We start from the raw sequence: 57671 nt of genomic DNA on the forward strand, positions 1-57671 counted from the left end.
ATTAAGAACAGGGCTCCATTCGCCATCGGTAGATGGAGTTTGGGCGAAAACTAAAAAATAGTTAAATAAACTAAAAATAAATGATAAGTAATTTTTCCCCATAACCATATATTTTATACATTATAATACCGATTTATAATTAATTAGGGGAGTTTTCAAATGTATTTTAATACTTCCACAACTAATAGGTTTTATTATGTAATATCGATAAAAAACGATTTAATTCGATAAAATACACTACGAAATTCAACCAAACTGTAACAAATAGTAAATTGATACATCATTACATAAACCGATCACTTTTTGAGCCAACAAAGAGAACATATTGATGAGCTTTTGCAATGTTGCATGGCCGGAAAACAAAGCGCACAGCTAGAAGTGTACAATAGGTATTACAAGGCCATGTTCAATACAGCATTAAGAATCGTAAAAGACACTGCCCAAGCAGAAGACATTATGCAAGAATCGTTTTTAAGCGCTTTCACAAAACTGCATACGTTTAAAGGGGAAGTAACTTTTGGATCTTGGCTGAAACGCATTGTAATCAATAACAGCATTCATCAATATAGAAAGCAACAGAAAAAGAATGAAGTTGCTTTAGATGAGGTATTGTACAAGGTCGAAGATAATGACGGAATTGCATCTGACCATGTGTTTACAGAACTAAAGGCTCAAAAAGTGATGGAAACCATGAAAGATTTGAAAGACAATTACAGAATTTCTTTGACCTTACATTTAATAGAAGGGTTTGATTATGAAGAAATAAGTGAAATAATGAACATTAGCTACGCAAATTGTAGAACTACAGTTTCACGTGCAAAAGAAAGTCTTAGAAAAAAATTAATACTCGCATTCTAATGAAGAAAGATAATTTACACGTGCTTTTTGATAAGCTACAGAACGATTTGGATTTTGCGGAACCAGCCAATGGTCACCAACAACGCTTTTTAGATATATTGAACAAATCCAAAGGAGTCGAAACCATTCCGACTGAAAGGAAGCATTCTTGGATACGTATATTTTCAATAGCCGCCACCATAGCTATTCTGTTATCAATAGGTATAGCCAAATTCAATACCTCAAGCAGTATTGAGGAAAAGGTTGCGCAAATTTCTCCGGAAGCTTCTAAAACTCAATTTTATTTTGCCAGTTTAATTGAAGAACAAGTCAAAGAATTAAATTCTGAGAAATCTCTTGAGAACGAAAGAATTATAAACGATGCTATGATTCAATTGAAAAAACTTGAAACAAACTACAGTAAAATGGAACAAGATTTATTAAACGGGGGTAACAGTAAATTAATACTAAGTGCCATGATAACAAATTTCCAAACTAGAATAGAACTTCTAAATGAAGTTATGATACAGATAGAGAATATTAAAACCATAAAAAATACAAATGATGCGAATTACACTATTTAAATATACCTGGTTACTGGTCGTCGCTTTTACTACAACTATTAATGCCAATAATATTGGTTTTGATGGAAAGCATACCAAAGAAAAAACTATAAAAAAAGAATTTAATGTAAGCCCTAACGCGCTTTTAAAAGTCAGCAATTCTTATGGCAATCTAAATATTACGTCTTGGAACGAGAACCGAGTTGTAATAGAGGTACATATTAAGACCAACGGCAACAATGAAGAAAAAGTTCAAAAAAAATTAGATGAAATATCTATTGATTTTGAAGCAAGTAATGACCAAGTTTCGGCTGAAACTATCTTTAAAAAAAATAGCAACGGCTGGGGATGGAATTGGGGCAATAACAATAACGTTAACATGCAAATCAATTACACTATTAAAGTTCCTGTTAAAAACAATGTAGATTTAAACAACGATTACGGTAATATAATCTTAGATAGAATCGATGGTCATGCCAAAATTAATTGTGATTATGGTCGACTTGAAATTGGAGAACTAAGAGGTAGAAATAATCGTTTAAATTTTGATTACACATCTAAGTCTACTATTGAATATATTAATAGTGGCGAAATTAGAGCAGATTATTCCGGTTTCACTATAGAAAAAGCAGGTAATCTTAGCATAAATGCGGACTATACAAATGCCAGTATTGGTGTAATGGAAAATTTGGAATATACCAGTGACTACGGTAACATGGATATAAAAGAATTGAAAAGTATTGACGGTAATGGCGATTATATTGCAGTAAAACTAGGTGTTGTTCATGGTGATATTTCTATTGTTGCAGATTATGGTTCAATAAGAATAGATGAACTTGCTGCCGATGCAGGCAATGTAAATATTAGAACAGATTATACAGGTATTAAAATAGGTTATAATAGCCAATATCACTTCGATTTTGATATAACCACAAGTTATGCAGGTGTAAGTGGAAAAGATAATTTCACCATTAATATCAGTACAGAAAAATCTTCCGATAAACACTATGAAGGTTTTTATGGCTCGAAAGGAAGTGGAAATAAAGTAACCCTATCAAGTGATTACGGCGGAATAAGTTTTACTAAAAAATAATCAATCAAATTAAAACGAAAAACATGAAAAAATTAAGCGTATTACTATTAACAGGTTTAATCACCCTATCCTGTTCTGCTCAATGGGGAAAAACCATTAAAGGAAATGGAAACAATGTTACTATAGAAAGAAGCACCGGAGATTATGAAGGAATCGCAGTCTCTGGTTGGTTCGATGTAGATATAGTTTCAGGCAAAGAAGGTGAAATTACGCTACAGGGCGAAGAAAACCTTTTGGAGTATATTATCACAGAGGTTAAAGATGGGAAATTGGTCATTAAAACGGAAAAGGGTATCAACCTCAAAAGCAGTAACTGGAAATCTGAAATTCGAATTACCGTTCCGGTTGAAACAATCAGTTCAGTCTCCATGTCTGGTTCGGGAGACATCGTTGGCAAAACAAAAATAAAATCTGATAAATTCAGTACGGCAATGTCGGGTTCTGGAGATATTACTTTAGATATTGACTCAAATTTGATATCCGCTAGCATGTCTGGTTCTGGAGACATAACCTTGAGTGGCAAAACTACCGATTTTGACGCCACTGTTTCTGGAAGTGGTGATATTGAAGCATATAATCTTGAAGCGGAAAATGTAAGTGCTACTGTATCTGGATCTGCGGATATTCAAGTAACTGCTAAAAAATCAATTAAGGCAAGAGTTTCTGGCTCAGGTGATATCTCATATAAAGGCAATCCTGAGAAAGTAGACACTAAAACTTCTGGATCCGGTGATATTTCTAGAGGATAATTTATAAAATCAAAATAACGAACGATCAATTAAAAAAGTCCCTTTTAAAGGGGCTTTTTTAATTCCTTTACTCGTAACAATAAGAACATGCCAATTAAAAAGAAAAGCCCTAAGAATATAATTGAACTTCTCATACTACCTGTCAATTGAGCTACAACACCATAAAGTAAAGTACCGATAATGATTCCTATTTTTTCAGCAACATCATAAAAACTAAAAAAGGAGGTTGTATCCTTAGTCTGTGGTAGAAATTTGGAATAGGTTGATCTAGACAATGCCTGAATACCCCCCATTACTAAACCAACACAACCTGCGGCAATATAAAAATCGGTTGGTGTGATTACGAAATATGCATAAATACATATACAAACCCAAAGTGCATTAACAACAATCAGTGTTTTTATATTACCAAATTTTTCAGAAGCTTTAGCAGTAACGGTAGCACCTAAAATCGCTACTAACTGTATAACTAAAATACTAACGATAAGCCCGGTTGTACGTTCCGAGTCTGTACCCCATGCTATTTCTTCTTCCCCGAAATATGTAGCTATCAACATTACGGTTTGTACCGCCATGCTATAAACGAAAAATGCTCCTAGATATCTTTTGAGCTTTACTTGCTCACCAAGTTGATTCCATACTAATTTTAGTTCCTTAAATCCGTTTAATACTATATTGGTTCTTTCCCCTTCCTTCTTGTAGCCTTGTGGCAAATAGTAAAAACTATATTGCGCAAAAAGTATCCACCAAATACCTACGGTAACGAATGAATATTTCATTGCTTTTATTTCCGCTGAACCGGCTTCATCAGTAGTTATACCAAATAAGTCTGGCTTCATGACCATTGCCAAATTAAAAATTAAAAGAATTACACTACCTACATATCCCAAAGAAAAGCCCTTTGCACTTATCGCGTCTTGTTGTTTTGGAAACGCAACATCTGGCAAATAAGAATTATTGATTGCAAAACTTACCCAAAAGCCTACCAATCCAAAGAAATAAGATGCTAATCCTATGTAAATATTTTCCAAGGAAAACCAATAAAGCCCTATACATGAAATTCCGCCTAAATAGCAGAAAAACTTCATGAATACTTTTTTGTTACCTAAATAATCTGCTATCCCAGAAACTAATGGGGTTACTATGGCGATAAAAACAAATGCTAATGAGGTGACATAACTAATTAACGGTGCTCTTGCTATCTCACCTCCAAAAACTGTAACCTTCTCGATTCCTGCAACCCTAAATAAAGCGCCATAAAATATGGGGAACACTGCTGATGAAATTACTAAGCTATATACCGAATTGGCCCAATCATAAAAGGCCCATGCGTTCAATAATTTTTTACTTCCTTTTAAAACTAGTGTTTTCCCCATACATAAAAATAAAAGCCGCTCATTTCTGAACGGCTTCAATATACAATAATGCATTAAGTTTTATTTAAATTTAGTCACTCCAAATTTTGCGGCTTCAGCAGCAGCATCTGGTGCCCAAGCAGAAAGGTTATTTATTCTTGTATCGTTAGATGGGTGGGTACTCGTAAATTCTGGTGGTGCTTGTCCTCCACTTTTCGCTTTCATACGCTTCCAAAGTTCTGCAGCTTCGTAAGGGTCATAACCAGCTATCGCCATAATCTGCAAACCAATAAGGTCAGCTTCCGTTTCATGACCTCTACTAAAGGGCAACATTACCCCAACTTGAGACCCTATACCGTATGCTTGGTTAAATATATTACGTTTCTGCTCATCTTGAATTGCAATGTTCCCTGCAACTGCCCCTAATTGTTGAAGTGTACCTGCACTCATTCTTTGCGCTCCATGATCCGCCAATGCATGAGCTACTTCGTGGCCCATTACTACCGCTACACCTGTTTCTGACTGGGTAATTGGTAAAATACCTGTATAAAATACAATTTTACCACCTGGCATACACCAAGCATTTACAGTTTCATCATTCACTAAATTATATTCCCACTTATAGTCCTTTAAATAACCTGGGTGACCATTGGCAGTTAACCAACGTTCTGCGGCAGAGGAAATTCGTTGTCCTACTCTAGTTATCATTTGAGCATCGGCGGTACCGGTGACAACCTTATTCTCTGTTAAAAATTGGTCATACTGTGCAAATGCAGAAGGAAACACCTGACTATTAGGATAAAAATTTAAAGTTTTCTGTCCCGTAAATGGATTTACCTTACAAGCAGATACCCCTACAAATACAAGGGTTATTAATACTATTTTTTTCATATTCAGTTTTTAAGTTAATGGTAATAAAATACAAAGTTATTCTTTTCCTGACAGATGTAATGACGTAAAGTTTTTGTCAATCCGTAAAATGTTATCTCCACCAAAAATTAAACTCTCTAATTCTATTTCTTCATTATCTACCATTACGCTTTCAATTTGAAAGGGTAAACCATGAAGATTAAGTTTAATTGTTTCATATTCCGTTTCAAAACTTCCATCTTTAAATAATTGTATTGTCAACGAATTTTCTTTCCCGGTCAATTTATAATTACTTAAAGCATATCTTCCCTTTTTATAATCATACCCATTATTCGCGTCTTCATATACTTCTGATGCTTCTACACCTTCTTTATAATAAACCTCTAACAACAGTTCTTCAATTTTCTTTTCACCTACATATTGCTGAATTGGATATTTGGGAATTATAGCTCCTGCCTTTATAAAAATTGGTAATTTATCTAAGCCCGCCGCAACCCATTTTTCTTTACCTCCTATTACCGAATCGTGAGTCCAAAAATCATACCATTCTCCTTTAGGTATATACATTCTACGTCCTTGAGCATTTGGTTCTTGTATCGGACAAACCAATATTTTCTCACCAAAAATAAATTCATCTGTTCTAAAGTGTGTTTGGGTATCTTCTTGATCATAATACACCAATGACTGAATCATTGGCCTATTTTCTTTGGTATACTTATAAAACATGGTATACAAATAAGGTAAAAGTTGGTATCTTAATTCTATAAACTTTCGAACTATATCTGTAATTTCTACACCAAAAGACCAAGGTTCTTGGTCACCGTGATCCCCACTTGAATGAACTCTACAGAATGGATGAAAAATTCCTAATTGAATCCACCTTGCAAATAATTCACCGTCTGGTTGTTCTGCAAATCCGCCAATATCAGAACCTACAAAAGAGTATCCGCTTAAACACATTCGCTGCATTTGTACGTTTGCTATCCATAAATGCTCCCAAGTAGCAACATTATCTCCAGTCCATGTAGACGAGTATCTTTGTGTACCGGCAAATGCCGCTCTTGTTATCACAAATGGCCTTTTTGGATATACATATTTTTTAACGCCTTCATAAGTTGCCCTAACCATTTGCATACCATAAACATTATGGGCTTTTCTATGCGTGCATGGGTGGCCATCATAATTATGTCTAGTATCCAATGGTGCTGTTTTAGTAGGCACTTCCATTACAGCAGGCTCGTTCATATCGTTCCACACTGCATGAACACCTAATTCAGACATAAATTCTTTATACAATTCGGCCCACCATTCTCGTACTGCAGGATTTGTAAAATCAGGAAAATTACATTCTCCTGGCCATACCTTACCATGCATTAAAGGACCATCCCCCCTTTTACAGAAATAGTCATTTTCTAAGGCTTCATTATATACCCAATAATCATGATCCACTTTTATACCTGGATCAATCATTATAACAGTTTTAAATCCGTCTTGCTCAAGTTCCTGTATCATTCTTTTTGGATCAGGAAAATGATTCTTGTCCCAAGTAAAACACCTAAAACCATCCATATAATCTATATCCAGATATATGGCATCACAAGGTATTCTCCGACTTCGAAATTCGCTAGCAACTTCTTTTACATTACTCTCTGGGTAATAGCTCCATTTAGATTGATGAAAGCCTAGTGCCCACATTGGTGGCAATTCTGGTGTACCGGTCAGATTAGAATAAGAACTAACAACCCTCGACATATCTGGGCCAAAAATAAAATAGTAATTTAGTTCACCCCCATCAGCCCAAAAACTAGTAATATTTCTACGTTCTTGTGAAAAATCAAAACTCGTTTTAAAACTATTATCAAAAAAAATTCCATAAGCTTTACCTTTACTCAACCCAATATAAAAAGGTATTGCCTTATATAATGGATCTTGCTCTTTTGCAAATGCAAATTGGTCGGTCACCCAATTCTCTACTTTTTTACCTTTAAGATTACTGTGCATGGCTTTATCGCCCATGCCGAAAAAACTTTCACCTATTTGGGAAATCTTACTCATTTTAACGGTATTCCCCCCGTACTCATAGTTCTCTTCCCAATGAAAACCTAGCTCATCTTCATTTATAATATTACCTTCTATATCTGAAATCTGAATTCTAAGGGTTTTCTTATCAACTAAAATACTTAACCTGGCAGTAGATATAATATACTCTGAATTGTTCTCTACAACATCTAACTTGCTATAACCCATTGTACTATCGGGATCTATAGCGTAAGAAAAATCTGGTTCGAAATTGTAATTTGTAGCATATCTAAAACGAACTAAACTACCTCTAAGAATTGTTATTTGTAGAACGACACCGTTCTCTGTTGTGAAATATAACTTATCTGTATCTTGTGTAAACTCGACTATATGGTTAGGGTATAAATTACCTTTATATTCAAGCTCTGTATTTGTTATCATGAAAATGTTGTTAAGTGGATGTCAAATAAACACCAAAAAGTAATCATAAAATGTTTACGGTGAACTGTATAGATTAAAATTACTACCCTAAAATTATAATACCTAAAGGTGGAATTGTAATTTCAATTGATTTTTTGTGTCCGTGAGAGGCCTTAGTAGAAACTTTGATAACTTTATTCAAATTACCGCCACCACCATATTTTACATCATCACTATTTAAAATCTCTTTAATCTTACCTTTTTTAGGCATGCCTATCCGATAATTTTCACGCGGAATTGGTGTGAAATTGCAAACTACTATTAAATCATTTTCTTCATCATGACCTTTACGTATATATGTTAAAACTGAATTATCATGATCACTGTAGTCTATCCATTGAAAACCTTCTGGGCTAAATTGCTTTTCATACATCGCAGGAGAACTTTTGTACAGATGATTCAAATCTTTAACAAAATCCTGAATTCCAGCATGACCTTCATATTGTAACAAATGCCAATCTAAACTTTGTTCAAAATTCCATTCTGCAGTTTGCCCAAACTCACCCCCCATAAATGTAAGTTTTGTACCAGGGTGTGTAAACATATACCCAAAAAGAAGCCTTAAGTTAGCAAAGCGCTGCCATTCATCGCCTGGCATTCTATATACCAGTGATTGCTTACCATAAACTACCTCATCATGTGAAAATGGCAGCATAAAACGCTCTGTAAAGGCATAGGTCATACTAAAGGTAAGGTCATTTTGATGATGTCTTCTGTATATAGTTTCTTTTTGAAAAAACTGTAATGTATCATGCATCCAACCCATCATCCATTTCATTCCAAAGCCTAAACCGCCATGTTCTACCGATTTTGTGACACCCGAAAATGCAGTAGATTCTTCGGCTATTGTCTGTACTCCATCAAAATTCGAATATACCGCTTCATTAAATTCACGTATAAATGATATGGCTTCTAAATTTTCGTTATTGCCATATATATTTGGTTCCCATTCCCCATCTTCCCTAGAATAGTCTAGGTATAGCATAGAGGCAACTGCATCTACACGCAATCCATCTACATGGTATTGATCCAACCAAAATAGGGCATTACTAATAAGAAAGGCCCTTACCTCGTTTCTGCCATAATTGAAAATTAAACTTTTCCAATCTGTGTGATATCCTTTTCGCCTATCTGGATGCTCATATAAATTCGAACCATCAAAGAAACCAAGGCCATGCGCATCTTCTGGAAAATGAGAAGGAACCCAATCTAAAATCACTCCAATATCGTTTTGATGAAAGGTATCTACCAACATTTTAAACTCTTCTGGTGTTCCAAATCTTGAAGTAGGCGCAAAATAACCTGTTAATTGATATCCCCATGATGGATCATAAGGGTACTCCATTATCGGCATAAACTCTATATGGGTATACCCCATTTCTTTAACATAAGAAACAAGATCTACAGCCAACTCTTTGTAGGTCATGAACTTATTATCCGCATTCTTTTTCCAAGAGCCTAAATGAACCTCATAAACAGAATAAGGTTTATCTAAACCATTTTTCTCTTTTCTATAGCTCATCCAATCCTTATCATTCCACTTATGATCAGCGGTCCATATTATTGAAGCGGTGTTAGGTGGATGCTCGCAAAATCTTGCAAAAGGATCTGCCTTTTCTGTCCAAATATCATTATTGCTAGACTGAATCTTATATTTATAAACTTCTCCCTTTCCAACATTTGGAATAAATCCTTCCCATATACCACTAGCGTCCCAACGAACATTTAACTTGTGCTCATCTGCATTCCAAGCATTAAAATTCCCGATAACAGATACAGATTTGGCACTAGGTGCCCAAACTGAAAAATACGTCCCTTTTACACCATCTATCTCAATTAAGTGAGAACCAAGCTTTTCATAAAGGCGATAATGCTTGCCGCTTTTAAAAAGGTTAATATCAAATTCAGTAAATAAAGAGTGAACTTTTACGTTAGGCATATTATCGTGTAATTATTTGAGCAAAGCTAATCATCTTAGAAAGACGGCCAACAATGAATGTTTTTCGTTAAAATTAATGCAGTTAATATCCGATTTATATATTGATTTACCAAAAATGGAACACTTTTTGAACTAACTGTAAAACAATTATACAAAAACTGAATAATAAAAGTATTATGAAAAAACTGAACTTATTTTTAGGAGCACTCGTTACTATATTTTTTATTTCATGCGAAGGACCTCAAGGACCTCCAGGTTATGATGGTTTCGACGGGATTGATGGTGCAGATGGGCAAGATGGAATTAACATCTTGGGAAAAGTAATGGATATTGAAGGTTCTTTTACTCTTCAAAATGATTATTCAATTTTTTATGAATTCCCCCAAACCGTGGAAGTTTTTGAGACTGATGTAGTTTTAGTTTATTTGTTATGGGATGAAACCGTAGATGGTAACGGTGACTTAGTAGATATTTGGAGATTAATGCCACAAACAAGAATACTAGACCAAGGCTTGTTACAATACAACTTTGATTATACTTTCTTTGATGTAAATATTTTCTTAGAATCAGATTTTGATTTAAGCACTTTACCGGCAGGGGACACAGATAATCAAATATTTAGAATTGCGGTTTTGCCTGCAGAATCAACAACAGGCAAATTAGATACATCGGATATTAACTCGGTAATGGCGCATTTGGGAGTAAAAGAAGAGAATATTCAAAAAATAAAACTGGATTAATTATAGAAACTAAGCTTACAGCATCTAAAGTCTTTGGGTAAACCTAAAGACTTTTTTATTTCTATATTTTTTTTAAAACCTTAACTTAAAAGGTTATGTAAATACAATAACTTGAAAGGAATATAAAAGAATAACGACAGAATAAAAAAATTGAAAATGAAAATGAAAATTGGAGTAGCGCTATTAGTGCTTTTTGCTAGCTGTAAGGGTACATCGCAAGAAAAAGAAATGGCCACAGATACAAATGTGGAAAACACAAAAAAATTTGCTGTTCAGAAAACAAATGCTGAATGGAAAAAAGAATTGACTGATGCTGAATATTACGTTCTACGTGAATCTGCTACGGAAAACCCATTTTCCAGTGAATTATTGAAGATTAAAAAGAAGGGTACTTATGTTTGCGCCGCCTGTGCCACTCCCCTATTTAAAAGTCAAACCAAATTTGATTCAGGTACGGGTTGGCCAAGTTTTTATCAAGAAATTGAAGGTAATGTAGGGTATGAAATTGATAACACTTACGGAGTAAGGACAGAGGAACATTGTGCTACCTGCGGTGGACATTTAGGTCATGTATTTGAAGATGGCCCGGAACCTACGGGTTTACGTCATTGCATTAATGGAGTTGCATTAAAATTTGTGCCTGCTGAATAATCTAATCAATTTTAAAGTTAAATAAAGAGGCCTAATTAGGTCTCTTTATTGTTTATTAAGTAATTACGATACCGCGTTGTTAGAAAATTGAATTATAAAAATATCACAATTAGAAATTAAAGGTCATATTTTAAAATCCTATTCTCAATTTCGATTTGGTTTTGTACTTTTGCACCTCATTTCAAACATCAAAAAAACAAAATATGAGCAGTTTCGACATTATTGTTTTAGGTAGTGGTCCAGGAGGATATGTAACCGCTATCAGGGCTTCACAATTAGGTTTTAAGACCGCTATTATTGAAAAAGAAAGTCTTGGAGGCGTTTGTTTAAATTGGGGCTGTATACCAACTAAAGCTTTATTGAAATCTGCGCAAGTATTTGAATACCTGAAACATGCAGATGATTATGGAATAAAGGTTGAAGGTGTTGACAAAGATTTTGATGCTGTTGTAAAAAGAAGCCGCGGCGTTGCAGACGGTATGAGCAAAGGTGTTCAGTTCTTAATGAAGAAGAACAAAATCGAAGTAATAAAAGGGTATGGTACGTTAAAAGCTGGTAAGAAAGTTTCGGTTAAGGCTGAAGATGGTACTGTTACGGAATATAGCGCTAACAATATAATTATTGCAACTGGTGCTCGAAGTCGTGAATTACCAAGTTTACCACAAGATGGCAAGAAAATTATAGGATACCGTGAAGCAATGACCTTAAACAAGCAACCTAAGAGCATGATTGTTGTAGGTAGTGGAGCTATCGGTATTGAATTCGCTTACTTCTATAATTCTATGGGTACTGATGTAACTGTAGTTGAATATTTACCAAATATAGTGCCTGTTGAAGATGAAGATGTTTCTAAACAATTAGAGAGAAGCTTTAAAAAAGCAGGAGTTAAAATTATGACGTCCGCAGAGGTTACTTCTGTTGATACGTCTGGTGATGGAGTTAAAGCCACCGTAAAAACTGCTAAAGGAGAACAAATTCTACAAGCTGATATAGTATTATCTGCAGTTGGTATTAAGACCAATATTGAAAATATAGGCTTAGAAGATGTAGGTATTGCTACAGACCGTGATAAAATTCTAGTAAACGATTTTTACCAAACAAATATACCAGGCTATTATGCTATTGGTGATGTAACACCTGGACAAGCTCTTGCTCACGTAGCTTCTGCAGAAGGTATTCTTTGCGTTGAAAAATTAGCAGGTATGCATGTAGAGCCCTTAGATTATGGAAATATACCTGGTTGTACTTATTGCTCTCCTGAAATTGCTTCAGTTGGTTTAACAGAAAAGCAAGCGAGAGACAAAGGCATTGACATTAAGGTTGGTAAATTCCCATTCTCTGCAAGCGGTAAAGCAAAAGCATCTGGAGCTTCTGATGGGTTCGTTAAAGTTATATTCGATGCAAAATATGGAGAATGGCTAGGTTGCCATATGATAGGTGCCGGTGTAACCGATATGATCGCTGAGGCAGTTTTAGGACGCAAACTAGAAACTACAGGCCATGAAGTACTGAAAGCAATTCACCCGCACCCAACTATGAGTGAAGCAGTTATGGAAGCGGTTGCAGCGGCGTACGACGAAGTAATTCATTTATAACCATTTTCAATAAATACTTAGTATGTTAAAATTATTTCGAGCAACGGCAATTTTAGAAGGAATCTCCTATTTGGCGTTGTTCGGAGTAACTATGCCATTAAAATATTGGGCAGAGATACCTGGGCCGAATAAATTAGTCGGCTATGCTCATGGCGCACTATTTATTACTTTTATAGCACTTACGATTTTGGTTGGCTATCAGAAAAAATGGGACATAAAGAAATTTCTTATTTTTGGAGCAGCCTCTCTTCTACCCTTTGCTACTTTCTATGTTGAAGAAAAATATTTAAGGTCAGAAAAAGTAGATTAATCTTAATCTATCGTAGTGAGCTCATAAATTTTACCGTCAAAACTACAGAGGTATAACTCATTATTTTCATCTATTCCGAAAGAAGAAATATTTAAGCCAGTTTCTAATAGTAATTTATTATTTCCGGCTTCATCTAAAGCCCAAATTCTACCTGAAATAAAATCACCTTAGATGTAATACCCTTTTAAAGTAGGTAATTCATTTCCGTGATAAACATAACCACCGGTAACCGATTTATCATTATTGCTATGGCCATATTCATAATGTGGAGCTATTAAATCTGTTGCATCACATTCACTTTTCTGATAACAAGAACTACCTTCGAGAATATTCCAACCATAATTCCCTCCTTTTACTATAAGGTCTATTTCTTCTAACTCATCTTGACCTACATCGGCTGCCCATATCGTATTGGTTTGAACGTCAAAACTAAATCGCCACGGATTTCTTAGTCCGTACGCATAAATTTCTCCTCTAGCATTTTCATTCTCTACAAACGGATTGTCAATCGGTATCGCATAGCTCAATCCTGCATCTTGATTGTTTACATCAATTCGTAAAATTTCACCTAAAAGTGTTTCTAAGTTTTGAGCATTTCCGTCAGGGTCACCCGCACCGCCACCATCACCTGAAACAATGTATAAATATCCATCAGAACCAAAAGCCAATTGACCTCCATTATGATTTGTCTTGGGTTGGGCTATTTCCAATAAAATAGTTTCGCTTGACTCATCTACCATATTAGCGTTCGTTTCAGATACTTTAAAACGAGAAATAACCGCTAGGCTCTCACTCGGTGTATAGGTAACATAAAGAAAACCATTGGAAATATAATCTGGATGAAAGGCAAATCCCAAAAGGCCCAATTCACTTGCCGTAACTGTTTTATTTGAAATATCTAAAAAAATAGAAGCCTCTTCAACAGAGTTAATATTATCAAAGGACTTTATAACACCTGCTTTTTCAGCAACGAATATTCTGTTAGTTCTGTCTTGAGGGGACTGTAAATCTAATGGATTTGAAAAAGTTAAATATAGGAAAAGCATTGCTTAGAGAAATTGAATCATCAACTATAGGAGTGAGAGCTATATCCTCTTTATCACTGCACGAAATAGTTATAAATGCAGATATGCTCAAAAGTACTAGACCAATTCTTTTCATAACTATAGATTTTACATCTATTTACGAATTAGGTAAGCACATCAGATGTTAAAGCTTTCTTGTATTTATAATAAAAAACTTTCGATAGCTAAATCATAACTTTTAAGTCCGAAGCCAAGAATAACACCATTCGCGGCAGCAGAAATATATGAAACATGTCTAAATTCTTCGCGTTTATGGGTATTTGAAATATGCACTTCAACTACAGGAGCGGTTACTGCCTTTACCGCATCGCCAATACCTACAGAGGTATGCGTGTAAGCAGCGGCATTTAAAACTATACCGTCATAGGAAAAACCTCTTTCCTGAATTTTTGAAATAAGTTCTCCTTCGATATTAGATTGAAAGTACTCTAACTCAACATCTTTAAATTTGTTTTGAAGTTTTGAAAAGTAATCTTCAAATGTTTCAGCTCCGTAAACATCTGGCTCCCTTTTCCCTAAAAGATTTAAATTGGGACCATTAATTATGATAATCTTCATGTATCAAAAGTAACAAATGTTGATTAACAAATAGATAATAAATTGTGGAAGTATGATTACTTCACATACTAATTGGCCTTATCGGCGAGTTCTATACTTCGGCTCAAAATTATACACAATACCAAGAGTTAAAGTAGACCAAGTAGCCTCATCTAATTCAATACCTGTATATGAAAAATTAAGCTCTACACTTGAGCTCATTAAATAGGCAATTGTTGGTCTGTAATATAAACCCCCATCATTACCTTCACTAACACCTAAAGCCCAACCTACATTACCACCAAATGAGAAATCGTTCGATGTCCAAATACGTACTCCTGCTGATATAGGGGCAAACTGTACTGGTTTTAAATCTGCACGTACAATATTAGATTGAAATGTTTCTGCAAAACCATGTATAAAACCTACTGCAGGTCCTATATCCACTACTTCCCCCAAAGGATACATGTATGAAACATCAGCACCAACAACTACGCTAAGTGCCTCATTAAAATCATTAAAAGGCAAACCAGCTTGAATACCCATTTTAAATCCTTCTTGGGCAAAAATTTGACTCGCAAAAATGGTCATAACTAGAAGTAACAAAATCTTTCTCATATTTAATGGTATAATTTTTATTAACCTAGAACGAATTGAAACAGCAAATAGTATTCAACAAAAGGGTATAAAAAAGGGGGACATAGTTCCCCTTTTAAATTTAAATGACTTTAACACTTATTCAATTACATATCTAATACCTATACCAAAAGCCCCAACTTAATTACCTAAATACTCTCCAAGACCCATAAATGGTCTCCATTCGAAAGAAAAAACGAATGGAACATTATTTATTTTTTAATCAAGTCCAGCAATAGGTCTAAGCGGTACCTCTGCTCCAAAACCATCACCTAATAATAAAATTGATTGGGAATTAATTAGAGTAAATATGAAAACTAATATTAAATCTTCAAATACTGGAAACCTAGTATTTAATATGATTCATACTTTATTTTTAATTAATGTAATATCTATCTTTAAACCATGAATTGGCAACATGCTCTTAAAGATTATACCATGTATCTTAAGTTAGAACGTGGGTTATCAAAAAATTCTATACAAAGCTATACTCGTGATATTGAGAAACTAATGTCTTTCTTAGATTCCCATTCCATTACTGTAAATCCCATTCAAATAGAAAAAGATATTATTCAACGATTTATATATGAAATCGCCAAGGTAGTCAACCCAAGATCACAGGCACGAATCATATCAGGCCTTAAAAGTTTTTTCAACTATCTAATTTTTGAGGATTATAGAAAAGACAATCCGTTAGATTTAATTGAGTCCCCAAAAATAGGGCGAAAATTACCCGACACTCTTTCTGAAAACGAAATAGATAAATTAATTAAAGCTATTGATTTAGGTTCTAATGAAGGGGAACGCAATCGTGCGATGCTTGAAACTTTGTATGGTTGTGGTTTACGGGTTTCTGAACTTATTGACTTGAAAATATCTGACCTATTTTTTGAGGAAGATTTTATTAAAGTTACCGGTAAAGGCGATAAACAACGTTTTGTTCCTATTAGTCCTGTGAACAAAAAGTATATTAATATCTACAGAAATGAAATTAGGGTTCACTTAAATATTCAAGAAGGATTTCAAGATATACTTTTTCTTAACCGACGGGGAAAACAACTTACACGAGCTATGATTTTCACCATTGTAAAAAATTTAGCGGTTACTATTGGGTTGCAGAAAAATATAAGTCCGCATACTTTTAGACATTCCTTTGCCACTCATTTACTTGAAAATGGTGCCGATTTACGAGCCATTCAGCAAATGCTAGGGCATGAAAGTATAACTACTACAGAAATTTATATGCATGTGGATCGCTCACATTTAGCCGAGGTTATGAATACCTTTCACCCGAGAAAAAGCGATTAAAATTTCCACTTACTGCCTATGGTATAAACTGCTGGCATTTTTACCAAAGTTTCTCCAAAAGCACCAATGTTTGAATTATTCAGCTGAACATTACGTTTCGCCTCTATCATAAAATTATCACTAATATCATAACCTGAACCTGCGACAAAACCAAGACGATAAGGTACTGCTACTTTTCCTGCATCTTCAGTAGCCACTTCCACTTCTACACCAGAGAGTAAGTATAGTTTTTCATTTAAATACACCTTACCAATCAAACTTGACCTAAACCTCTCCGTTAACAAATATGTATCATAAAACCCTTGAAGTTCAAATTGTGTAGATTTAGATATTCCATATTGCACCATAAACGATTTATGTACATCACCAATCGCAGAAATGGGATAAGCATGCCCAGAAATTGACAAACCTATTAATGATGAAGGGCTTTTCGTTGGAGGTGATTCCTCCGTTGTCTGCCCAATAGCTATAATTACAAACAAAAATAAATAGCCACATACCAATACTTTCATATCACAGGTTTTTAAAGTGATGCTGATTTCCTGTAGAAGGTATTCTAAAAATAACGGCAAAAGAAATACTTAGCAAAACTTTAACCGCCAAACTTTTAGGTATTAAAGCACTTTGACCTATAATTCTTAATGATTATATCCTAAATGAATTGCCTTAATCCTTAAACTGACTGTAGTCTCTTTTAAAAGGTCTTATAATCAATCGAGCTTCACGATCAAACCTAATATAGTTATATACCCAGTTGATGAATACGACCATTTTATTCCTAAATCCGATTAGAAAGAACAAGTGTACGAACATCCAAACAAACCAGGCAAAGACGCCTTGAAAACGATATCCTTTTATATCACATACGGCTTTATTTCGACCAATTGTCGCCATACTTCCTTTGTCAATGTACTCAAAAGATTTCATCGATTTATGTGCCAGCAACCGCTCTAAGTTCTCCGCTAATAATCGACCTTGCTGAATTGCAGGTTGTGCTACCATAGGATGCCCACGAGGATAATCTTCTGTTACCATACAAGCAATATCCCCAATGGCAAAAATATCAGGATGGCCTTTAACTTGATTAAATTCATTAACATTGATTCTATTACCACCTGCTATTAAATCTACTGCATCTAAACCTTTAATTCCCGCGCCTTTTACCCCTGCAGCCCATACTACAGTAGCAGTTTCGAAAACCAAATCAGTTTTTGTCGTTACTGTTTTACCATTGTAACCAGTTACCCTAACTCCTTTCCAAACTTGAACTCCCAATTCCTCTAAAAAATCTTCCGCTTTTTTTGAAGCCTGAGCACTAAAACCTGGCAAAAGACAATCACCACCTTGTACTATGTTAATTTGCGCCCTTCTGGTATCTAAATCTGGATAATCTTTAGGCAGAATACCCTTTTTAATCTCTGCCAATGCACCAGAAAGCTCTACCCCTGTTGGACCACCACCAACTATAACAAAATTCATTAAAGCATCTCGCTCATGATAGTCGTCGGTTAAAAGTGCTTGCTCAAAATTTTCAAGAATTAAACTTCTAAGATTAAGCGATTGCGGTACAGACTTCATCGACATGGCATTTTTTTCAATCTCTTCATTTCCAAAGAAATTGGTTTCAGAGCCAGTAGCTACAACCAAATAATCATATGAAAGGTCGCCTATATTTGTATTAATTTTCTTTTTGAGCGGGTCAACATTTTCGACCTCAGCTAAACGAAAATAAAAATTATCATATCCGATTAAAACCTTTCGTAAGGGATAAGCAATAGAATCTGGTTCAAGACCACCTGTAGAAACTTGGTATAATAAGGGTTGAAAAGTATGGTAATTATTCTTATCTATAAGAACGACTTGTACTTCTTTTTTACTCAGTTTTTTGGCTAAGGAAACTCCGCCAAACCCACCACCTATAATAACAATTCTAGGATAGCTTGAAAGTGGTATGTTCATAATGTATTACTTAAATGCAAAACTAAACAAATGCACTTCTACTTTAAAATAATATTCTGTTTTTAGTATATTTAAGGTCTAACTACAAACAATTCCAAAAATGCAAAAAACCTTATTTTTATTGGCGGTACTTAGTACTTCCTTTTTTACAATACAAGCTCAAAAGAGCGAAAAAGAAATTCTTAAAAATTTAGAGCAAAAAAGTGAAGATTATGGAAATATAGCCCAGAACATATGGGAATTCGCAGAAATGGGCTACCAAGAAGAGCAAAGCTCTGGCCTATTACAAAAGACATTACAAGATGCTGGCTTTACCATTAAAAAAGGAGTTGCGGGCATACCAACTGCTTTCATTGCAGAATATGGTAGCGGAAGTCCTGTTATAGCTATTATGGGTGAATTTGATGCGCTACCTGGCCTTTCTCAAAAAGCGACAGCTGAAAAAGAATCGGCAGGGAAAGCGGCCGGACATGCATGTGGTCACCATCTATTTGGTACAGCATCTACAGCTGCTGCGATTTCAACTAAAGAATGGTTAGAAGCTAATAAATCTAAAGGTACCATTCGTTTTTACGGCACACCAGCAGAAGAAGGCGGTTCTGGAAAAGTATATATGGTTCGCGAAGGTCTTTTCAATGATGTTGATATTGCCCTTCACTGGCACCCTGGAGACGAAAACGAAGCAAATGCTGGTGCAGCATTGGCGAACAAATCCGCTAAATTCAGATTTTATGGTATCTCGGCCCATGCGGCGGGTTCTCCTGAAAAAGGTCGTTCAGCTTTAGATGGCGTTGAAGCTATGGATATGATGGTCAATATGATGCGTGAGCATATTCCTCAAGAAGCTCGAATACATTATGTGATTACGGATGGCGGTAAAGCCCCAAATGTGGTTCCTGATTTTGCTGAAGTATATTACTATGCCCGCCATAATAATCGTGATGTTGTTATTGATATTTTTGACCGTATGGTGAAATCTGCCGAAGGTGCTGCTTTAGGTACAGGTACGACAATGGATTATGAAATGATTGGTGGTACGCATGAACTATTACCAAACCTTACTTTACAGAAATTGATGCACGAGAATCTTTCTGAAGTAGGTGGTATTGAATACACTGCTGAAGAAAAAGTGTTTGCGGATAAAATTGCAATGTCATTAGGAATGGATAAAGCAGATTTAGATACTGCAAAAAATGTTCAACCTTATAAAACGGAAGCTAGGGCTTATGGCTCTACCGATGTTGGTGACGTTAGTTTCACTGTACCTACAGTTGGTTTTGGAACTGCAACATGGGTGCCTGGAACCCCTGCACATAGCTGGCAAGCAGTTGCTGCCGGTGGAACATCTATTGGTAGAAAAGGAATGATGGTTGCAGCAAAAACGTTGACCAAAACAGCTATTGACCTGTTCAAGGATAAAAAATTGATAGAAATGGCAAAGTCTGAATTTCTAGAGCAAAGAGGTGCTGATTTTAAATATATACCTCTTTTAGGTGATAGAGCACCTGCATTAGATTATAGAAATTAGAATTTAATAAGTATAGTTAAAAAAAGTGCCAAGGTTTCCTTGAGCACTTTTTTTATTTATTTGAAGATTTATTGTAACAAATAAACCTTTTATATGACTAATCACATAAGATCAACCAACCAACAGTGAACAAAGAACTTGAACACAAATTTGTGACCGAGCTACAGAACAATCAAAATATTGTTCATAAAGTGTGTACGCTATATACAAACGACCGCGACTCTCACAACGATTTGTTTCAAGAAATTACTATCCAATTATGGAAAGCATACCCCAAATTTAGAGGTGATGCAAAATTTAGTACGTGGATGTATCGGGTAGCTTTAAATACAGCAATTACCTTGTATCGCAAGCACAAAAGAAGGATTGACACCGCTGATTATGAATCAATTATTTTTAAGATAAAAGCGGATGAGTATGATGAAACAGAAGAAGTACAATTAAAATTGATGTATAAGGCAGTTAAACAATTAGGTGATATCGATAAAGCCTTGGTCTTTTTATATCTTGAGGATAAAAACTATACCGAAATTTCAGAAACTTTGGGTATAACAGAAGTAAATGCAAGAGTGAAAATGAACCGTATTAAAACAAAATTAAGAACCATTTTGAATCCATAAGCGTATGACGGATGAACTGGAATTATTAAAGAGAGACTGGCAGAAGAAGGAGTTTGATATTCCTAAATTGAGCTATGAGGATATTCATAAAATGATATGGAAGAAATCTTCTTCTATTGTTAAATGGATTCTAATCATAAGTATCTTAGAATTTACACTACCACATTTATTATACCTATTACCTTCGATGCAAGAGGGTATGGAGGTTTACAAAAAGATTGGAGTTTCCAAATACCTCTTTATTCTTTCTATATTAACGTATTCTGTTGCATTTTACTTTATTTTTCAGTTTTATCAAAGATTTAAAGAAATTTCAGTACTCGATAATTCTAAAAATTTAATGCGTAAAATTATTAAAACACGAAGAACAGTTAAACACTATGTTATCTTTTCATTATCGATGATTGTGGTTACTATAATCATAATGATTATAGGTGTTTATTTGAGTGACAATATTACCCTAGCCTTTCCTGAATTAAAAGAAGGCCTCAAAAACGTATCCCAAGAAAAATTAAAGATAACCGTAATGCTCTCAATAGGTATTTTTGGAATAATACTAACCTTATTCATGGGAGGTATTTACTTCCTATTATACGGTCTTTTACTAAGAAAATTAAAGAAAAATTATAGTGAACTAAGACAATTGGAATTTTAAGACTTTTTCCATTTACGTTTCTTATTTTCCTCTTCATATGCCAATAAGTCTTGTTTTGAAATCACCTTTAAAAAAGATGGGTGCTGTTCAATAGCATACTCTAATTTTTCTATAATTGATTCTGAAGATTCATTATCATAATCTATATGCAATGGTTCTTTGATAACCATTGATTGAAGAATTCCCTTTTTCTTGATTCGAAGGCCTTTCTTATCAAACGAACGCCGAAAACCATCAATTACTACTGGCACAACTACAGGTTTATATTTTTTAATGATATGCGCTGTTCCTTTTCGTAATGGTTTCCAAGGTGTTGTAGTGCCTTGAGGAAAAGTAATTACCCAACCATCATTCAAAGCTTTACCGATGCTAGAAATATCGCTCATTTTAACCTGCCTTTTCACATCTTGCCCTTCGGCCCTCCAAGTTCTCTCTACACTTACAGAACCAGCATACGCCATAATTTTGGTCAACAAGCTTTTTTTCATGGTTTCCGCCGCCGCAACATAATACATGTTCAATTTTGGCTGCCATATATACCCTAAGTTTTTTATAGAATCTTCACGACCGCTCAAACTTGCATTGAATACATGAAACATGGCTACTACATCTGCAAAATATGTTTGGTGGTTACTAACGAATAGTACATTTCTATCCGGTAAGCCTCTTATAACATCAGATCCTTCTATCTCTAATGTATTAAAACGTTTATAGCGTTGATGCGAAAGCAATGCTAGAATTCGAATCAGCCATTTTTTTATAAATAAATTATGCCCAAAAGGGTTTGTCTTAAATAATCCCATAGAATGCTAAAATAAATAAATATGCCTTACAACACCTGCTTTAATAACTCTTTAATCTCGTTTAACATCATTGCAGTCGCTCCCCAAACAATATAACCGTTTAATTTAAAGGCAGGTACTATAATATCGACGGCATATGAGGTAGATAATTTTTTTGATACGATTTTATTTTCGTCTAAAAAATCAAATAAGGGTACCTCTAAAATTAATTCAACCTCATTATCCTGCTTCACAAATGGTTTAGGATTTTTATACAAGCCGATAAAAGGCTGCACAATAAAATTACTAGGTGGAATAAAAATTTCAGATATCTCTTTAATCACCGTTACATCAGTTGGCTTCACCCCTACTTCTTCATGCGTTTCACGCAACGCGGTAGATAAAAGTCCGTCGTCATATGTTTCAGCTTTACCACCAGGAAACCCTACTTGATTAGAATGAACTCCTTTATAGGTTTTACGAAGAATTAGCAATAAATTGGTGTTTTGACTAATTGTAGGATAAAACAATGCCATTACAGCTGCCTTTCTCGGGTTTCGCCTTTTTAGATTTATTTCTTTAAATTCTTCGAATCGACCTTCTGGTGCCATTTTATATTGCGAAGCCTCCCCCGGAAGCGGTAGATCTTTTATTTTTGATATCCGTTGTTCAAAAAAGTTGAAATCCATGAATTCACTTAAATTCTATTTATATTTTATTATTACGTTTATACTTAGTGTAGGTTGCAAAGATACTTCTAAGAAACCTGAAAGTACAATATCTGTGCCCACGGCAACTATAGATTCGACACAAACCGAAACAACCACATCATCGCAACAAGAGGAAAAAGAAAAATTTCAACTTACCGAGGACAATGCCATAGACTTCTTTTTCAATTATGAAAAAACTTTAAAATCGAATAAGGTAAAAATCACTACAAATTTAGGAAGCTTTACGTTAGAATTATATGACAATGTACCATATCACCGTGCAAATTTCATTTACCTAACGCGAAAAGGCTATTTTGATTTCACTCAATTTCATAGGGTTGTCAAGAATTTCATTATTCAAGGAGGAAATTCAGATGATCGAAAAACCGGAAAGAAAAGAACTGATATAGGTAGATACCTACTACCACCTGATACCAGAAAAGGACATAAACACGACCGAGGAACTATTTCAATGCCAAGTAGTGAAATGGATAACCCGCATATGCTAGCATCGCCCTTTGAATTTTTTATAGTAGTTGCAGATCCAGGTTCTTATCACCTAGACGATGAGTATACGCCTTTCGGTAGGGTCATTGAAGGAATGGACGTTGTTGACAAAATAAACAATCAGCCTGTTGGTGAAGGTGATTGGCCCATGCAGAATATTTATATTGAAAAGGCAGAAGTTGTTAAGTAGTAGATGTTGATAAAATAGTCTCTTATAAGAATTGCCGTTTTCTAATTAATTGTTATCGCTATATATATTTGGTAATGAAATTTTTAACCGAACAGCCAAAACCCTCATAACAATTATGGTTAGGATCGCCATTGAATATGGTATGGTATTATCGATAGGAAATTGAATAAGAAGAAAATAAACCAATCCACCTAAAATACATACCGTAGCATAAATTTCCTTTCTAAAAATTACAGGTATTTCATTACATAATATATCTCGTATTACTCCACCAAAACACGCTGTTATAGTACCTAAGGCTATGCACATAACTGGAGATAAATCTGCAGCCAACCCTTTTTCAATACCCACCATGGTATACAGTCCAATACCAATGGTATCGAATAGAAATAGCGATTTTCTAACGTATTTCAATTGTTTTACAAATAATATTGCCAATAAAACGGTAATGACAATTATGAGTAGGTGCATTGGTGTATTTAACCATCCTACAGGTCTAATACCTATTAATAAATCACGCAAAGTACCGCCGCCAACAGCAGTAACAAAAGCAATAATCAGTACGCCGAAGACATCTAATTTTTTATCCATGGCTACCAAAACACCAGATATGGAAAATGCAATGGTTCCTAATATATCAACGATAAAATAAAACATCACTTATAACTTTTGGGTGAAGTAATTGTAGTCTTTAAGAACAATTTCTAAATACTCTATATCGTACAATCCAGAATTTGTTTGCAAGATACTATCAACCTTTTCTCTTAACGCCTTTAATGTCTTAAAATCGCTTCTTTTTTTGGCTATACCAAAAGTTTCTTTGATTAATCGAATATCCTTATCGGTCAATATCGTAACATTGGTAAATTGTGGCACATGCGTATCTTCAACTTCTTCCAATATAGTGTGCGACACAGTTGTTTTGTTCTTTGTGCTAATGACCACGGTACCTGCAGCGGCATCACCTAAACGCTGTCTCTTTTCTGAAAATAGAATGGTTAAAATACCAATTGAGCCTAGAAAAAGCCAAATATCAACCAAGCGCAGCATCCAACGAACTAAATAATTACTCCAATGTACTGGTGATCCATCTACCTTTACCACTCTAATTTTAAGCAACATTTTACCAACCGTTCTGCCATTAAAAATAATATGCATTAATAAGCTATAGAACATTGCCGGTAAGAAAATTAAAGCCATTAATCCTCGTTGTGTCCAACCGTCATCATAAATATAACCGATAGCATCGCCTATTATATTCACTAAAAGGGAATAGACATATAAAATAAAAGCATCAATAAAAAATGCTATAATTCGCTCACCAATACTAACAATGGTATAATTAAGATTAACATTTTGCGTTGTATTGATTTGAAGGTTATTCATTAAGTCTTAAATTTAACAAGGTAAATACTGTTTATGCGCGAAGCTGCTTTTGTAAGGCAAAATAAGGAAAAATGGATAGCATTTGAAAAGGCTATAAACCTTGGGGCCAACACAAATCCAGATGATCTTGCCAATGGCTATATTCAACTGACCAATGATTTAGCTTATGCGCAAACTTATTACGCAGAAAGTAAGACTTTATTGTATTTAAATGGTTTGGCTTCACAAGCTCACCAAAAAATTTATAAAAATAAAAAGGAAAGTCGTAATCGTGTTATTGACTTCTGGCTTACCGAATTCCCACTATTTTTCAAACAATATCACAAAACATTAGGCATTGCCTTCTTGATTTTTGTTATCGCATCTGCAATTGGTTCACTATCTGCATTAAACGATGCTACTTTCGTTAGATTAATTCTAGGGGACGCTTATGTCAATGAAACCTTAAATAATATTGCAAACGGAGATCCCGCGGCAATTTATAAAGGTGGTAGTGAAATAGGCAGCTTTTTAGGGATTACCATTAATAATATTAGAGTAGCTTTTTTAGCCTTTGCCTTTGGCGTTATTACGAGCATAGGTACCGCCTACATTCTTTTTAGTAACGGAATTATGCTCGGTGCATTCATAACATTTTTTTATGCTAAAGGCGTTTTCTTTGAAGCTAACAAACAAATATGGTTACATGGTACTATTGAAATCTCGGTAATTATCATTGCAGGTTGTGCTGGCTTAATAATGGGAAATAGCATTTTATTTCCTAAAACCTATTCTAGACGCATCTCTTTTATGAAAGGAGCAAAAGACGGATTAAAAGTAGTTGTAAGTACTGTGCCCTTTTTTATTATTGCAGGTTTTATCGAAGGTTTTATAACTCGCTATACCGATATGCCCAATTGGTTGGCATTTTTAATTATTGCCGCCTCTTTATTTTTAATTGTATTCTATTATATAGCTTACCCCATAATACTTAATAACAGACATGAAAGACAATTACATACCATTACGGGTAAACCGTGAATTCGGAGAAATAATCTCCACATACTTTGACTTTTTTAAACAGAATATTAAAAACTTCACCAATGTTTTCATTAACTATAATGGTATATTCTTAGTAGGATTATTAATTGCAAGTTATCTATTGGTCTCAGGTTTTATTGGGATAATTGCTCATGAATATAATTATGGGAATGTTTCTGGAGAGATTGGGCTAGAACAAAATTATTACCTTTATTTAGGTTTTGGCGGTTTTCTTTTCTTTGTCATTTTTATATGTGTCGCCGTTTTAAACTATTCGTTATCGAGTAGCTATATAATCAAATATGTAGAAAAGAAAAGTTCAGATATTGATAAGAAAGAAGTGTGGGAATATGCCAAAAGTCAGTTTGGCAATATTATAGTTTTTGTTTTGCTACTTATTCCTATATACCTAGTAATTTTAATGGCTTCATTCATTCTAGCCATAATTCCAATTTTAGGGATTTTTGCTCAATACATTTTGCAATTCTTTATTTCAGCATGGATCGGAGTCTCCTTTTTCGATATGTTAGAAAAGAAAAAGGGAATTACAGATGCCTTGGGTGAAGGCTGGAGATTAGTTACCGCTAATTTTTGGAAATCTGTAGGAGTAAACTTCGTATTAGGGTTACTTCTGGGAATTTTACTAATGATAGCATTAATAGTACCAGCAATAATAATTGGAGTGTATACATTTCATTTGGTTGAAAACAATGTAGATTATTCGCATTCTATAATTACAACTATAATTTACACGTTAGGTACCTGTTTCATATTAATTATAGCAGTTTACGGCCAATGCCTATCTCAATTTGTCAATGGTATATTGTATTATGCTTTACATGAAAAAACATATAATGAAAATACAAGGGCTTCAATAGCCCAAATAGGCCAAAACGACTAATTTGAAAAATACCTTTCTTCTTTTAGTATTTCAATTTGTAACCGTTATCTGCTTTGCACAAGGGGAACAAGACAGTATTGTTAGAATTGATACATCATCTGTTTTGACTATGCGCCAATTAGATGATAATCATTCTAAAAAGTATATAGGAGAAGAATTTAATTACACTACAAAAACTGGAGAATCACAAAACCTTCTAGCTCGTTTTATAAGTTGGGTAGGTAAAGGTCTATATCGCATTTTTGGTATAGAGTTATCACCACAACTGGTTCAAGCTTTAGAATACCTTATCTATTTTCTGTTGGTCATCTTGGCCATTTATTTAATGGTGAAAGTATTGATCAATGAAAAATTCAATTCTATTTTCAATAAAAAGGCCAAATCATTTCACGATATAAATCTAACTGAAGACCATATAGAAACTATTGATGTCAACAATCTATTATGTGCAGCAATAGAAAGTGACGATTACCGACTTGCCATTCGATATCAGTTTCTGCTAACTTTACAAAAACTTTCAAAAAACGATATTATTCAATGGCATTTCGATAAAACGAATTCTGATTACTTAATGGAAATAATACAGCCTAACATACAACAAGGCTTTAAAAAGGTAACCTACTTATATGATTACATATGGTATGGCGAACAGACTATCGATTTAAACAAATATGAAAAATCAGTTTTAGATTTTGAATCTATTAACAAACTAATTAAACTATAAATTGGAGAGGCGTTCAAAAATAATTCTCGGCTTTTTAATTGTGGTACTCGTTGGTATTATCTTGACCGAAATTGTTCGCCCCAGACCTATTAATTGGAGACCTTCATATACTTCAATTTCAAAGATACCCTTTGGATGCTTTGTGCTTTTTAATGAATTGCCTTTACTCTTTCCGAATAGCAAAGTACAATCGGTCGAAGAAAGTATTTATGATGTACTTATAAAAAATGATTCTTCGATAACTTCTAATTATATACTGATTAATGATAATATATATTTGGATGAACAGGAAACGAATCAAATTTTAGAATACGTTGCAAAGGGTAATCAAGTATTTATGGCAACTACAGAGCTAAGAGGTAAATTAGCTGACACGCTTAATATTGAAATTATTCAAGAGTATACCATTAAAGAAGACACCGTAAATGCCGACTTCACTCACAGTGACTTAAATAATAATATTTATAAATTTGAAAGAGGGGTAAATACTACCTACTTCACAAGTTTAGATACATTAAACACTGAGATTTTAGGTCATATCCATTTTATAGACAACACATTTTTGAATAATGAAAAGAACGTAAAACAAGTTAAACCGAACTTCATTAAAACATCGTTCGGCAAAGGAAGTTTTATTATCAACACCCTACCCATTGCATTCACAAATTATTATTTATTAAGCGATAATAGTAACTATAGCGCCAATAGTTTTTCTTACTTAAAAAATCATTTGTTGTATTGGGATGATTATAAAAAATCGGGAAGAAAGGTAATATCATCCCCAATGCGATTTGTATTAAATCAACCTGCTTTAAAATGGAGTTATTATTTAATAATATGTGGACTTCTGCTTTTTGTGATTTTTAAAGCGAAGCGAGAACAACGAATTATACCAGTTATTAAACCTTTAGAAAATTCATCTGTCGAGTTCGCTAGAACCGTAGGGTCTCTTTATCATCAAAGTAAAGACTACACTAACCTAAACAGTAAAAAGATAAACTACTTCTTAACCTATATAAGAAATAGATATTATATAAATACAACAGTTTTAGATGAAAGGTTAGTAACTCAATTAGCAGCGAAAGCAGGCAAAAACATTAAAGAAACAAAATCTTTAATAGACTTCATATTGAATTTGAAAAACAAACCTATGCATACAGAACAGGATACTTTAAACCTAGCACAGAAAATAAACACATTTAAACAATCTTATGGAAGATAATACACAAGATAAAAACAATTTAGAATTTAACTCTAGAATAGACCTTTCTAAGCTACAAGAATCGGTAGTTAGGGTTAAAGCTGAATTGGGCAAAGTAATCATTGGCCAACAAGACATGATAGAATTACTAATTGTTTCTATCTTGGCAAATGGGCATTCATTAATTGAAGGTGTACCAGGGGTCGCCAAAACAGTAACTGCAAAATTATTGGCAAAGACTATGAATGTCGATTTTAGTAGAATTCAATTTACGCCAGATTTAATGCCAAGTGATATTTTAGGTACTTCTATTTTTAATGTAAAAACATCTGAATTCGAGTTTAAAAAAGGCCCTATCTTTTCGAACATTATCCTAATTGATGAGATTAATAGAGCTCCTGCAAAAACCCAAGCAGCTCTTTTTGAAGCTATGGCAGAGCGACAAATAACTATCGATGGTAATGAATTTGAAATGCAACCTCCATTTTTGGTCTTTGCAACTCAAAATCCTATTGAACAAGAAGGCACCTACAGATTACCTGAAGCTCAACTAGATCGTTTTTTATTCAAGATTAATGTTCACTATCCTACTCTTGAAGAAGAAATTCAAATTCTAGAAAATAAACACCAACAGAAAACTACTAATATTGAAGCCCTTATTGATTCTGTATTATCGACAGAACAGATAGCTGCATACCAAAATGTAATAAAGGATATTATCGTAGAAGATAATTTACTGAAATATATTGCTGCAATAGTCAATAATACCCGAACTAACGCAAACCTTTATTTAGGTGCATCTCCAAGGGCTTCAATTGCCATATTAGAGGCCTCAAAAGCAGTAGCGGCAATTAATGGTAGGGATTTTATTACCCCAGATGATATTAAAAAAGTTGTAGGACCCATCTTATGTCACCGTATTATACTAACACCAGAGCGTGAAATGGAAGGGTTAACCGCAGAAAAAATGGTGCAAGATTTAATTCAAACCATAGAAATTCCTAGATAAGTAATTGTGAAAAAGGCGTTCAAAAACATATTTCTACAAAAGAGGTTTTTCTTTGCATTGACAGGGGTAATTCTCTGTTTTCTGGTATCCTATATCTTCGAAAACATTATATTTCTTGCCAAGTCCTTTTTCTATCTTTTCTTGATATTATGCCTTATTGATATACTTCTCTTATTTCTATCGAAAGGTGGTATAATTGCAGATAGAATTGTTTCTGACAAACTTTCAAATGGAGATGATAATACAATTGAAATTAAGGTCACCAATCAATACCTATTTACAAGTCACTTGACAATAATAGATGAACTTCCTTTTCAATTTCAAAAGAGAGACCTTAGTTTTAAAAGTAATTTAAAAACCGGTAATCAAAAACTATATTCCTACTCTGTTAGACCTGTAGAAAGAGGTATTTATAATTTTGGAAATTTAAATATTTTCGCTTGTTCCCCTATTGGTTTCATTGCCCGTAAGTTAACCTTTGACCAAGACAAAGAAGTACCTGTATACCCTTCTTTTCTACAACTTCGAAAGTATAATCTCTTGGCATTTAGCAATAGACTTTTTGAATATGGAATAAAGAAAATACGCCGTATTGGTCATACGATGGAGTTTGAACAAATCAAGGATTACATACAAGGTGATGATATAAGAAACATAAACTGGAAAGCCACAGCGAAAAAAGGTCAATTAATGGTTAACCAATTTCAGGATGAAAAATCTCAACCTGTATATTCAATTATTGATAAAGGTCGAGTAATGAAAATGCCTTTTAACGAACTTAGCTTATTAGATTATGCCATAAATGCTGCCTTGGTAATTAGCAACATTGCATTAAAGAAAAACGACAAGGCGGGTATGTTCGCCTTTAGTAACAAAATAGAAAATAGAGTAGTTGCTGAACGTAGAAGTTCACAAATGAATCTTATTCTTGAAACTTTATACAACCTTAAATCAAATTTTGTAGAAAGTGATTTTAGTAGACTGTATATCGACACAAAGAGACATCTGCCCCAAAGAAGTCTTCTAATACTTTACACCAACTTTGAAACATTAGATGCACTGCATCGTCAACTTCCTTACTTACAAGCAATCGCAAAACAACATTTACTTGTTGTTATATTTTTCGAGAATACTGAGCTCCTTTCTTATACCCAGAAAAAACCAAATAATACATTAGAAATTTTTGAGCAAACCATAGCAGAGAAATTTATTTACGAAAAGCAATTGGTAGTAAATGAATTACGCAAGTATGGTATACAGACCATTCTTACAATACCAGAAGATTTGACTATCAACACTATAAATAAATATTTAGAGATAAAGGCAAAGGGACTACTATAAGCCTACTTTAAAAAATAAGCAGCCTGTAATTCTGAAGTAATATCTCCCGTTCCATTTTCTACAAATATTGGCAAATCTAATTTAGCTACCAAGCAACCACATTTTTTTCCATTAAAACTTCTTCCTCTTCTATTATCATCATTACCTGTAAATACTTCTAATACTAATGCTGATACCACACCACCTAGCGTAGTAAAAACTACATCTCTTGTTTCCCATGTGGCACCCTTTGGTTTATCATAAAAAGCCTCTTTTGCTAATCCTGCAGCTAAGCTACTTCCCACAGCACCAGCCCAAGTCCAACCTCTTTGACCATTGGATATCTTATTCGCAGCATATCCTCCAACTCCTCCAATGACTATACCCGCCCCTAAATGTTTAACGGCATCGGCACTACTTTGAGCATATATAGATGAAATTGAAAATAGTAAATATAGTAAAGCAATTAATTTCATGTAAAAAGGGAATTTTTGTGTATAACGTTTTTCCTGTTTTTATATTATATCAGTCACCTCTTTTATCAAGAAACAATTCAACTTCGATAAACCCTACTTTAAAAACCATTCATGACTCATTTTTACACATACATTACTTGTAAAGCTTGGAACAAAAAAAAACGACTAACTTTATAAATCAATATAAAATAACAATGAAGACAATTTTACATAAATCAGATACCAGAGGACATGCTGATCATGGATGGTTAAATTCATATCATAGCTTTAGTTTCGCGAACTTTCATAACCCAGAACGTATGAATTTTGGGGTATTAAGGGTATTAAATGATGATGTGGTTGCTGCAGGCCGTGGTTTTGGAACTCATCCTCACAGTAATATGGAAATAATTTCTATTCCCCTAGAAGGTGATCTTCAACATATGGACGATATGGGGAATTCTACTGTCATTAAATCAGGTGATGTTCAGGTAATGAGCGCAGGCACAGGAGTTTCACATAGCGAGCACAACAAAAACAAAAATGAACTGGTTAAATTTCTACAAATTTGGGTAATTCCGAATAAAAGAGATGTAACTCCTCGATACGATCAAATTTCTATAAAAAATATAGAAACTAAAAATAGTCTATTTCAAATTCTCTCGCCAAATGAAGATGATTATGGTGTTTGGATTCACCAAGATGCATGGTTTCATTTAGGAGATTATGAGTCTGGAGAAACGGATTCGTATTCTATAAAAAAAGAAGGTAATGGCGTATATATTTTTGTATTAGAGGGTGAAATCGTTGTGAATGACCAAGTATTAAATAAACGAGATGGTTATGGAATTTGGGAAACTGACTCATTTACTTTAAGTACGAATAGTGATGCCAAAATATTGGTTATGGAAGTACCTATGAGTAATTAGCTATTTTGTAGACTTCATAAAAATAAGAGTAAACTATTGTGTTAAAAAAAGACGCCAAATAAAGGCGTCTTTTGGGTTTATTAAGCGGCTACTTTCTTATATTTAGGTGAAATATGGCCCAAGTATAAGTACCCCCTCCGGCATATTTATTATAACTGAAAATAGAAATTAGGTGAAAGGGCCATTAAAGTTTTTTTAATGGTAAACTTATAGGAAGTGATATATTCCTTCTAATATTTTAATTTGAATAACTTGTCAAAAGTCAATAAAAAATCGACAAATAATATTTTTAAAAAAGGTAGACTATTAGATGAATTTGGTCTAATAACATTTATCCCTACTCTATGCTCATTTATTGTATTTGTTGGTACTCTTTTCTTTTATCCTTTTAAATTGCAAATCATCGCGCTATTTATTTCGCTTGGTTTCGGTGTTGGGTTTTTATTGAATCGATTAAAATTCAATAAAGCTACTCGGCTTTATATGACATTATATCCGCCAACAATATTTATGTTTATCATACTATTAATAGGTGGTTTTTTTAGTCAAGCGGTAGGTTTTGCCACCATGGCCTTTTTAGCATTTATAGGATATCGTAGAAACCCGAAATTGAGAATTGTCATTATTACCTATGATATTCTGGCATTTATAATACCAACAGTTTATATTCAGATTCACGAACCTTTATTAGGTGTTATTAATATTCCTTACGATGAAATTCTTGTTTTTATAGCTTGTCTGGCATGGCTTTCATTAACATTTCGAATGTACGATGAGACAAAGACTAGAAAGTATACCAATACTTTAGAAAAAAACAACAGGGCACTATTAGAAAGTGAGTCTAATCTTAAAAAAGCACAAATTGATTTAAAAAATCAAAATAATAAACTGGCTGTATTAAACCATGAATTGAAATTAAAAAATAAACATATAGAGGAATTCACTTTTATCTTAACACATGATTTAAAAGGCCCGTTAAATAACATAAATATTATTGCCAAAGAATTACAGAATCAACATTCATCAGCTAGTTACACAAATTTCGATAACTTTTTAAAGCATTTAGATGGTAGTTCTGCTAGATTGACAAATTTGGTTCAAGGTTTATTAAAATATGCGGAAATCGGCAGTTCAAGTCAAATGGAGACTATAAATATCAATGAAGTCATTAATTTTGTGCTCGAAGATTTATCAGAAAAAATAAAAGAAAGTAATGCCGAAATAATTGCGGAAGATATGCCAGTTTTAATCGGTAGATCCAATGACCTTAGAATGTTATTCCAAAATTTGATTCATAATGCACTAAAATTTAAATCATTGAATAAAGTACCGCGCATTACAATTCGTTCTGTAAAAGTACCTGGCTCTTTTCAATTTAGTGTCGAAGATAATGGCATAGGTATTCCTAAAAATCAACAAGACAATATCTTCAACGCCTTTCACAAATTACATAACCAGGCAAAATTTGAAGGCTCTGGTATCGGACTTTACGGTAGTAAAAAAATTATCAATCACCACCAAGGTCAAATATGGGTGGAGTCTGAAGAACAAAAAGGAAGTAAATTTCACTTTACCATAAGTACTAATCTTATACAACACAATACGGTTGAAGAACCATTAAAATTTTAAAACCCTTTATATGAAACAATTTTTAGCAACCCTATTATTGATACTGTTCACAAATATTGGTATCGCTCAAGAAAGTGCATTGAAATTGGGAATAGCCGGTCTTACTCATGGTCATGTTGGTTGGATACTTAGTAGAGAATCACAATCTGATATTAAAATGGTGGGTATAGTTGAACCCAACAAACTGTTAGCACAAAAACTTTCTAATGAATTTGGCTTTTCCATGGATATCGTTTTCGACACAATGGATGAAATGATAAAAAAGGTAAAACCAGATGCGGTAGCTGCTTTTGGCAATATAAAAGAACATTTAAATGTAGTAGAAATATGTGCCCCAAAAGGAATTGATGTCATGGTAGAAAAGCCCTTAGCCACCAATCTAGAAGATGCTAAAAAAATTGAAGCATTGTCCGAAAAATATAAGATTCATGTGTTAACAAATTTTGAGACTTCTTGGTATGAGACCAATGTAATGGCAAACGATTTATTAGAGAAAGGAGCAATTGGTGAATTAAGAAAGGTAATCATTAGAGACGGGCATAAAGGCCCAAAAAAAATTGGTGTTTCTGATGAATTTTTAGAATGGCTATCAGACCCAATATTAAATGGTGGCGGGGCAATTATGGATTTTGGCTGTTATGGAGCTAATCTTATGACTTGGCTAATGAAAGGTAAACGACCTATTAGTATTACTGCCGTTACACAACAATTACAACCTGAAAACAACCCTAATGTCGATGACGATGCTACAATTATTTTAACCTACAATAATGAAATGGCCATATTAGAACCTTCTTGGAATTGGCCTATAGGAAGAAAAGATATGGAACTCTATGGTACAAAGGGTGCTATTTATTCTGACAACCCTACTCAATTACGATTAAGACTTTCAAAAGGATATAGCGATTATACTGAAGAAACATTTCTTTTAGGGGAACGTGAACACCCTTATAATGATCCCTTTTCAGTTTTTGCCGCTGTCATCAATAAACAGTTAATTTTAGAACCATACAATGTTTATTCTTTAGAGAATAACATAATTACTATGGAGATTCTACAAGCAGCCATAACAAGTTCTAAAACTGGTAGAACCATTAAACTTTAATCAAATTCAACTTCTATATTCTTACACTATGAAACAAATTCTAACTACCCTATTCTTAATTACATGTCTCACAGGTTTTTCTCAAAAATCTATTATAGGATTTTCTACTGAAAACACCGAAAAACAACTTCAACTAGAAAAAAGTTTTGAAGAAAAATTAAATGCCACCAACTTAGATCAGTGGATGCAGAAAATGGCTGCAGAGCCTCATTGGGTCGGTACTGAATTTGGTGAGAAAAATGCTAAATGGATTCAAAGTCAGTTTGAATCTTGGGGCTTTGATACCAAAATAGAAACCTATCAAATTTTATTTCCTTATCCTACGGAAAGGGTTTTAGAACTAACCGGACCTACGAAATATACTGCAAAATTAACCGCAGTTCCTGTAGAAGGAGACCCATTTACTGCGCAAGGTGATGCACTTTTGCCGAGCTACAATGCATTTTCTACCGATGGTGATGTAGAGGCCGAATTAGTATTTGTCAATTATGGTATTCCTAAAGATTATGAAGAATTAGAAAAACTTGGCATAAGTGTAAAAGGGAAAATTGTTATCGCTAAATATCAAGGTTCATGGAGAGGTATTAAGCCAAAGTTAGCTGCTGAAAAAGGAGCTATCGGCTGTATTATTTACTCAGACCCTGAAGATGATGGTTATGGCCAAGGCGATGTGTACCCTAAAGGTGCTTATAAAAACAAAACAGGCGTGCAGAGAGGTTCTGTTATGGATATGCCTACTTACCCAGGTGATGTTTTGACCCCTGGTTATGCAGCTACTAAAGATGCTAAAAGATTAGATCGAAAAGATGCGCCGACCATTACAAAAATTCCTGTATTACCAATTTCATATGAAGATGCGCTACCTCTTTTATCTGCATTAGATGGTACGGTAGCACCTGAATCATGGCGAGGTGGTTTACCTATAACGTATCACATAGGTCCTGGACCAGCAAAAGTACACCTGAAACTTACTTTCGATTGGAAACTGGTACCTGCACATAATGTAATTGCAACTTTAAAAGGCACTGAATTTCCAGACCAATGGGTAATGCGCGGTAATCATCATGATGCATGGGTTCATGGCGCAAACGACCCTATTAGTGGTATGGTAGCCCTTATGGAGGAAGCCCGAGCAATAGGTGAACTAGCTAAAAAAGGTCAGAAACCAAAACGAACCTTAGTCTTTTGTGCTTGGGATGCTGAAGAACCGGGTCTAATCGGATCCACTGAATGGGTAGAAGACCATAAAAAAGAACTGCAAGAAAAAGTAGTTGCCTATATCAATACTGATGGTAATGGTCGCGGATTTTTAGGCGCAGGAGGTTCACACTCATTACAGGCCATGGTAAGTGAGGTGGCCGGTTCAGTTATCGACCCACAAACCAAAGTATCGGTTAAAGAGCGACGTATTGCTGCGAATATGGTTAATGGCGGTGATGATTCTTTTGAATTATATGCACTAGGCTCTGGCTCCGACTACACTCCTTTTATACAACATGCAGGTATCGCAGCCTTAAATCTAGGATTTGGCGGTGAAAATGGTGGAGGAGAATACCATACCATTTATGATACATATCCCCATTACAAAAGATTCAAAGACCCTGAATTTGCATATGGTGTTGCGTTGGCGAACACAGCAGGTCTAATAACTTTACGTTTGGCAAATGCAGATGTACTACCGCTAAATTTCTCACAGTGGTATTCGACCGTTTCAGGATACCTTACAGAAATAATTAATGAAACAGAGAGTATGCGTAAAGATGTTCTTAAGCATAACACAATGGTAGAGAAAAACACATATCAATTAGCGGCTGATCCTACAAAACAAATTAAGAGCCCTACTAAAAAAGATAGGGTACCTTATATCGACTTTTCCCCTTTACAGAATGAATTGGTTTTACTAAATGAATCTATAACCGAATTCCAGAAAACCAATACTACGGCACTTTCCAGCAAGATAAGAAATGAACTCAACAAGAAACTAATGAAAGCTGAACATATGTTAACTTCTGAAAGAGGACTACCTAGAAGACCTTGGTTTAAGCACCAAATTTATGCTCCTGGTTTTTATACAGGTTATGGTGTTAAAACACTACCTGGAGTTAGGGAAGCCATTGAACAAAAAGATTGGAAAGAGGCACAAGAACAAATTGAAATATTAACTTCTACTTTCAAGAGTTTTAATACATTTATTAATGAAATGAACACGAGTATAAAATAATTATTATGGATTCAAAATATAAAAAAGTTTTTGGCGGTAATAGTATAGAAGCCCATAGGGTGGAACTATCCTTAAAGGATAACAATATTGAACCTATTCTAAAAGATGAAAGTGAATCTGCACGTTTGGCTGGTTTTGGAGCACCTTTATCTGATATCATTCAGATTTTCGTTCATGAAGATGAAGAAGTAAAAGCCTTGGAGCTAATTACCCAATTAATTAGGAAAGAATAATATCAAAAAAAAGCCCCCAATTATGGGGGCTTTTTTTACTTCTAAAGTATCTTATCCTTTAGATAAAGGCGTTATTTCTAACTTTCTGAATTCTACAGGGCCATGGTCACCTTGTATCATTATCGGGCCAGCTTCAGCTTCGTTATTATCCAAAGTACCACCAGTCATACCATCGATATTTTGGTTTGAAATAATGGTCTTACCATTTGCAACAATTGTTACTCGCCTACCAATTAAAGTGATATCGAACGATTGCCACTCCCCAGCCTTCAAGGCCACATTCTCACTTGGAGAAAGTAGACCATAAATTCCACCAAAATAAATAGAAGATGCTTCCAATCCTATATTATCTGCTATTTGCACTTCGTAACGACCTCTTAAGTATAAACCACTATTACTACCTTCAGGATATCGAAATTCTGCATGCAATTTAAAATCCTTGAACTTCTCTTCAGAAATAAGGTTAACGCCCGATTTAGAACTCGTTAATACGCCATCAATTACGGCCCATTGGTTACCTTCCTTTAATTTCCATCCATTTAAATTCTTTCCATTAAAAAGCTTTATGGTCTTTCCTTCTTTTGCATTGTCATAAAAAGGTAGAATTGGAGATTTTGTAGCCGTCCAATTATAGGTTTTTCCATCAACATAAATCATAGTGCCTTCAAGTCCGTCACCAACCATTTTTCCTTCAAACTCCATATTAGAAGCTCCTGGTTCCCACTGTGGGGGAATTTCAAATGAGAATAAATCTCCATGTTTTTCTATTTCTGCAATAGGTCGTGCGCTACCGAATGCATAAGTAAACCTACCAATTAGAGTATTTGTACCTGAATGTCTAATTTCTAGCCACGATGGTAATTCCTCTCCTTCTTGATCAATTGTTAAATTCCATTTTCCTTCTAAAGGATGCCCTTCTTGCCCAACCATAACGTTTATGCTTAGGGTAGCAAAACAAAGAAGAGCAAAAACTGTTTTTATTGTATTCATAGTATTAGATGTTTGATATGCTTTCAAATATACTGGAAGTTTTAAAATAGTGTTTCCACTCGAAGAGTTAAATACTATCAAAATCAAAAAAAAAGCATATTTTAAATATCATGTTAATAAATAAACTACAATAGTTTTTCATTATTGATTAATTACAATAATCGTTACATTTAAACTTTAAATCAACCTGAAATCAAAATGACAACATTTCAAAAGTTTTTTCTAGGCATTTTTACCATATGCCTTTTAACTATTTCCTGTGAACAAAAAAAACCAATTGAAATTCCCTTAACCATTCAACAAGATAGCACTGAACTACTTGAAATGGCAAAACTTGCTAGGGAAAGTATTTCAGCGAAAGTAGCCGATGGTTTAAAATTGAGCCTTTGGGCCTCAGACTCTTTAGCGCCAGATCCTATTGCCATGGATATTGATGATGATGGTAACATTTATATAACCCGATCTAACAGAAATAAAAATTCTGAATTTGACATCCGCGGGCATAGAGATTGGATGACAGAATCCATAGCGTTGGAATCTGTTGAAGACAGAAGAGCTTTTCTTCATAAAACCTTCGCTCCTGAGCTTAGTAAAGAGAATGAGTGGTTGCCTGATTTAAACAATGATAGCATTCACGATTGGCATGACCTTGCAGTAGAACAAGACGAAGTTTGGATGTTAGAAGATACTGACAAAGATGGTATAGCCGACATATCTACTCAAATAATGAATGATTTTAACGATGAAATCAATGATCAGGCAGGAGCACTTTTGGTTAGAGATGAAGATGTTTTTGTAGGTATTGGTCCAGGTATGTATCGACTTACCGATACTAACGGTGATAAAATTTTAGATACTAAAATGAGCATTGCAACTGGTTTTGCAGTGCATATTGGCTTTAGCGGTCACGGTATGTCTGGGGCAATTGAAGGACCAGATGGAAAAATTTATTGGGGCATCGGCGATATTGGAGCAAATATTACTACAATTGATGGTGAAAACCATAAATACCCAAATGAAGGAGTTATCGTAAGAAGTAATCCGGATGGCTCTAATTTTGAAGTATTTGCACACGGATTAAGAAATACACATGAATTTGTTTTTGATGCGTACGGGAATATCATTTCATCAGATAATGATGGTGACCATAAAGGAGAAAGTGAAAGACTGGTTCATATCGTAGAAGGCTCTGATGCTGGTTGGAGAGCTAACTGGCAATATGGAAAATATACAGACCCAAAGAATAATGGTTATAATGTTTGGATGGATGAAAAACTGTTCGTTCCTCGTTGGGAAGGACAAGCAGCTTATATTATGCCTCCAATCCAAAATTTTCATAATGGACCTACAGGAATGAGATATAACCCTGGTACCGCACTTGGTAAAAAATGGTTGGATAAATTCTTTTTGGTAGAATTCGTTGGTGACCCTAGCCGTTCTCATATTTGGTCTTTTGATTTGAAACCTAAAGGAGCTTCTTTTGAGTTAAATACAGATGAATCTATTTTATCGGGCGTATTACCCACAGGAATTGATTTTGGCCCTGATGGGGCTTTATACTTGGCCGATTGGGTAAATGGTTGGGGAAGTAAAGATTATGGTAGGGTCTGGAAGTTAGACGTAACAGAAGAAACTAACGATCTAGCCCAAGAGCGATTAGAGACGCAAAGATTAATGAAACACAACTATAAAGATGATAAATCAGAAAATTTAGTAAAACTATTAAGTTACGGTGATATGAGAATTCGCCAAAAAGCACAGTTCGAATTGGCCAAGAGAACCTTTTGGGGCTACCGTGCATTAAAAGATGTTCTTAAGAACGACGAAAATCAGTTTGCGCGTATTCATGCCATTTGGGGAATAGGGCAAATTGCTGCCAATGATAAAGATGATGCAAAGCCATTACTTGAATTATTGAATGATAGCGATCCTGAAATTATAGCTCAAAGTGCAAAGGTTTTAGGAGATTTGAGATATGAGGCAGCAGCCGATACCTTGATTTCCTTAACTACTCATGAAAATGATAGAGTTAAATTTTTCGCAGCTCAAGGATTAGGTAGACTAAAATATGCAAAAGCCGTTGAACCTCTTTTGGCAATGATCGAAGCAAACAATGACCAAGACCTTTACCTTAGACATGCTGCTGTTTTAGCGCTTTCTAGAATCGGTAACGCAGAACCACTTTTAGCTCTTGCAAATAGTGAAAATAGAGCTCTCCGACTTGCAGCCGTTCTGGTATTACGAAAATTACAAGAGCCCAAAATCTCCATCTTTTTGTCTGATAAAGATGAATATATCGTAACCGAAACCGCAAGAGCGATTAATGATGACCTTTCTATTGAAGGTGCTTTACCTTCATTAGCTACAATATTGAATAATGAAAAGTATACCTCAGAACCTCTTTTAAGAAGAGCTATAAATGCAGCATTACGAGTAGGTGGAGAACAAGAATTAGATATGCTGATTAATTTTGCAAAAAGAAGAAGTGTAACCAGTAGCTTAAGAGGTGAAGCTTTAGCCGCATTAGGTACTTGGAACAACCCTTCTCTCTTAGACCGAGTGGATGGTAGATATAGAGGAGAGATTATTAGAGAAGGTAATTTACTGCAAGAAAAAATAGGGAAAGATATTCCAGCGTTACTTAAAGACCGCCAACCTGAAATTCTCATTGGTATTTCGAAAACCCTAAGCGCCATTGGTATAAATAAATATAATGATGAATTGTATTACATATTTAAAACAAACAAATCACCAGAGGTTAGAGCATCCGTCTTAAATACACTAGGTCAACTTAACTTTGATAAGATGGAAGCCGCTATGATTATAGGCATGCAAGATTCAAACGAACAAGTGAGGACTTCTGCTGTGGGATTATTAGGTCAATTAAATCTTCCTAAAGAAAAATTGCCTGCCATCGTCGGACCTATATTTAAAAAGGGGTCTGTTTCTGAACAACAACGAATGTTGAATGTTCTGGGCGATTTACCCGTAGAAAACAGTAATACCATTTTAGCAAGCCTTATTGACAAGGCAAGTAATAATCAATTAGACCAAGGTATACTTTTAGATCTTATGGAATCGGTAAATGCGACCGACAACCCTAAACTAATCGCGCAATTAGATAAACTTAAAAAAGCTGGCTATTCTGCTGATTCCTTTGAAGAGACCCTTCACGGTGGAAGCTGGTGGGCTGGTAGAAATGTTTTTAATAATAACCCTACTGCCCAATGTGTTCGATGCCATGCAGTCGATGGGTCAGGTGGTGAAGTTGGTCCGGCACTAGATAATATTGCCAATGTCTTAAACAGAAAACAAATACTTGAAGCCTTAATAGAACCAAGCAAACGACTTGCGCCAGGTTATGGTACAGTAACATTGACACTCAAAGATGGTCAGAAAGTACAGGGAGTATTGATTGAAAAACGAGCGAATGATATGCTGTTAAGAACATCTGAAGCAGAACCTTTAGAAATTCCTTTAGGAAGAATTGCTAAACAAGAAAATTCAATGTCCGCTATGCCTGCAATGGGTCGTATGATATCTAGAAGAGAATTACGTGATTTAATGGAATATTTAGGAAGTTTGAAGTAATAAAAATGTAGTGACAAAGGGGGGGGATTTTAATCTACCATTTAGATATTTCTTGTTTCTTCTGATTAAATTCACTAATTATCTCTTCAATTATTTGGCTTGCCGGTTTTATATCATGTATCAATGCCGATACCTGGCCTATTTCTAGCTCACCATCTTCTAAATCCCCTAAAAACATACCTTTTTTAGCGCGACCTCTACCTAATAACGTTTTCAATTCTTCTGTAGTAGTCCCTTGTGCATATGCTTTTTGAACTTCATGATAGAATTTATTTTTAACCAAGCGAACTGGCGCTAATTCTTTCAAAGTCAATTGTGTATCACCTTCTTTGGCATTAACGACTACCTCTTTAAAGCTCATATGGCTTGATGCCTCATTGCTTGCTACAAATCGGCTTCCTACTTGCACACCATCTGCGCCAAGTACCATTGCCGCTAACATTGCTTTTCCTGTAGCTATTCCCCCGGCTGCAATCAACGGAATAGTAATTTTTTCTCGCACTGCCGGAATCAAAACCATGGTAGTGGTTTCATCACGACCATTATGTCCGCCTGCTTCAAAACCTTCGGTAACAATAGCATCTACCCCAGCCTCTTGGGCCTTCAATGCAAACTTTAAACTGCTGACTACATGTACTACGGTAATTTCTTTTTCTTTTAAAAAGGATGTCCATGTTTTCGGATTTCCTGCGGATGTAAATACAATTTTTACATCCTCCTCGATAATAACATTCATCAGTTTATCAATATCAGGATATAACATGGGTACATTGACACCAAAAGATTTATTGGTAGCTTTTTTACATTTTTGAATGTGTTCTCGCAAAACATCCGGGTACATGCTACCGGCACCTATAACACCTAAACCTCCTGCGTTTGATACAGCACTGGCCAATCGCCAGCCGCTTGTCCACACCATACCACCTTGTACTATAGGAAATTCAATGTTGAAAAGCTGAGTGATTCTATTTTGCATAAACCATATTTAAGAATATCATTTTCAAGGTATTATATAACACCTTGATATAAGAACTCCTAATTTACGAAATAACACCAGATCCTATAAGATCATCCTCTATATACCATGCTACGAACTGACCTTCGGTAATTGCAGATTGCATTTCCTTGAAATCAACGTACAGCCCACCTTCAACTCTATACAACGTTGCCTCTTGTAATTCTTGTCGGTATCTAATACGTGCCTTTACTTCTAACTTCTCATCACTTTTCAACGCCAAATCTGGACGAACCCAGTGAATTTCTTCCTCATTTACAAATAATGTCCGTCTATATAACCCTGGGTGAGCTTTACCTTGACCGGTATAAATGATATTTTCATTAACGTCGGTATCGATAACGAACAGCGGTTCTTTTGTACCACCTACATGTAATCCTTTACGCTGCCCTTTTGTAAAATAATGCGCTCCTTGATGCTCACCAACAATCTTACCATCGGTTAAATGATAAATCGGTTTCTCGGCATGATATTCTAATTCTGAATATATATCCGTAAATGTAGGCGTAGCCCTTTCGTATATATCGAACTCCGCAGGTACTTCTACAATTTTACCTGTTTTAGGTTTTAGTTGTTGTTGTAAAAACTCTGGTAACCGTACTTTACCTATAAAGCATAATCCCTGAGAATCTTTTTTATCTGCGGTAATCAAATTCATTTTTGCGGCAATTTCCCTTACCTGTGGTTTGGTCAACTCCCCTATCGGAAATAATGTTTTTGATAATTGCTCTTGTGACAACTGGCACAAGAAATAAGATTGGTCTTTATTACCATCTTTACCTGCCAATAACTGGTATGTTTCCGTACTGTCACTATTGTGCAATATTCCCTTTCTACAATAATGACCTGTGGCTACATAATCTGCACCCAATTGCAAGGCTATTTTCAGAAATACATCAAACTTTATCTCTCTATTGCAAAGCACATCTGGATTAGGCGTTCGCCCCATTTCATATTCTTTGAACATATAGTCCACTATACGTTCCTTGTATTCAGTACTCAAATCAACGGTTTGAAATGGTATTCCTAATTTCTCCGCAACAATTAATGCATCGTTGCTATCCTCTAACCACGGACATTCTTCTGAAATCGTAACAGAATCATCATGCCAATTTTTCATAAACAAGCCAATAACATCATAACCTTGTTCTTTTAACAAGTATGCCGCAACGCTTGAATCAACTCCTCCCGAAAGTCCTATTACTACTTTTTTCATCAATGTATTTGTCGAAACAAAATTACAAAATTTCATTTCAGAATAACTTTTTTATAAGTGACAAGATTTCCACTATTTGGGATATCCATATTCACATAAAATTATAAAACACATCTAATAATATAGTTAAAATTGTTAAACTTTTATAAAAAATAATTAAACAATAAATACGTCTATATTTTACAAAATGCCTATATAATCTATATTTAAAGACGATTATTTTACCATAATGAGTTTATAATTGCATTATTTTTAACATATCATTAATTTTTACATTTAATATTTTGTTTAGCTTAGTTTAAAAATTATTAAACAATAAACCTGAAAACATGAAAAATCTTGGTAAAATTCTAAAATCTACAGCATTGGTAATGCTGCTAATTTTTTCGGCATCTTGTAGCGATGACGATAATGATGACCCTGTAATTGTCGTTGATGAAGATAATATCGTTGAGGCGGCCCAAAAAGCCAGCACACTTAGCACTTTGGTTTCTGCTTTGACTAAAGCTGATGAAAGTGTTAATAATGATTTAATTACAGCCTTAAATAGTGAAGGTCCTTTCACTGTATTAGCACCTTCTAATGAAGCATTTACAGATTTATTGGCACGACTTGATGGATTTAATTCTTTAGATGATTTCAATAATGAACAATTACAAGATTTATTGGCCACAATACTAAAATATCACGTGGTTTCTGGTGCGGCTGTAGGTTCAGGTGATTTAACAGAAGGGCAATCGATTACTACATTGCAAGGTGAAAACCTTACAGTCAGTTTAACTAACGGCGTTACCTTTACCGATGCTGCTGGTGAAATGGCTACTGTAACTACAGCTGATGTAGAAACAGAAAACGGAATCGTTCATATTATTGACAAGGTGTTGATTCCTCAAGAAGCGTTAGGCGCTCTTAGTGATGTATTATTGACTTCTATAACCGATTTGGCTATTTCAGTTCCTGATCTAAGTATTTTGGTAGAGGCTTTAATTGCGGCAGATGGTGACTTGCCTACAGTATTGGCAAATGATGGTTCTTTTACAGTTTTTGCTCCAACAAATGAGGCGTTCGAAGCTTTTTTAACTGCCAACAATTTTAATAGTCTTGAAGATATTCCAACAGAAGTACTTACGCAAGTTTTACTTAACCACGTGGTAGCAGGTACCAACCTTTCAACCGATTTGACAACTGGATACGTTTCTACACTTTCTACTGCTGGTCCTAACGATGCCAACCTTAGTATGTTTATCAATATAGTAGATGGTGTCATTATTAATGGAATTTCCACGGTTACCGCTGCGGACAACAAGGCGATTAACGGAGTAGTGCATATTGTTGATGCCGTAATTGGCCTACCAAATATTGTTGATCATGCTGTAGCAAATCCTAATTTAACATCTTTAGTTGGTGCTCTTACAGCTAACAACAACACAACATTTACTACATTATTATCTGATTCAGAAACTGACTTTACAGTTTTCGCACCTCTAAATTCTGCCTTTGACAATTTTACAAATCCTTCAGATAACGAGTTAAATACTATTTTGGCCAACCATGTTATTTCTGGTGCCGCCGCTAATGCAGCAAGTCTTTCTAATACGTATTTTAATACTGCAGCGACTAATGCGGATGGTGATAATTTAAGCATTTATGTAAATGTTGATGATGGAGTTAAATTAAACGGTACAAGCTCAGTAGCAGCCGCTGATATTGTTGCTACTAACGGAATCATTCATGCTGTAGATACGGTTATAGATTTACCAAGCGTAGTTACTTTTGCAACAGCAGACCCTAACTTTAGTTTACTTGTAGGAGCTTTAACAGCAGATGGTCAACCAGATTTCGTAAGTGTTTTAAGTACGCCTAATGGAACTGCTCCTACACCTTTTACGGTTTTTGCACCTACTAACGAGGCGTTTGCCGCCTTAACAGAAGTACCAAGCGGTGATGTGTTAACAGCAGTTTTGAATCATCATGTTATTGCCGGTGCTAATATTGTTTCTGGAGATTTAAGCGACGGATTAACATCTCCCGCTACTTTAGAAGGTGATACCTTAACTTTTACTATAGATAGTGACAGCAATGTCACAATTACAGATGGTTCTGGTAATACTGAAATTGGCATTATTGCAGTTAATGTTCAAGCGAACAATGGTGTTATACATGCTATCAATACAGTTATGATTCCCAACACAACTAACTAACATTTAATATCATATAATAAAAGAGCCGCAAATTGCGGCTCTTTTTATATCGAATAGAGTTTTAAAGGTGAACGTGTTTTCAAATCTATTATAGATGATACTGTATTTTTTAATGAACTTAGGACTAGTTACTGAATTGTTCATTTTGTTTATAAGGTTTTATCTCCACCAAATATAATTGGGGCTTTCCATTAAGTTGAACTGAATTAAAAAATAAAAACCTCCTTTATCAAGTAAGGATTTTTAACTAATAAATTTTCATACATCAACATACACTCCTTTAGCATACAATAACCCTCCCTTTACAACTAACTTTTTCTAGAACTGCAAATTAATCACATATTTACAATCCCAAAACTTACCAAACCAATCCTTAATCAATGGCAAAAGCCCTTTCAAATTTGAAAGGGCTTTTCTTTTTATAAGTTGAAAATGAAATAGTACTATTTCTTCTTCTGTGCTTCAGCTTGCTCCATCATTTCACGCATTTTCTTCTGAAACTTGTTCTCTTTCTTAGGTTTCTTTTTGTTCTCCTGTATCTGAGCATGAATTTTATCATTATCGAGAATGAAATTCTTAATTACCAACATTATACCTATTGTAATCATGTTAGAAACAAAATAGTACAAAGACAATCCACTCGCATAGTTGTTAAAGAAAAACAACATCATAAACGGCATTAAGTACATAATAAATTTCATATTCGGCATACCTGGCTGAGTTGGCATATTCTGACCCGTAGTCATCATCATATAGAAAAAGATTGCTATAGATGCCAAGATTGGGAATAAACTAACGTGATCACCATAAAACGGAATTGAAAAACCTTCAGGAAATTGGTAAATAGTATCGAAAGATGAAAGATCATCTGCCCATAAAAAAGATTTCTGACGTAACGCAAATGATGTCGGGAAAAACATGAAAAGCGCATAAAATATAGGCATTTGTATTACCGCAGGTATACAACCACTCATGGGACTCACCCCAGCCTTACCATATAACTTCATGGTTTCTTGCTGCTTTTTCATTGCATTGTCCTTATACTTTTCTCCTAATTCGGTAATTTCAGGCTTCAATACCTTCATTTTTGCTTGAGATAAGTAAGACTTATATGTTACAGGAGACATTGCCAAACGAACCAAAATAGTCATAATAACTATAGCTATACCATAAGGGAAATAGGTGCTAATTAACGAGTAAAAAGGTGTAAATACATAACGGTTGATCCAGCCGAATATACCCCACCCGAAAGGAATGGAATCAACTAAACCTAAATCTTCATACTGAGACAGTGTATCAACATCTGTTGGTCCGAAATACCAATGTAAATCTTTAGATATTTCACCACCTTCTAATTCCACAGGTAGAACAGATTCATATTTTTTTGTAAAACCGAAAGTTCTACTCTCTTCCTCTACTAAATTCACTGAGGTTAAATCACCACTTTTAAAAGGCTGGTCAGCAGCAAGAATACTACTAAAAAAATGCTGTCTGTACGAAATCCATTTTACATCTTCTTCTGTTTCCTCATCATCACTACCTTCAGAAAGCTTACTTATTTTATCATCTTCATGATTGTAAGTCAATCGAGTATATCGATTTTCGTACTGAATACTCTTAGAATGACGTATTCCTTTTAACTTCCAGTCTAATTGAACTGGTTTACTAGAACTTATAACATTATCCAAGCCTTTTGATTTAATTGTAAAATCAACTAAATATTCGTTTGGCTTCATCTCATACCTATATTCTAGATATTGATTGTTAGAAGTCTTTGCTTTTAATGATAACACTTGATTACCGTTATCTTTTGATAATGAAGGTTCAAAATATAAATCTTGCGTATTTAAAACGCGATTATCAGAAGTAGAGAAATCTAATCCGAAAGATGCATTTCCATCCTTTATTAAGTATACAGGAACTGAATCATAGGTTACGAATTTTTTCATTTTCGCTTCTATTATCTGTCCACCTTTATTACTAATCTTTAAAAGAAGTACATCATTCTCTAATGTTGTTGTCGAATTAGATGGTTTAGTAAAACCGAAAGCTCCAAGTTTTCCTTGGTAATTGGCTACTGCAGTTGAATCTTGCAAATCTAACTGAGGAACTTCATTGATTGCAGTTTCAGTTTCTAAATTCTCAGATGCCTTCGCAGCTTCAACTTGCTCTTGTTTTGCCTTTTCTGCCTCTACCTCTTCTGGAGTTGGTTGATTTTGGTAAAACATGAAGATCAGTATTCCGAAAATAAGCACGAAGCCTATGATGGATTGTACATCAAATTTCTTTTCTTCCATGTGGTATTTCTAAATTAATTGGGAATATTTGATTTTTAAGAAAGCAAATATATGTCCAAATATGAAGTTTATGCCAATGTGGCATTACTTTGTGATTTTTTATGCTCTAAAGCCGCTTTAACAAAACCGACAAATAGTGGATGTGGGTTGGCAACCGTACTTTTATATTCTGGATGATATTGCACACCAATAAACCAAGGATGGTCTTTTAGCTCTACTATTTCAACCAAATTAGTTTCCTTATTAAAACCAGTAGCAAATAAACCAGCTTTTTCTAATTGCTCTAAATATGCGTTATTAAATTCATATCTATGACGATGACGTTCAGATATTTGCTTAGCCCCATTATACATTTTCTGAACTAAACTACTTTCTTTTAAATCACAATCCCAAGCTCCTAAACGCATGGTACCACCTTTATCGGTAACATTTTTTTGCTCTTCCATGATACTGATTACAGGATCTGGAGTACTATCGTCCATCTCTGTTGAATTTGCTTCTTTAAGCCCTAATACATTACGGGCATATTCTATAACAGCCATTTGCATACCCAAACAAATACCTAAAAATGGTATGTTATTAACGCGTGCATACTCTACAGCTTTTACCTTACCCTCAATACCACGCTCGCCAAAACCAGGTGCAACCAAAATTGCATCTAAGCCCTTAAGTTTGCTTTGATAATTCGAAGAAGTAATGTATTCTGAATGAACAGATTTAACATTTACCTTAACTTCATTTGATGCTCCTGCATGTATAAACGACTCTAAAATAGACTTATAAGAATCTTGTAATTCAACATACTTACCTACTAAACCAATGGTAACTTCATTCTTTGGGTTTTTATGTCTAACAAGAAATTCGTTCCAACGGCCTAAATCAGGCTCAACCGTATTTGGCAATGCCAATTTTTGCAATGTAACCGTATCAAGGCCTTCTTCTTGCATTAATAAAGGAACATCATAAATAGTAGAAGCATCTATACTTTGTATAACCGCCTCGCGCTTTACGTTACAAAAAAGCGCCAATTTATCTTTGATTTCGTCAGATATCTCGTGTTCTGTTCTGCACACAAGAATATCGGCTTTAATACCACTTTCCATTAATGTTTTTACAGAATGCTGTGTAGGTTTGGTTTTCAATTCACCTGCTGCAGAAAGGTAAGGCACCAAGGTTAAATGAATAACTATGGCATTATTATCTCCTAATTCCCAAAGTAACTGACGAACTGCTTCAATGTAAGGTAGCGATTCAATATCACCTACCGTACCTCCGATTTCGGTAATAATGATATCATAATCACCACTATTTCCTAGCAATTGAACACGTTCTTTAATTTCATTGGTGATATGTGGAACTACTTGTACCGTTTTGCCCAAAAATTCACCTCTACGCTCTTTTTCAATAACGCTTTGGTAGATTCTTCCTGTAGTAACATTATTCGCTTGAGAGGTTCGAACATTCAAAAAACGCTCGTAATGACCCAAATCTAAATCAGTTTCGGCACCATCATCGGTTACATAGCATTCGCCATGTTCATATGGGTTAAGTGTCCCTGGATCCACATTAATATAAGGGTCCAATTTTTGAATGGTAGTTTTGTAGCCGCGAGATTGCAGTAATTTCGCCAAGGATGCAGCAATAATGCCTTTTCCTAAAGATGAAGTAACGCCTCCCGTAACGAAGATGTATTTGGTTTGTGCCATTTATAGAATTCTATGTTACGGGACACAAAGTTACAAATTGAGTATAGAACTTAACGAGTTTACTTGGGAAAATGTTTTTGTATTTTTCGAATTATGGATTCTAGGCCGTTTGTTTTGATTTCTAACATAGAACGCAATAAATCTCCCAATTTACCATCAGGAAATCCCTTTTGTTGAAACCACACTAAGTAAGGCTCAGGTAGATCTACCAAATACCTACCCTTATGTTTACCAAAAGGCATTCGGTAATGGGCCAATTCTATTAACTTTTGCTTATCAGGATTTATTTCCATTTTTAAATCTAAAAAATTTATCTTTAGGTAATCAACAATTTAATCAACATGAAAAGAAGAAATTTTATTGGAACCTCGGCAGCAGCCTCTGTTGGATTCTTAACCACTTCAGCTGCAATGGCGAACAATAATAAAGTAGCTCAACCTGACAAATTAAAGTACAATATAAACCATAGTGTTTGTTATTGGTGTTATGGAACGATACCATTTGAAGATTTTCTTAAAAATTTAGTAGAACTAGACATTAGGTCTATTGATTTGGTTGGTCCAGATGAATTCCCACTTCTAAAAAAATATAACATTCACGCATCTATGTGTTGGGGTGCTGGTTTAGGAATTGAAAAAGGGTGGAACGACCCTTCTTTACACGAAGAATTAATTAAGGATTATGAGAGAGTTATACCTTTAGTTGCAGATGCTGGTTATACCAATTTAATCTGTTTCAGTGGAAACAGAAATGGTATGAACGATTTAGTAGGACTCCGCAATTGCGCAGAGGGCCTAAAACAACTTATGCCCCTAGCTGAAAAACATGGAGTAGTACTTCAAATGGAGCTTTTAAATAGTAAGGTAAACCATAAAGATTATATGTGCGACACATCTGAATGGGGCGTATCGCTTTGTGAGACTATCGGTTCAGAAAATTTTAAACTTCTGTATGATATCTACCACATGCAAATTATGGAGGGAGACATCATTAGAAACATAGAAGATTATCATCAGTATTACGGTCATTACCACACAGGTGGAAACCCAGGGAGGCATGAAATTGATGAAACACAAGAGATTTTTTATCCAGCGGTAATGAAGGCTATTTTAAAGACAGGTTACACAGGGCATGTTGCACAAGAATTCGTGCCAAGTTGGGATGATAAATTAGCAGCTTTAAAACAAGGCGTTACTATTTGTGATGTTTAAAAAACATATTTTATAAAATGCAAAAAAGCACTTCTACTTGAAGTGCTTTTTTTAGTTAAATCTGAAAAATTATTAGTCCTTAAGTGAAGTTTCAATTTCATTTCCCCATCTCTCCTGTACAATTAAATTTCTAGAATAGTTGGTCTCCGAATCGTATTTGTTTTGAAAATCGTTTAGTTGACGAAGTGTAGTCTTATAGATTTTACGAACTTCTTCTTTTACATTTTCAGTAAATTTTGTTTCAGCTAATTGTTTACGCATTTTACGAGCATATAACTCGGTAATATCAAAATGTAGTTGTTCGTGCATTAAGGTAACATCATTACAAACCTCTGACTTATACCAAGAACGTGTAGGATAAAAATAAGCACTAACCGCATACTCTACTTTCAGCTCATTATTTTCATAGGATGTTGAAAAGTTGTAACTAATACCGCTGGCGGTTGTTGCAGCAGCACTTGAATTTACAGGTGCTGGTCCTTTAAAATCTGCCCATGTAAATCTAAAATTTGGCGACCATTCAACTTCTTCTTGACTTTGAACCAATGAAACAGTGAACAATATCAATAAAGAAAATACAAGATATGTTTTATCTATAGATCCCAATGGTAAGTTATTACTTTCTCTATATCTGGATGCAAACTATATAGCACGGGACAGGTATCCGCAGTGTACTTTAAAATTTTTCTGACTTCTTCTGATACTTTCTCAGGTAAATGTACTTCTACCTCAATTTTAGAGATTCTTCTTGGTGAAGCCGCCATGTGCTTGGTAACAGATGCATAAGTCCCTTTCAAATCCACTTCTAATCCATTAGCCTTAATACCCATCATAGTCAGCATACAGCTCGCCAAACCTGTAGCAACGGTATCTGTTGGTGAAAATGCCTGACCCAACCCATTATTATCAACAGGTGCGTCTGTAACAAATGAATCATTCGATTTAAGATGAACGCATTCTGTTCTTAATTCTCCGTTATAAGTAACTTTTGATGTCATTTTATTCTAGCTCTTTAATTCTTAAATCATCAATCATCATTATATAAGATGATTGATTATAATAACCAGCAACCCCTTTTCTCTCGTAATTGAACTTATTACCATTATATTCTGTTTCACCGATAAATCTAGAAACATCAATTAAATCATTTTTATAAGCCAACTTCAACAACAAATCATATGTAAGATCAAAACCTCGAACTGCATATCGGTCTGGATCATCGCCAAAACGTTTTCTATATCGCTCAACAAATGAATTATTCGCAACTTGACGATTTACCGATGGATACGTAAAGTTTAAATTTGATAAGTGCGTATTTGAAATAACATCATTCTCAAAAGCAGAGTTCATATTGGTAGTAAACATTCGAATGCTAACTTTATCATTCCCTGATAAAGCATCAAAAGCAGTATTATTGAAAGAATTTAAAATTGAAACTACACTTGCTATCAACTTGTAATTATCAGATTCGACAAATACCCAGTTAGGAACTTTATCCGAAAGCAGTGTTTGTAACTTATCCCTATTAATACCTATATTCTTTTCCTCTTCCTTTACAACAACAACTTTAGCTGTCGGAAAACGTTTTAGAATTGCAGCTTGCCCTACTTTACTATTCTCATCTGCAATAATCAATATTGTTTCGTCTTTATGCGTATTCTCAGCATAATCTAGCATATGTTTTAACAATACCTCTTCATCAGTATACGAGAAGAAAACATTATTTAAACTTATGTCACTTTTTGCAGGTACGGGAGCTATTACAGGAACATTAAATTTAGCCGCTTGTACAGCAGTTTCCTTTAACGATGGAATATCTAAAGGCCCGAAAATGGCATTATACCCTCCTAACTGCTCGGCTTGTAATATCTGCTTCGTTTTAATCAAGTCTAACTGATTATCAAATGTTTTCACATCAATTGAAACCCCTAAGGATTTCAATGAATCTAAGGCTACTAAAGCACCTGAATAAAGACCCAAACTATATTTTAGGCTATTTCTAGAATCAATAGTCTTTTCAACAGCTTCCTTATCACTCAAATTCAACTTATCTAATCGAAAAGGCAACAAGAATAATACCTTAGGAACCACAGCAACATCGATACTATCAATTAAATTAACCTTATCTAAAACCAAAGAATTCTTTACTTCAAAATCACCCACTTTATCTTTTGGTAATTTTAAAACCATACCTGCCTTTAAACCATCTTTTAAATCAGGATTCAATTGAACCAATTCTGCCCAGGTCATACCAAATTTTCTAGTTAATCTAAACTCATTTTGCTTTGGCTTAACCTCGTAGAATATATAATTATCTGTATTTATAACCCCTGTCTCTACTTTCTGCTCAGGAATACGAATTACCATACCTTCTTTTAATCCGCCCCGTTCTGTAATTTCAGGGTTCAGACGAACGATTTCATCTGACTTCACTCCGAATTCCTGCTCTAAGCGATAAAAATTCATCTTAGCCGGTACTGTATATGAGGTATAAATTTGTGTTACCTGATTCTGAACACTGCTACCTGCTATTTTAGGCATTAAAAGCTCATAACCTTCAGAAAGATAATTATTGGTTTTAGATAAACCCGGGTTTAGCACCAACATACTATCAATGGTAATGCCGTATTTATGTGCAATACTCCATCTCGTTTCTTTTGGCGCAACGATATATTTTTCAAAATCATCTTCATTCAACCCGATTTCTTCAATTTTTGGTGCGCTATACCTAGGTATACGCAACTCCATCTTTTTTTGTAATGGAGACGCATACAACTGGGTATTATATTTTTTAAGCTCTTCTTCGGTAATTTTATATTGTTGCGTTATACCGAATATAGTTTCCTTTTTCCTTACCCTATGGGTCGTATAACCTATTGGTTCTCTTGTAATAATAGAATCTTGCATCCTATTTTTAATTACACCAGAAGCTGAAGTAGAAGGCTTAGCATCAGTTTTAGCTCCTGGCACCACTAAAATAGTATTAGGCCTTAATTGCTGACCTTGTTTTATCTCTTTATTATACTGAAGTATATTGGCAGGTGTAACTCCGTACATTTTAGAAATGCTTTCTAAAGTTTCTCCAGATTTAACTTCATGAGTATTGAACTTTTGACCCATGGCCGTGCACGAGACCAATAAGCAAAATGCCCCAATGATGTACACTTGATTAAATATATATCTCATATTATTCCCATTCTATTGTTGCTGGAGGTTTTGAACTTATATCATATACGACACGATTTACTCCAGGGACTTTATTAATGATATCATTTGACGTTTTTTGTAAAAACTCATACGGTAAATTCACCCAATCGGCAGTCATTCCATCTGTACTTTCGACAGCTCTTAAAGCTACACATTTTTCATAGGTTCGCTCGTCGCCCATTACCCCTACACTATTTACGGGTAGAAGCATTGCACCTGCTTGCCATACTTTATCGTATAAATCCCACTTTTTCAATCCGTCTATAAAAATCGCATCCACTTCTTGTAAGATGGCTACTTTTTCTGGGGTGATATCACCAAGAATTCTAATTGCCAAACCTGGACCTGGAAAAGGGTGCCTACCTAATAATGCTTTATCAATTCCTAAACTTGCCCCTACTCTTCTAACTTCATCTTTGAACAACATTTTCAAAGGTTCCACAACTTTCAATTTCATGAAATCTGGCAAACCTCCAACATTATGATGACTCTTTATAGTTTGGGATGGACCACCTGTGGCTGAAACAGACTCAATCACATCAGGATAAATAGTACCCTGTGCCAGCCATTTTGCACCTTCTACCAAATGAGATTCATCATCAAAAACTTCTATGAATACACGTCCTATTATTTTTCTCTTAGTTTCTGGGTCACTCTCCCCTGCCAAATCATTCAAAAAACGTGCCGAAGCATCTACGCCTTTCACATTAAGCCCCATGCCTTCATATTGCTTCAATACCTCTGTAAATTCGTTCTTTCTTAAAAGTCCGTTATTCACGAAAATACAATGAAGGTTTTTACCGATAGCCTTATGTAATAATACCGCTGCCACTGAAGAATCTACTCCGCCAGACAAGCCTAATATTACTTTTTCATTGCCAATTTTCTCTTTTAATTCTGCTACTGTCTTATCTACAAAAGCATCAGGAGTCCATGACTGTTCCATCTTGGCTATCTTAACCAAAAAATTTTCTAAGACTTGTTTTCCATCTGTTGAATGATATACCTCTGGGTGAAATTGTATAGCATAGGTTTCCTCTCCATCAAATTTAAAGGCTGCATTTTCCACATCATGGGTACTTGCCAATAATGTTGTGTTCTCTGGTAGGTGCTTAATTGTATCGGCATGGCTCATCCAAACTTGACTACCTGTACTTATTTTATCCAAAAACGGGTCATTCTCAACAACAAAGCTAAGATTAGCCCTACCATATTCCCTTGTATTAGATTTTTCTACACTACCACCATTAAAGTGTGCAAGGTATTGAGCTCCGTAACAAACTCCCAATAAAGGTTTTTTACCCCTAATTTCAGATAAATCAGGATGGACCGCATCGTCTCCCCTTACTGATAAAGGTGATCCTGAAAGAATCACTGCTTTATACTCAGAAAGGTCTTTTGGTAATTTATTATACGGTTTAATTTCGGAGAAAATATTCAGCTCACGTACACGTCTACCAATCAATTGCGTGTATTGTGAACCAAAATCTAATATTAGGACTTTATTTTGCATGGGCAAAAATAGCAAATTGACCGTTCTTGAAAAGTATCTTTTAGTTATATTTAAACTGGATTTCAATATTTTTCATGAAACATGTAAGTGCAATTATTTTTGGAGCGGCTATTATCATTGCTGCCTATTTTTTAGGAAATGCATATATACAAAGAGCTAATCCGCCGCAAATCATATCGGTAACTGGTTTAGGTAATGAAAATTTCACTTCTGACCTTATCGTTTGGGAGGGTCAATTTTCAACCAACAGCACGGTTCTAAAAACGGCGTTCGACCAATTAAATAATGATAAAGAGTTAGTAAGCCAATATTTAGTTTCAAAAGGAATTGAATCTGGTAGTATTATTTTCAATAGCGTTCAAACCACAGAAATGCGCGATAACCAATATGAAAATGGAAATTATGTAGGAAGTATTTTTCGTGGGTATCAATTAATGCAAACACTTAATATTGAATCTGAAAACGTTACTTTAATTGAAAGTGTTTCTCGCGAAATAACAGAACTATTAAACAAAGGAGTGCAATTCAACTCTTCTCCGCCAAGATATTACTATACAAAATTGGCTGATTTAAAAATTGAAATGATATCTAAAGCTACTGAAGATGCACGAATACGGGCAGAAAAAATAGCTGAAAACGCAGGTAGTAAATTAGGTGACTTAGCTTCTGCCAATATGGGTGTGTTTCAAATTACGGGCCAAAACTCTGGAGAAGACTACAGTTGGGGTGGCGCCTACAATACATCTTCTAAAAACAAAACTGCATCTATTACTATGCGACTAGAATATAGGGTGAAGTGATAGTACTACTTTGATCAATTGATTTTACTGATTTGGGAAAGAATCAATTATATGATTACTTGCCCTTTTAAAT

The 57671-nt window shown here is 34.7% G+C and carries 52 protein-coding genes; 28 read left to right on the forward strand and 24 right to left on the reverse strand.

Going from position 1 to position 57671, the window contains the following annotated elements; translation table 11 throughout:
- Window positions 1-303: 303 nt before the first annotated feature.
- The 4 genes from AACZ41_RS14170 to AACZ41_RS14185 are packed head-to-tail and all read left to right on the forward strand — an operon-like array spanning window position 304 to window position 3242.
- Window positions 304-858, forward strand: a complete 555-nt coding sequence (locus AACZ41_RS14170; RefSeq protein ID WP_339629190.1) for an RNA polymerase sigma factor — start codon at window positions 304-306, stop codon at window positions 856-858.
- Window positions 858-1421, forward strand: coding sequence for a hypothetical protein (locus AACZ41_RS14175; RefSeq protein ID WP_339629191.1), 564 nt, complete (start codon window positions 858-860; stop codon window positions 1419-1421). Before AACZ41_RS14170 ends, AACZ41_RS14175 begins: the two co-directional genes overlap by 1 nt.
- Entirely contained in the window at window positions 1402-2493 is a 1092-nt protein-coding gene (locus AACZ41_RS14180; protein WP_339629283.1) for a hypothetical protein, read from the forward strand. The genes AACZ41_RS14175 and AACZ41_RS14180 overlap by 20 nt, the downstream gene beginning before the upstream one ends.
- Before the next feature lie 23 nt (window positions 2494-2516).
- A complete protein-coding gene (locus tag AACZ41_RS14185) occupies window positions 2517-3242 on the forward strand; it encodes a head GIN domain-containing protein (protein ID WP_339629192.1) in 726 nt (241 codons plus the stop codon).
- A 44-nt stretch (window positions 3243-3286) separates the two neighbouring features.
- On the opposite strand, the gene AACZ41_RS14190 is transcribed toward AACZ41_RS14185, so the two are convergent.
- The 4 genes from AACZ41_RS14190 to glgB form a co-directional block, all read right to left on the reverse strand.
- Window positions 3287-4618, reverse strand: coding sequence for an MFS transporter (locus AACZ41_RS14190; protein WP_339629193.1), 1332 nt, complete (start codon window positions 4616-4618; stop codon window positions 3287-3289).
- 60 nt (window positions 4619-4678) lie between these two features.
- A complete protein-coding gene (locus AACZ41_RS14195) occupies window positions 4679-5488 on the reverse strand; it encodes a M48 family metallopeptidase (protein WP_339629194.1) in 810 nt (269 codons plus the stop codon).
- Between the two features lie 36 nt (window positions 5489-5524).
- Window positions 5525-7927 (reverse strand): glycoside hydrolase family 31 protein, encoded by a 2403-nt coding sequence (locus AACZ41_RS14200; protein WP_339629195.1) that lies wholly within the window; start codon window positions 7925-7927, stop codon window positions 5525-5527.
- A gap of 82 nt (window positions 7928-8009) precedes the next feature.
- Window positions 8010-9905 (reverse strand): 1,4-alpha-glucan branching protein GlgB, encoded by a 1896-nt coding sequence (glgB, locus tag AACZ41_RS14205; protein ID WP_339629196.1) that lies wholly within the window; start codon window positions 9903-9905, stop codon window positions 8010-8012.
- A gap of 176 nt (window positions 9906-10081) precedes the next feature.
- Between glgB and AACZ41_RS14210 the strand changes: the two genes are divergently transcribed.
- From AACZ41_RS14210 to AACZ41_RS14225, 4 genes are all read left to right on the forward strand, one after another.
- Window positions 10082-10645 carry a collagen-like protein gene (locus AACZ41_RS14210; protein ID WP_339629198.1) on the forward strand — a complete coding sequence of 188 codons (564 nt, stop codon included), beginning with the start codon at window positions 10082-10084 and terminating at the stop codon, window positions 10643-10645.
- 156 nt (window positions 10646-10801) lie between these two features.
- Window positions 10802-11296 carry a peptide-methionine (R)-S-oxide reductase MsrB gene (gene msrB, locus AACZ41_RS14215; RefSeq protein ID WP_339629199.1) on the forward strand — a complete coding sequence of 165 codons (495 nt, stop codon included), beginning with the start codon at window positions 10802-10804 and terminating at the stop codon, window positions 11294-11296.
- Between the two features lie 203 nt (window positions 11297-11499).
- The gene (gene lpdA / locus AACZ41_RS14220; RefSeq protein WP_339629202.1) at window positions 11500-12891 is read left to right on the forward strand and encodes a dihydrolipoyl dehydrogenase; all 1392 of its coding nucleotides are present in this window, start codon (window positions 11500-11502) and stop codon (window positions 12889-12891) included.
- Between the two features lie 22 nt (window positions 12892-12913).
- Window positions 12914-13201 carry a DUF3817 domain-containing protein gene (locus AACZ41_RS14225; RefSeq protein WP_339629203.1) on the forward strand — a complete coding sequence of 96 codons (288 nt, stop codon included), beginning with the start codon at window positions 12914-12916 and terminating at the stop codon, window positions 13199-13201.
- A gap of 167 nt (window positions 13202-13368) precedes the next feature.
- Here the strand turns inward: AACZ41_RS14225 and AACZ41_RS14230 are convergent, their stop codons facing one another.
- From AACZ41_RS14230 to AACZ41_RS14240, 3 genes are all read right to left on the reverse strand, one after another.
- Window positions 13369-14247: a PQQ-dependent sugar dehydrogenase gene (locus AACZ41_RS14230; RefSeq protein ID WP_339629204.1), complete on the reverse strand. Its 879-nt coding sequence runs from the start codon at window positions 14245-14247 to the stop codon at window positions 13369-13371.
- A 180-nt stretch (window positions 14248-14427) separates the two neighbouring features.
- Window positions 14428-14844, reverse strand: a complete 417-nt coding sequence (gene aroQ, locus AACZ41_RS14235; RefSeq protein ID WP_339629205.1) for a type II 3-dehydroquinate dehydratase — start codon at window positions 14842-14844, stop codon at window positions 14428-14430.
- A 78-nt stretch (window positions 14845-14922) separates the two neighbouring features.
- Window positions 14923-15441 (reverse strand): outer membrane beta-barrel protein, encoded by a 519-nt coding sequence (locus AACZ41_RS14240; RefSeq protein WP_339629207.1) that lies wholly within the window; start codon window positions 15439-15441, stop codon window positions 14923-14925.
- Window positions 15442-15864: 423 nt separating this feature from the next.
- On the opposite strand from AACZ41_RS14240, the gene xerD reads away from it, so the two are divergent.
- On the forward strand, window positions 15865-16767 hold the full coding sequence (gene xerD, locus AACZ41_RS14245) for a site-specific tyrosine recombinase XerD (RefSeq protein WP_339629208.1): 903 nt from the start codon (window positions 15865-15867) through the stop codon (window positions 16765-16767).
- Here xerD and AACZ41_RS14250 read toward each other — a convergent pair.
- Window positions 16764-17279 (reverse strand): hypothetical protein, encoded by a 516-nt coding sequence (locus AACZ41_RS14250; protein WP_339629209.1) that lies wholly within the window; start codon window positions 17277-17279, stop codon window positions 16764-16766. The genes xerD and AACZ41_RS14250 overlap by 4 nt on opposite strands.
- Before the next feature lie 154 nt (window positions 17280-17433).
- Window positions 17434-18726: an NAD(P)/FAD-dependent oxidoreductase gene (locus AACZ41_RS14255; protein WP_339629210.1), complete on the reverse strand. Its 1293-nt coding sequence runs from the start codon at window positions 18724-18726 to the stop codon at window positions 17434-17436.
- Between the two features lie 100 nt (window positions 18727-18826).
- Between AACZ41_RS14255 and AACZ41_RS14260 the strand changes: the two genes are divergently transcribed.
- The 3 genes from AACZ41_RS14260 to AACZ41_RS14270 all read left to right on the forward strand — a co-directional run bounded on the left by AACZ41_RS14260 (window position 18827) and on the right by AACZ41_RS14270 (window position 21529).
- Window positions 18827-20254 (forward strand): amidohydrolase, encoded by a 1428-nt coding sequence (locus AACZ41_RS14260; protein ID WP_339629211.1) that lies wholly within the window; start codon window positions 18827-18829, stop codon window positions 20252-20254.
- 125 nt (window positions 20255-20379) lie between these two features.
- Window positions 20380-20874 carry a sigma-70 family RNA polymerase sigma factor gene (locus tag AACZ41_RS14265; RefSeq protein WP_091626106.1) on the forward strand — a complete coding sequence of 165 codons (495 nt, stop codon included), beginning with the start codon at window positions 20380-20382 and terminating at the stop codon, window positions 20872-20874.
- A 4-nt stretch (window positions 20875-20878) separates the two neighbouring features.
- A complete protein-coding gene (locus tag AACZ41_RS14270) occupies window positions 20879-21529 on the forward strand; it encodes a hypothetical protein (protein ID WP_339629213.1) in 651 nt (216 codons plus the stop codon).
- Here AACZ41_RS14270 and AACZ41_RS14275 read toward each other — a convergent pair.
- Complete coding sequence (locus tag AACZ41_RS14275) at window positions 21526-22332, reverse strand: lysophospholipid acyltransferase family protein (RefSeq protein ID WP_339629214.1); 807 nt, start codon at window positions 22330-22332, stop codon at window positions 21526-21528. The genes AACZ41_RS14270 and AACZ41_RS14275 overlap by 4 nt on opposite strands.
- Window positions 22333-22358: 26 nt before the next feature.
- Window positions 22359-23000, reverse strand: a complete 642-nt coding sequence (locus AACZ41_RS14280; protein ID WP_339629215.1) for a CoA pyrophosphatase — start codon at window positions 22998-23000, stop codon at window positions 22359-22361.
- Between AACZ41_RS14280 and AACZ41_RS14285 the strand changes: the two genes are divergently transcribed.
- Window positions 22999-23718, forward strand: a complete 720-nt coding sequence (locus tag AACZ41_RS14285; RefSeq protein WP_339629216.1) for a peptidylprolyl isomerase — start codon at window positions 22999-23001, stop codon at window positions 23716-23718. The genes AACZ41_RS14280 and AACZ41_RS14285 overlap by 2 nt on opposite strands.
- A gap of 45 nt (window positions 23719-23763) precedes the next feature.
- Here AACZ41_RS14285 and AACZ41_RS14290 read toward each other — a convergent pair whose 3' ends face one another.
- Together AACZ41_RS14290 and AACZ41_RS14295 are read right to left on the reverse strand one after the other, a co-directional pair.
- Complete coding sequence (locus tag AACZ41_RS14290) at window positions 23764-24375, reverse strand: trimeric intracellular cation channel family protein (protein WP_339629217.1); 612 nt, start codon at window positions 24373-24375, stop codon at window positions 23764-23766.
- Between the two features lie 3 nt (window positions 24376-24378).
- Window positions 24379-25104: an RDD family protein gene (locus AACZ41_RS14295; RefSeq protein ID WP_339629218.1), complete on the reverse strand. Its 726-nt coding sequence runs from the start codon at window positions 25102-25104 to the stop codon at window positions 24379-24381.
- A gap of 33 nt (window positions 25105-25137) precedes the next feature.
- Between AACZ41_RS14295 and AACZ41_RS14300 the strand changes: the two genes are divergently transcribed.
- From AACZ41_RS14300 to AACZ41_RS14325, 6 genes are read left to right on the forward strand one after another with little or no spacing between them, the layout of a single operon-like run.
- On the forward strand, window positions 25138-26124 hold the full coding sequence (locus AACZ41_RS14300; protein WP_339629219.1) for a stage II sporulation protein M: 987 nt from the start codon (window positions 25138-25140) through the stop codon (window positions 26122-26124).
- Entirely contained in the window at window positions 26087-27025 is a 939-nt protein-coding gene (locus AACZ41_RS14305; protein WP_339629220.1) for a hypothetical protein, read from the forward strand. Before AACZ41_RS14300 ends, AACZ41_RS14305 begins: the two co-directional genes overlap by 38 nt.
- A 1-nt stretch (window position 27026) precedes the next feature.
- Window positions 27027-27749 carry a hypothetical protein gene (locus tag AACZ41_RS14310; RefSeq protein WP_339629222.1) on the forward strand — a complete coding sequence of 241 codons (723 nt, stop codon included), beginning with the start codon at window positions 27027-27029 and terminating at the stop codon, window positions 27747-27749.
- A 1-nt stretch (window position 27750) separates the two neighbouring features.
- On the forward strand, window positions 27751-28971 hold the full coding sequence (locus tag AACZ41_RS14315) for a DUF4350 domain-containing protein (protein ID WP_339629224.1): 1221 nt from the start codon (window positions 27751-27753) through the stop codon (window positions 28969-28971).
- Entirely contained in the window at window positions 28961-29959 is a 999-nt protein-coding gene (locus AACZ41_RS14320; RefSeq protein WP_339629225.1) for a MoxR family ATPase, read from the forward strand. Before AACZ41_RS14315 ends, AACZ41_RS14320 begins: the two co-directional genes overlap by 11 nt.
- A gap of 6 nt (window positions 29960-29965) precedes the next feature.
- Window positions 29966-31300 (forward strand): DUF58 domain-containing protein, encoded by a 1335-nt coding sequence (locus AACZ41_RS14325; RefSeq protein ID WP_339629226.1) that lies wholly within the window; start codon window positions 29966-29968, stop codon window positions 31298-31300.
- Between the two features lie 2 nt (window positions 31301-31302).
- On the opposite strand, the gene AACZ41_RS14330 is transcribed toward AACZ41_RS14325, so the two are convergent.
- Window positions 31303-31755, reverse strand: coding sequence for a hypothetical protein (locus tag AACZ41_RS14330; RefSeq protein ID WP_339629227.1), 453 nt, complete (start codon window positions 31753-31755; stop codon window positions 31303-31305).
- A 194-nt stretch (window positions 31756-31949) separates the two neighbouring features.
- On the opposite strand from AACZ41_RS14330, the gene AACZ41_RS14335 reads away from it, so the two are divergent.
- The 5 genes from AACZ41_RS14335 (at window position 31950) to AACZ41_RS14355 (ending at window position 37851) form a co-directional block, all read left to right on the forward strand.
- Window positions 31950-32663, forward strand: coding sequence for a pirin family protein (locus tag AACZ41_RS14335; RefSeq protein ID WP_339629228.1), 714 nt, complete (start codon window positions 31950-31952; stop codon window positions 32661-32663).
- Window positions 32664-32915: 252 nt separating this feature from the next.
- On the forward strand, window positions 32916-34292 hold the full coding sequence (locus AACZ41_RS14340; protein ID WP_339629229.1) for an ATP-binding protein: 1377 nt from the start codon (window positions 32916-32918) through the stop codon (window positions 34290-34292).
- A gap of 10 nt (window positions 34293-34302) precedes the next feature.
- A complete protein-coding gene (locus AACZ41_RS14345; protein WP_339629230.1) occupies window positions 34303-35397 on the forward strand; it encodes a Gfo/Idh/MocA family oxidoreductase in 1095 nt (364 codons plus the stop codon).
- Window positions 35398-35425: 28 nt separating this feature from the next.
- Complete coding sequence (locus tag AACZ41_RS14350; RefSeq protein ID WP_339629231.1) at window positions 35426-37618, forward strand: transferrin receptor-like dimerization domain-containing protein; 2193 nt, start codon at window positions 35426-35428, stop codon at window positions 37616-37618.
- A 5-nt stretch (window positions 37619-37623) separates the two neighbouring features.
- A complete protein-coding gene (locus tag AACZ41_RS14355; protein ID WP_339629232.1) occupies window positions 37624-37851 on the forward strand; it encodes a DUF2007 domain-containing protein in 228 nt (75 codons plus the stop codon).
- Between the two features lie 51 nt (window positions 37852-37902).
- On the opposite strand, the gene AACZ41_RS14360 is transcribed toward AACZ41_RS14355, so the two are convergent.
- Window positions 37903-38841, reverse strand: coding sequence for a DUF1080 domain-containing protein (locus AACZ41_RS14360; RefSeq protein ID WP_339629233.1), 939 nt, complete (start codon window positions 38839-38841; stop codon window positions 37903-37905).
- A gap of 198 nt (window positions 38842-39039) precedes the next feature.
- On the opposite strand from AACZ41_RS14360, the gene AACZ41_RS14365 reads away from it, so the two are divergent.
- A complete protein-coding gene (locus AACZ41_RS14365; protein ID WP_339629234.1) occupies window positions 39040-42432 on the forward strand; it encodes a HEAT repeat domain-containing protein in 3393 nt (1130 codons plus the stop codon).
- A 34-nt stretch (window positions 42433-42466) separates the two neighbouring features.
- On the opposite strand, the gene AACZ41_RS14370 is transcribed toward AACZ41_RS14365, so the two are convergent.
- Window positions 42467-43408 (reverse strand): nitronate monooxygenase, encoded by a 942-nt coding sequence (locus AACZ41_RS14370; protein WP_339629235.1) that lies wholly within the window; start codon window positions 43406-43408, stop codon window positions 42467-42469.
- 64 nt (window positions 43409-43472) lie between these two features.
- Window positions 43473-44663 carry a tRNA 2-thiouridine(34) synthase MnmA gene (mnmA, locus tag AACZ41_RS14375; protein ID WP_339629236.1) on the reverse strand — a complete coding sequence of 397 codons (1191 nt, stop codon included), beginning with the start codon at window positions 44661-44663 and terminating at the stop codon, window positions 43473-43475.
- Between the two features lie 329 nt (window positions 44664-44992).
- Between mnmA and AACZ41_RS14380 the strand changes: the two genes are divergently transcribed.
- Window positions 44993-46864 carry a fasciclin domain-containing protein gene (locus AACZ41_RS14380; RefSeq protein WP_339629237.1) on the forward strand — a complete coding sequence of 624 codons (1872 nt, stop codon included), beginning with the start codon at window positions 44993-44995 and terminating at the stop codon, window positions 46862-46864.
- A gap of 443 nt (window positions 46865-47307) precedes the next feature.
- Here AACZ41_RS14380 and yidC read toward each other — a convergent pair whose 3' ends face one another.
- The 3 genes from yidC to AACZ41_RS14395 all read right to left on the reverse strand — a co-directional run bounded on the left by yidC (window position 47308) and on the right by AACZ41_RS14395 (window position 51160).
- Entirely contained in the window at window positions 47308-49161 is a 1854-nt protein-coding gene (gene yidC, locus AACZ41_RS14385; protein WP_339629239.1) for a membrane protein insertase YidC, read from the reverse strand.
- A gap of 68 nt (window positions 49162-49229) precedes the next feature.
- Window positions 49230-50867: a CTP synthase gene (locus tag AACZ41_RS14390; RefSeq protein ID WP_339629240.1), complete on the reverse strand. Its 1638-nt coding sequence runs from the start codon at window positions 50865-50867 to the stop codon at window positions 49230-49232.
- 59 nt (window positions 50868-50926) lie between these two features.
- Window positions 50927-51160: a DUF3820 family protein gene (locus tag AACZ41_RS14395; RefSeq protein ID WP_091626176.1), complete on the reverse strand. Its 234-nt coding sequence runs from the start codon at window positions 51158-51160 to the stop codon at window positions 50927-50929.
- A gap of 48 nt (window positions 51161-51208) precedes the next feature.
- Between AACZ41_RS14395 and AACZ41_RS14400 the strand changes: the two genes are divergently transcribed.
- Window positions 51209-52078 (forward strand): TIM barrel protein, encoded by an 870-nt coding sequence (locus AACZ41_RS14400; RefSeq protein ID WP_339629241.1) that lies wholly within the window; start codon window positions 51209-51211, stop codon window positions 52076-52078.
- 72 nt (window positions 52079-52150) lie between these two features.
- On the opposite strand, the gene AACZ41_RS14405 is transcribed toward AACZ41_RS14400, so the two are convergent.
- From AACZ41_RS14405 to guaA, 4 genes are read right to left on the reverse strand one after another with little or no spacing between them, the layout of a single operon-like run.
- Window positions 52151-52684 carry a DUF922 domain-containing protein gene (locus AACZ41_RS14405; protein WP_339629242.1) on the reverse strand — a complete coding sequence of 178 codons (534 nt, stop codon included), beginning with the start codon at window positions 52682-52684 and terminating at the stop codon, window positions 52151-52153.
- On the reverse strand, window positions 52672-53076 hold the full coding sequence (locus AACZ41_RS14410; protein ID WP_339629243.1) for an OsmC family protein: 405 nt from the start codon (window positions 53074-53076) through the stop codon (window positions 52672-52674). Before AACZ41_RS14410 ends, AACZ41_RS14405 begins: the two co-directional genes overlap by 13 nt.
- Before the next feature lies 1 nt (window position 53077).
- The gene (locus AACZ41_RS14415) at window positions 53078-55264 is read right to left on the reverse strand and encodes a LysM peptidoglycan-binding domain-containing protein (protein WP_339629244.1); all 2187 of its coding nucleotides are present in this window, start codon (window positions 55262-55264) and stop codon (window positions 53078-53080) included.
- 1 nt (window position 55265) lies between these two features.
- On the reverse strand, window positions 55266-56798 hold the full coding sequence (gene guaA / locus AACZ41_RS14420) for a glutamine-hydrolyzing GMP synthase (protein ID WP_339629245.1): 1533 nt from the start codon (window positions 56796-56798) through the stop codon (window positions 55266-55268).
- 74 nt (window positions 56799-56872) lie between these two features.
- Between guaA and AACZ41_RS14425 the strand changes: the two genes are divergently transcribed.
- Complete coding sequence (locus AACZ41_RS14425; RefSeq protein ID WP_339629246.1) at window positions 56873-57598, forward strand: SIMPL domain-containing protein; 726 nt, start codon at window positions 56873-56875, stop codon at window positions 57596-57598.
- Window positions 57599-57671: the final 73 nt, after the last annotated feature.

This window comes from uncultured Maribacter sp. (genome assembly GCF_963974015.1).
GTDB lineage: Bacteria > Bacteroidota > Bacteroidia > Flavobacteriales > Flavobacteriaceae > Maribacter.

Excerpts from the sequence above, each read along its gene's own strand:
- mnmA (WP_339629236.1), bottom strand. The coding sequence starts at position 44,663 with ATGAAAAAAGTAGTAATAGGACTTTCGGGAGGAGTTGATTCAAGCGTT.
- AACZ41_RS14410 (WP_339629243.1), bottom strand. The coding sequence starts at position 53,076 with ATGACATCAAAAGTTACTTATAACGGAGAATTAAGAACAGAATGCGTT.
- AACZ41_RS14355 (WP_339629232.1), top strand. The coding sequence starts at position 37,624 with ATGGATTCAAAATATAAAAAAGTTTTTGGCGGTAATAGTATAGAAGCC.
- AACZ41_RS14240 (WP_339629207.1), bottom strand. The coding sequence starts at position 15,441 with ATGAGAAAGATTTTGTTACTTCTAGTTATGACCATTTTTGCGAGTCAA.
- AACZ41_RS14395 (WP_091626176.1), bottom strand. The coding sequence starts at position 51,160 with ATGGAAATAAATCCTGATAAGCAAAAGTTAATAGAATTGGCCCATTAC.
- AACZ41_RS14320 (WP_339629225.1), top strand. The coding sequence starts at position 28,961 with ATGGAAGATAATACACAAGATAAAAACAATTTAGAATTTAACTCTAGA.
- AACZ41_RS14350 (WP_339629231.1), top strand. The coding sequence starts at position 35,426 with ATGAAACAAATTCTAACTACCCTATTCTTAATTACATGTCTCACAGGT.
- AACZ41_RS14185 (WP_339629192.1), top strand. The coding sequence starts at position 2,517 with ATGAAAAAATTAAGCGTATTACTATTAACAGGTTTAATCACCCTATCC.
- AACZ41_RS14365 (WP_339629234.1), top strand. The coding sequence starts at position 39,040 with ATGACAACATTTCAAAAGTTTTTTCTAGGCATTTTTACCATATGCCTT.
- AACZ41_RS14415 (WP_339629244.1), bottom strand. The coding sequence starts at position 55,264 with ATGAGATATATATTTAATCAAGTGTACATCATTGGGGCATTTTGCTTA.
- xerD (WP_339629208.1), top strand. The coding sequence starts at position 15,865 with ATGAATTGGCAACATGCTCTTAAAGATTATACCATGTATCTTAAGTTA.
- AACZ41_RS14330 (WP_339629227.1), bottom strand. The coding sequence starts at position 31,755 with ATGAAATTAATTGCTTTACTATATTTACTATTTTCAATTTCATCTATA.
- AACZ41_RS14335 (WP_339629228.1), top strand. The coding sequence starts at position 31,950 with ATGAAGACAATTTTACATAAATCAGATACCAGAGGACATGCTGATCAT.
- AACZ41_RS14270 (WP_339629213.1), top strand. The coding sequence starts at position 20,879 with ATGACGGATGAACTGGAATTATTAAAGAGAGACTGGCAGAAGAAGGAG.
- AACZ41_RS14345 (WP_339629230.1), top strand. The coding sequence starts at position 34,303 with ATGAAACAATTTTTAGCAACCCTATTATTGATACTGTTCACAAATATT.
- AACZ41_RS14305 (WP_339629220.1), top strand. The coding sequence starts at position 26,087 with ATGAAAGACAATTACATACCATTACGGGTAAACCGTGAATTCGGAGAA.
- msrB (WP_339629199.1), top strand. The coding sequence starts at position 10,802 with ATGAAAATGAAAATTGGAGTAGCGCTATTAGTGCTTTTTGCTAGCTGT.
- AACZ41_RS14425 (WP_339629246.1), top strand. The coding sequence starts at position 56,873 with ATGAAACATGTAAGTGCAATTATTTTTGGAGCGGCTATTATCATTGCT.
- AACZ41_RS14390 (WP_339629240.1), bottom strand. The coding sequence starts at position 50,867 with ATGGCACAAACCAAATACATCTTCGTTACGGGAGGCGTTACTTCATCT.
- AACZ41_RS14210 (WP_339629198.1), top strand. The coding sequence starts at position 10,082 with ATGAAAAAACTGAACTTATTTTTAGGAGCACTCGTTACTATATTTTTT.
- AACZ41_RS14260 (WP_339629211.1), top strand. The coding sequence starts at position 18,827 with ATGCAAAAAACCTTATTTTTATTGGCGGTACTTAGTACTTCCTTTTTT.
- aroQ (WP_339629205.1), bottom strand. The coding sequence starts at position 14,844 with ATGAAGATTATCATAATTAATGGTCCCAATTTAAATCTTTTAGGGAAA.
- AACZ41_RS14195 (WP_339629194.1), bottom strand. The coding sequence starts at position 5,488 with ATGAAAAAAATAGTATTAATAACCCTTGTATTTGTAGGGGTATCTGCT.
- AACZ41_RS14200 (WP_339629195.1), bottom strand. The coding sequence starts at position 7,927 with ATGATAACAAATACAGAGCTTGAATATAAAGGTAATTTATACCCTAAC.
- AACZ41_RS14290 (WP_339629217.1), bottom strand. The coding sequence starts at position 24,375 with ATGTTTTATTTTATCGTTGATATATTAGGAACCATTGCATTTTCCATA.
- AACZ41_RS14250 (WP_339629209.1), bottom strand. The coding sequence starts at position 17,279 with ATGAAAGTATTGGTATGTGGCTATTTATTTTTGTTTGTAATTATAGCT.
- AACZ41_RS14255 (WP_339629210.1), bottom strand. The coding sequence starts at position 18,726 with ATGAACATACCACTTTCAAGCTATCCTAGAATTGTTATTATAGGTGGT.
- AACZ41_RS14280 (WP_339629215.1), bottom strand. The coding sequence starts at position 23,000 with ATGGATTTCAACTTTTTTGAACAACGGATATCAAAAATAAAAGATCTA.
- AACZ41_RS14275 (WP_339629214.1), bottom strand. The coding sequence starts at position 22,332 with ATGGGATTATTTAAGACAAACCCTTTTGGGCATAATTTATTTATAAAA.
- guaA (WP_339629245.1), bottom strand. The coding sequence starts at position 56,798 with ATGCAAAATAAAGTCCTAATATTAGATTTTGGTTCACAATACACGCAA.
- AACZ41_RS14370 (WP_339629235.1), bottom strand. The coding sequence starts at position 43,408 with ATGCAAAATAGAATCACTCAGCTTTTCAACATTGAATTTCCTATAGTA.
- AACZ41_RS14225 (WP_339629203.1), top strand. The coding sequence starts at position 12,914 with ATGTTAAAATTATTTCGAGCAACGGCAATTTTAGAAGGAATCTCCTAT.
- AACZ41_RS14230 (WP_339629204.1), bottom strand. The coding sequence starts at position 14,247 with ATGCTTTTCCTATATTTAACTTTTTCAAATCCATTAGATTTACAGTCC.
- AACZ41_RS14180 (WP_339629283.1), top strand. The coding sequence starts at position 1,402 with ATGCGAATTACACTATTTAAATATACCTGGTTACTGGTCGTCGCTTTT.
- AACZ41_RS14360 (WP_339629233.1), bottom strand. The coding sequence starts at position 38,841 with ATGAATACAATAAAAACAGTTTTTGCTCTTCTTTGTTTTGCTACCCTA.
- AACZ41_RS14300 (WP_339629219.1), top strand. The coding sequence starts at position 25,138 with ATGCGCGAAGCTGCTTTTGTAAGGCAAAATAAGGAAAAATGGATAGCA.
- yidC (WP_339629239.1), bottom strand. The coding sequence starts at position 49,161 with ATGGAAGAAAAGAAATTTGATGTACAATCCATCATAGGCTTCGTGCTT.
- AACZ41_RS14175 (WP_339629191.1), top strand. The coding sequence starts at position 858 with ATGAAGAAAGATAATTTACACGTGCTTTTTGATAAGCTACAGAACGAT.
- AACZ41_RS14190 (WP_339629193.1), bottom strand. The coding sequence starts at position 4,618 with ATGGGGAAAACACTAGTTTTAAAAGGAAGTAAAAAATTATTGAACGCA.
- AACZ41_RS14285 (WP_339629216.1), top strand. The coding sequence starts at position 22,999 with ATGAATTCACTTAAATTCTATTTATATTTTATTATTACGTTTATACTT.
- AACZ41_RS14380 (WP_339629237.1), top strand. The coding sequence starts at position 44,993 with ATGAAAAATCTTGGTAAAATTCTAAAATCTACAGCATTGGTAATGCTG.
- lpdA (WP_339629202.1), top strand. The coding sequence starts at position 11,500 with ATGAGCAGTTTCGACATTATTGTTTTAGGTAGTGGTCCAGGAGGATAT.
- glgB (WP_339629196.1), bottom strand. The coding sequence starts at position 9,905 with ATGCCTAACGTAAAAGTTCACTCTTTATTTACTGAATTTGATATTAAC.
- AACZ41_RS14295 (WP_339629218.1), bottom strand. The coding sequence starts at position 25,104 with ATGAATAACCTTCAAATCAATACAACGCAAAATGTTAATCTTAATTAT.
- AACZ41_RS14400 (WP_339629241.1), top strand. The coding sequence starts at position 51,209 with ATGAAAAGAAGAAATTTTATTGGAACCTCGGCAGCAGCCTCTGTTGGA.